Consider the following 55,844-nt stretch of genomic DNA (forward strand, 5'->3'; position numbering starts at 1 on the left):
AAGTGGCAGAATGCGGACACTTCTTCCATGGCAAGCTGACCGATCTGAAGGATCTGCTGCTGCCGCGCCTTTCGAACTGAGCCAAGCCTGAATAAGCGAACACCCATGACCACGCGCATCCTCACCGGTATCACCACCACCGGCACCCCGCACCTGGGCAACTACGCCGGCGCCATCCGCCCGGCCATCCTCGCCAGCCAGCAGCCCGGTGCCGACTCGTTCTACTTCCTGGCCGACTATCACGCCCTGATCAAGTGCGACGACCCGCTGCGCATCCAGCGCTCGCGCCTGGAAATCGCCGCCACCTGGCTGGCCGGCGGTCTGGACCCGGACAAGGTGACCTTCTACCGCCAGTCCGATATCCCCGAGATTCCCGAGCTGACCTGGCTGCTGACCTGCGTCGCCGCCAAGGGCCTGCTCAACCGCGCCCACGCCTACAAGGCCTCGGTGGACAAGAACGTCGAGGCCGGCGAAGACCCGGACGCCGGCGTGAGCATGGGCCTGTTCAGCTACCCAGTGCTGATGGCCGCCGACATCCTGATGTTCAACGCGCACAAGGTGCCGGTCGGTCGCGACCAGATCCAGCACGTGGAAATGGCCCGCGACATCGGCCAGCGCTTCAACCACCTGTTCGGCCAGGGCAGGGACTTCTTCGCCCTGCCCGAGGCGGTGATCGAAGAGACCGTGGCGACCCTGCCGGGCCTGGACGGGCGCAAGATGTCCAAGAGCTACGACAACACCATCCCGTTGTTCACCAGCGCCAAGGACATGAAGGACGCGATCTCGCGCATCGTCACCGACTCGCGCGCCCCGGGCGAGGCGAAGGACCCGGACAACTCGCACCTGTTCACCCTGTTCCAGGCGTTCTCGACGCCGGCGCAATCCGCCGAGTTCCGCGACGAGCTATTGCAGGGCCTGGGCTGGGGCGAGGCCAAGCAGCGCCTGTTCCAGCTGCTTGACGGCCAGCTGGCCGAAAAGCGCGAGCACTATCACCAACTGATCGCGCGTCCGTCGGACCTGGAAGACATCCTGCTGGCCGGCGCCGCCAAGGCCCGCAAGATCGCCACGCCGTTCCTCGAGCAACTGCGCGAGGCCGTGGGCCTGCGCTCGTTCCGCACGGCGGTGCAGGCTACCGGCGAAGTGAAGAAGAAAGCCGCCAAGACCGCCCGTTTCGTCAGCTTCCGTGATGAGGACGGCAGCTTCCGTTTCCGCCTGCTGGCCGCCGATGGCGAGCAGTTGCTGCTGTCGCGCAGCTTCGCCGATGGCAAGAGCGCCGGTGCGGTGAGCAAGCAGTTGCAGCAAGGTGGTGAAGCGGATGTGCGCGTCGAAGGTCTAGGCTTCAGCCTGTGGCTGGCGGGTGAGCAGGTTGCCGAGGGGCCGCAGTTCGAGGCCGCCGAGGCCCGTGACGCGGCCATCGCGAGCCTGCGCGAGGCCCTGGCGCCTCAGCAGGACTGATACGCCTGCAGGGGATGTGGTGCGCATATTCATTGCAGGTAATGAGGCAAGTGGTCGCATGTATCATTGCCATCAGGCGGGCCGGTCGCTACAGTGACGGCCCGTTTTTTGTTGCCTCGCTAACGAAATCATGACTCCTCTAGAACGCTATCAAGCAGATCTGAAACGTCCCGACTTCTTCCATGACGCGGCGCAGGAAACTGCGGTGCGTCACCTGCAGCGCCTGTACGATGACCTGGTGCGCGCGCAGAACAACAAGCCGGGCATGTTCGGCAAGCTGTTCGGCAAGAAGGAGCAGACGCCGGTCAAGGGCCTGTACTTCTGGGGCGGGGTAGGGCGAGGCAAGACCTACCTGGTCGACACTTTCTATGAAGCGCTGCCGTTCAAGCAGAAGATGCGCACGCACTTCCACCGCTTCATGAAGCGTGTGCACGAGGAAATGAAGACCCTCAAGGGCGAAAAGAACCCGCTGACCATCATCGCCAAGCGCTTCAGCGAAGAGGCCAAGGTGATCTGCTTCGACGAATTCTTCGTCTCCGACATCACCGACGCCATGATCCTCGGCACCCTGATGGAAGAGCTGTTCAAGAATGGCGTGTCGCTGGTGGCCACCTCCAACATCGTGCCGGACGGCCTGTACAAGGACGGCCTGCAGCGTGCGCGCTTCCTGCCGGCGATCGCCATGATCAAGCAGTACACCGACGTGGTGAACGTCGACAGCGGCGTGGACTACCGCCTGCGGCACCTGGAACAAGCCGAGCTGTTCCACTTCCCGCTCAACGAGGCGGCGCACGAAAGCATGCGCGCCAGCTTCAAGGCGCTGACCCCCGAGTGCACCCAGGCCGTCGACAACGATGTGCTGATGATCGAGAACCGCCCGATCCATGCGCTGCGCACCTGCGACGATGTTGCCTGGTTCGACTTCCGCGCCCTGTGCGATGGGCCGCGCAGCCAGAACGACTACATCGAGCTGGGCAAGATCTTCCACGCCGTGCTGCTGAGCAACGTCGAGCAGATGGGCGTGACCACTGACGATATCGCCCGGCGCTTCATCAACATGGTCGACGAGTTCTACGACCGTAACGTCAAGCTGATCATCTCGGCCGAGGTGGAGCTCAAGGACCTGTACACCGGTGGTCGCTTGAGCTTCGAGTTCCAGCGTACCTTGAGCCGGCTGCTGGAAATGCAGTCCCACGAGTTCCTGTCGCGGGCACACAAGCCCTGAGGGCAGCGACAAGCCTCAAGCTGCAAGCCACAAGAAAAAGCCAGAGCAGATCGCGTAATGCTCTGGCTTTTTCTTGCAGCTTGCAGCTTGCAGCTGCTTTCAGGCCTCCTGCATGAATTGCTGCCGATACTGGTTCGGCGACAGCTCCGTGTGCTGGCGGAACAACCGGGCGAAGAAGCTCGCGTCGTCGTACCCCACCTCGTAGCTGATGGTCTTGATGCTCTTGCGCGTGCTCGACAGCAGGCCCTTGGCCGTCTCGATGCGCAGGCGTTGCAGGTAATGCAGCGGCTTGTCGCCGGTGGCGCTCTGGAACCTGCGCATGAAGTTGCGGATGCTCATGCCGTGGTTGCGCGCCACATCCTCGAAGCGGAACTTGTCGGCGAAGTGCTCCTCGAGCCAATGCTGGATCTGCAGGATGATCAGGTCCTGGTGCAGCTTCTGGCCGCCGAAGCCCATGCGCCCGGGCGTGTAGCTGCGCTGCACTTCATAGAGGATGTCGCGGGCCACCGCCCGGGCGACGTTCGCCCCGCAGAAGCGCTCGATCAGATAGATGTACAGGTCGCAGGCCGAGGTGGTGCCGCCTGCGCAGTACAGGTTGTCGGCATCGGTCAGGTGCTTGTCCTGATTGAGGCGGATCTTCGGGTAGCGCTCGGCGAAGCTGGCGAAGAAACGCCAGTAGGTGGTCGCCTCCTTGCCGTCGAGCAGGCCCGCCTCGGCCAGCCAGAACACCCCGCTGGCCTCGGCGCACAGCACCGCGCCACGGGCGTGCTGCTCGCGCAGCCAGGGCAGCACCTGCGGGTAGCGTTGCAGGAGATTGTCGAAGTCGTCCCAGAACGCTGGGAGAATGATCACGTCGGCATCGTCCAGGCCGCCGTCGACCGGTAGCTGCACGTTGCTGAAACTGTCCACGGGCAGGCCGTCCGGGCTCACCAGGCCGATCTCGAACATCGGCTGCAGGCCCAGGCCCAGCTGCTTGCTGTAGCGCAGGCTGGCCAGGTGGAAGAAATCCTTGGCCTGCATCAGTGTCGAGGCGAACACTTTATCAATGGCCAGGATGCTGACGCGCCGCAAGGACGCGGAGGGTTGGGTAAACATCATTGTCATTGTTCTTATAAGGGATAGTGGTCAATCACCGGCTGGATCGTCTTATGTTTTGGGGCAAGCTGCAAGCTTGAAGCTGCAAGCCACAAGAAAAAACCACAGCAGATCGCATACTGCTCTGGCTCTTTCTTGCAGCTTGCAGCTTGCAGCTTGCAGCTTAAAGCTTGCCGCTGCTCTTAAGGCGCCGGGTTGGGCTGCTCCTGATGCACCGCCTCGATCGCCGCCAGCAGCTCGTCACTCAGCGTCAGCGCCTGGCTGTCGATATTGCTCCGCAACTGCTCCAGCGTGGTCGCGCCAATGATGTTGCTGGTCACGAACGGCTGGCGGGTGACGAACGCCAGGGCCATCTGCGCCGGATCCAGGCCATGCTCGCGCGCCAGTTGCACGTAGCGGCTGCACGCTGCCACGGTTTGCGGGTTGGAATAGCGGGCGAAGCGGCTGAACAGGGTCAGGCGACCTTTCTCCGGCCGGGCGCCGTGCTCGTACTTGCCCGACAGCATGCCGAACGCCAGCGGCGAGTAGGCCAGCAACCCGCACTGCTCGCGGATCGCCACCTCGGCCAGGCCCACCTCGAAACTGCGGTTGAGCAGGTTGTAGGGATTCTGGATCGACACCGCGCGCGGCCAGCCACGGGTTTCGGCCAGGTGCAGGAACTTCATCGTGCCCCATGGGGTTTCGTTGGACAGGCCGACATGGCGGATCTTGCCGGCGCGCACCTGTTCATCGAGCACTTCCAGGGTTTCTTCCAGTGGCGTGAAGATGTCCTGGGGCAGGTGCTGGTAGCCCAGCTTGCCGAAGAAGTTGGTGCTGCGCTCGGGCCAGTGCAACTGGTATAGATCGATGCGGTCGGTCTGCAAGCGCTTGAGGCTTTCGTCCAGCGCCGCGACGATGTGCTGGCGATTGTGCTTGAGCTGGCCATCGCGGATATGGCTGATGCCGTTGCCGGGGCCGGCGACCTTGCTGGCCAGGATCCAGTGGTCACGGTCGCCGTTGGCGGCGAACCAGTTGCCGATGATGCGCTCGGTGGCGGCGTAGGTCTCCGGGCGCGGCGGCACCGGGTACATCTCGGCGGTGTCGATGAAGTTGATGCCACTGGCCTTGGCCAGGGCGATCTGTTCGAAGGCCTCGTCCTGGGTGTTCTGCTCGCCCCAGGTCATGGTGCCCAGGCACAGGGCGCTGACGTCGAGGTCGGTACGGCCGAGCTTGCGGTAATCCATCAAAAAATCGCTCCAGGCAAAGAAGCCCATAAAAGCAGGTTGAAATTTCTTGCGCAATCTGGATAATTCTGCAGCTCTTCGCGTGGCGGAAGTGATGCACCACCATGACTGAAGAACCTTTGTCGAACATTGGCGTGCCCGACCCGAGCCCCCAAAAGCGTCAGCGTTCGGCTGCGCGCTTGCCCTTGGCAAGTTGTGCACTATCCAGTAAGATTCGCCGTCTATTTTTCGCTGGGCGGCCTCTGAGGCTTTAGAGAATGAAAACTTTTACTGCTAAACCGGAAACAGTAAAGCGCGAGTGGTTCGTAGTCGACGCCGCTGGTCAGACCCTGGGTCGTCTGGCTACCGAAATCGCTAGCCGCCTGCGTGGCAAGCACAAGCCAGAATACACCCCTCACGTTGACACCGGCGACTACATCGTCGTCATCAACGCCGAGCAAATCCGTGTGACTGGTGCCAAGTCTTCCGACAAGATGTACTACTCCCACTCCGGCTTCCCGGGCGGTATCAAGGAAATCAACTTCGAGAAGTTGATCGCCAAGGCCCCTGAGCGTGTCATCGAAACCGCGGTCAAAGGCATGCTGCCGAAGAACCCGCTGGGTCGCGACATGTACCGCAAGCTGAAAGTGTACGCGGGTGCTGCTCACCCACACACTGCTCAGCAGCCTCAAGAACTGAAGATCTAACGGGATAGTTCATTATGTCGGCGACTCAAAACTACGGCACTGGCCGTCGCAAGACCGCAACCGCTCGCGTTTTCCTGCGTCCTGGTACCGGTAACATCTCCATCAACAACCGTTCCCTGGACGTGTTCTTCGGCCGCGAAACCGCTCGCATGGTTGTTCGCCAGCCGCTGGAACTGACCGAGACCGTTGAGAAGTTCGACATCTACGTCACCGTTTCCGGTGGTGGTGTCAGCGGTCAGGCCGGTGCGATCCGCCACGGTATCACCCGCGCCCTGATGGAATACGACGAAACCCTGCGTGGCGCTCTGCGTCGTGCTGGCTACGTCACCCGCGACGCTCGTGAAGTCGAGCGTAAGAAAGTGGGTCTGCGTAAAGCGCGTAAGCGTCCTCAGTACTCCAAGCGTTAATTTCGCTTCGGCAGTCGAAGAAGCCCGGTTCCTTTGGAACCGGGCTTTTTTTATGTCTTGAACTAACCTGTCAGCTAGTCCGTGGCCGTTTGTCGCATAGACGCAGATCAAGCAAAGCGAGGGTAGTGCCCCGACGAGCGGGTAATCACCTTGTCAGTGTGTGGATTTGTTCCTTACCATGGCGACCAATTTTTAGCGCCACAGACGTACCTAAGTAGATGCCTGTTCAAAACAGGCCAAGCAAGCTGATGGGAGAGGACTGAATGAGCAATGACGGCGTCAACGCAGGCCGGCGCCGCTTCCTCGTAGCCGCGACATCCGTGGTCGGGGCAGCGGGAGCAGTGGGGGCTGCGGTACCGTTCGTGGGGTCATGGTTTCCCAGTGCCAAGGCGAAAGCCGCAGGGGCACCGGTGAAGGTCAACATTGCCAAGGTCGAACCCGGGCAACAGATGGTGGCCGAATGGCGCGGCCAACCTGTATTCATCGTGCGGCGAACGGATGAGATTCTCGCCAATCTGAAAAAGATCGAAGGTGATCTGTCCGACCCGCAGTCGAAGGCGTCGGTTCAGCCGACCTATGTCGACCCCGAGGTGCGCTCGATCAAGCCCGAGATTCTCATCCTGGTCGGCTTGTGCACGCACCTTGGCTGCTCGCCAACCTTCCGTCCCGAAGTGGCGCCCGCCGACCTGGGGCCGAAATGGGTGGGCGGTTATTTCTGCCCGTGCCACGGCTCCCACTACGACCTGGCCGGTCGCGTCTACAAGTCCCAGCCGGCGCCTCTCAACCTGCCAGTGCCACCGCACTCGTACGAGTCGGACGACATCATCGTCATCGGCGTCGATCAGGAGAACGCATGATGAGCAAGTTCATGGAGTGGATCGATGCGCGCTTCCCCGCGACGAAGATGTGGGAAGAGCATCTGAGCAAGTATTACGCGCCCAAGAACTTCAACTTCCTGTATTTCTTCGGCTCCCTGGCACTGCTGGTGCTGGTCAACCAGATCGTCACCGGTGTGTGGCTGACCATGAGTTTCACCCCCTCGGCGGAAGAGGCCTTCGCCTCGGTCGAGTACATCATGCGTGACGTCGAATACGGCTGGATCCTGCGCTACCTGCACTCCACCGGCGCCTCGGCGTTCTTCATCGTGGTCTACCTGCACATGTTCCGCGGCCTGCTGTATGGCTCCTACCAGAAGCCCCGCGAGCTGGTCTGGCTGTTCGGCATGCTGATCTACCTGGCGCTGATGGCCGAGGCCTTCATGGGCTACCTGCTGCCATGGGGGCAGATGTCGTACTGGGGCGCCCAGGTGATCATCTCGCTGTTCGGCGCCATCCCGGTCATCGGTGACGACCTGACCCAGTGGATCCGTGGTGACTACCTGATCTCGGGTATCACCCTGAACCGCTTCTTCGCCCTGCATGTGGTGGCCCTGCCGATCGTGATCCTTGGTCTGGTGGTGCTGCATATCCTGGCCCTGCACGAAGTGGGGTCGAACAACCCCGATGGCGTGGACATCAAGAAGAAAAAGGACGAGAACGGCATTCCGCTGGACGGCATTCCGTTCCACCCGTACTACACCGTCAAGGACATCGTCGGCGTGGTGGTGTTCCTCTTCGTGTTCTGCGCGGTGGTGTTCTTCTTCCCGGAAATGGGTGGCTACTTCCTGGAAAAACCGAACTTCGAGCAGGCCAACGCGTTCAAGACCCCTGAGCATATCGCCCCGGTGTGGTACTTCACGCCGTTCTACGCGATCTTGCGCGCGGTGCCCGACAAGCTGTTCGGGGTCATCGCCATGGGTGCCGCGATCGCCGTGCTGTTCGTGTTGCCCTGGCTCGACCGCAGCCCTGTGCGCTCCATGCGCTACAAGGGCCTGCTGAGCAAGCTCTTCCTGCTGGTGTTCTGCGTGGCCTTCATCATCCTCGGCGTGCTCGGCGTATTGGCGCCAACCCCGGGGCGTACCTTGCTGTCGCAGGTGTGCACGGTGTTGTACTTCGCCTACTTCCTGCTGATGCCGTTCTACACAAGGCTCGAGAAGACCAAACCGGTTCCGGAAAGGGTGACTGGCTGATGAAAAAGTTGATTGCAGTATGCTTGCTGGCACTGATGCCTGGCCTGTCGTTCGCCGCCGAACATAGCCTGGAGCTGGACAAGGTCGATGTCGACCTGACCGACAAGGCCGCGATGCAGGATGGCGCGCGCACCTTCGCCAACTATTGCATGGGTTGCCACAGTGCCAAGTTCCAGCGCTACGAGCGCGTGGCCGACGACCTGGGAATTCCCCATGAGGTGATGCTCGACAATCTGGTGTTCACCGGCGCCAAGATTGGCGACCACATGAAGATCGGCATGCAGCCCAACGACGCCAAGACCTGGTTCGGCGCGGCGCCGCCCGACCTGACCCTGGTCGCCCGGGTGCGTGGCAACGACTGGCTGTACACCTACCTGCGCAGCTTCTATGAAGACAAGGCGCGGCCATACGGGGTGAACAACAAGGTCTTCCCCAATGTTGGCATGCCGAACGTGCTGGTCGGGCTGCAGGGCAACCAGGTGATCGGTTGCAAGCAGGTGCAGAGCGTGGTCGATGGCAAGAAGCAGTTCGACCCACTCACGGGCAGTCCGCTGACCCATGAGGCGTGTGACCAGCTGACCGTGGAGGAGAAATCCGGTACCCTGACGCCCGAGCAGTTCGACGAGAAGGTCAAGAACCTGGTGACCTTCCTGGCCTATTCGGCCAACCCGGTCAAACTGGAAAGCCAGCGCATCGGTACCTACGTGTTGCTGTTCCTGGCTTTCTTCTTCGTGTTCGCCTACTTGCTCAAGCGCGAATACTGGAAGGACGTGCACTGATCACGCAGTAGTTTCTGGTAGTTGAACGCGCCCGGGGCGCACTGGCAGGTCTGCCGGTGCGCCCCGGGCGCGTTTTCATTTACAGTTTCATTAAGCATCCCGTGCGAGGAGGCGCTACATGGGCGCGACCAACAGGTTAGCCTGCTATTCCGACCCCGCTGATCATTACTCCCATCGGGTCCGCCTGGTGCTCGCCGAGAAAGGCGTCACCGTGCAGATCATCGATGTTGCCGCTGATCGCCTGCCGCCCAAGCTGGTCGAAGTCAATCCTTACGGCAGTCTGCCGACCCTGGTCGATCGCGACCTGGCGCTGTACGAGTCGACCGTGGTCATGGAATACCTCGAGGAGCGTTACCCGCACCCCGCGCTGATGCCGGTATACCCGGTGGCGCGTGGCAACAGCCGCCTGTTGATGCACCGCATCCAGCGTGACTGGTGCAGCCTGGCCGACACCGTGCTCGATACGCGCAACAGTGAAGCGGCGCGGGCCCAGGCGCGCAAGGAGCTGCGTGAGAGCCTGACCGGCGTGGCGCCGCTGTTTGGTGAGATGCCGTGCTTCATGAGCGAGGAGCAAAGCCTGGTCGATTGTTGTCTACTGCCCATCCTCTGGCGATTGCCGGTGATGGGTATCGAACTGCCGCGGCAAGCCAAGCCGCTGCTGGATTACATGGAGCGACAGTTCGCCCGCGAGCCTTTCCAGGCGAGCCTGTCCGCTGCCGAACGTGAAATGCGCAAGGTTTAAGAGGAGCCGTTGATGAACTCCAGTCGCCCCTATATGGTTCGTTCGCTGTACGAGTGGATCGTCGACAACGATTGCACCCCCCATATGCTGGTCAATGCCGAGTACCCGTCGGTCCAGGTGCCGCAAGGTTTCGCCAGTGATGGCCAGATCGTCTTGAACATCTCTCCCAGCGCCGTGCGCAACCTGCACATGGACAACGAGGCGGTGAGCTTCGAAGGGCGTTTTGGGGGTGTCTCCCACTCGCTCTACGTGCCTTGCGGTGCGATCCTGGGTATCTACGCCCGGGAGAACGGCCAGGGCATGGTCTTCGAGCTGGAGCCGCCGCTGGATGATGAGGATGACCTCGACGACGAGAGTGTCGAGCCGGATGACCAGGGGCCGCCGGAAGGTGGTGGTCAACCGCCGCGACCCAGCGGTCGGCCGAGCCTTAAGGTGGTCAAGTAACAAAAAAGGCGATCCGGATGGATCGCCTTTTTTGTGTTCGCTCGGATCACAGGTCCTTGATGGTCTGTACCTGGTCCTTGTTGATGCGGGTCGGCTTGCCGTCGAGTTGCTTGAACTCGTAGAAGCCGGAGTTGCGATCATAGTGCGGGGTGTCGGTGGTCTGCAGCTCGCGGCCGTCGTTGAGGACGATGACGCTTGGGGTGGAGCAGCCGGCCAGGGTGGCGAAGGCGCCGATCAGCAGGGTGGGCAGCAACAACTTCTTCATGGGTGTTTCCTGGTGGGGTTGGTTCGCCGGCAGGCCGGCGAAAGGGTCAGTCGATGTATTCGAACAGCTTGACGATCTTTTGCACGCCCGACACGCCCTGCACCACATTGGTGGCGGCGTTGGCTTCTTGCTGGCGCACCAGGCCGAGCAGGTAGACGATGCCGTTTTCGGTGATCACCTTGATCCGCGAGCTGGGCACGCTCTCGTCGGTGAGCATCTGGGTCTTGATCTTGGTGGTCAGCCAGGCGTCATTGTTGCGCGCCAGGATCGATGACGGCTGCATCACTTGCAGCTCGTTGTGCACCTTCTTGACCCGCTGCACCTGGCCGGCGGTCTGCTCGGCGAGGGACTTGAGGTCGGCACGTGGGGTCTGGCCGGCCAGCAGGACCACGCCGTTGTAGCTGCTGACGACGATGTGCGAGCCCTTGTCCAGGTCCGGGTTGGCCTTGGCGATGTTGACCGAGACCTTGGTCTCGATCAGCGAATCGTCGATCTTGCTGCCGATGGTGCGGGTACCGCGGTCATCCTCGATCGGCGAGTTGCGCGCCGAGGTCAGGACCGAACTGCAGCCGGACAGGCCCAGGCACAGGGTGAGGGCCATCAGGCCGAGACGCTTGGGGATCATTCTTCACTCCCGAACAGTTGGCTGTCGATCAGGTCGCACAGGCAGTGGATCGCCAGCAGGTGGACTTCCTGGATGCGCGCGGTGACGGTCGAGGGGACGCGGATTTCCACGTCCTCGGGCAGCAGCAGCGAGGCCATGCCACCGCCGTCGCGACCGGTCAGGGCGACGACAATCATTTCGCGGTCATGCGCGGCCTGGATCGCCTGGATCACGTTGGCCGAGTTGCCGCTGGTGGAGATCGCCAGCAGAACGTCACCGGGCTGGCCCAGTGCGCGGATCTGCTTGGAAAACACTTCGTTGTAGCTGTAGTCGTTGGCGATCGAGGTGAGCGTGGAGCTGTCGGTGGTCAGGGCAATGGCCGGCAGGCTCGGGCGCTCGCGCTCGAAGCGGTTGAGCAGCTCCGACGAGAAATGCTGGGCATCGCCGGCCGAACCGCCGTTGCCGCAGGCGAGCATCTTGCCGTCGCTGAGCAGGGCGTTGACCATGACCAGGCTGGCCTGCTCGATGTGGGGTGCCAGGATGTCCATTGCCTGTTGCTTGGTGTCGATGCTGGCCTGGAACAGCCGGCGAATTCGGGATTGCATGTCCATCTGGTGTGACCTTAAGTGGGGCGGTGGCTGGCGCGGCGCGCAACAGTGACCAGCCCGCGAAACATAGAGCAAAAAAATCGAATAGGGTTCAGCATTCGAAGGCGTTTTTCAGCCATTGAAGCGGTTGCCCGGCGTGGCCCTGGCCCTGCAGCGCGACGACGTCGAAGCGGCAGGGGTGGTCGGCCCAACGGGGCTCGTGCTGCAGAAAAAGGTTGGCGGCAAGTACCAGTCGCTGCTGCTTGCGCCCATCGACGCTGCCGAGGGCTCCGCCGAACTGCGCGTGCCACCGGTAGCGGACTTCGACGAATACTACTGTATCGGCATCGAGCATGACCAGATCGAGCTCGCCACCCTTGCATCGCCAGTTGCGCGCCAGCGGCTGCAGGCCTTGCCCTTGCAGAAAGGCAAGGGCCTGGTCTTCAGCGGCTTGGCCTGCGCAGCTGGGCGATGCGCTGGGCATCAGCGCGGGGTGTCCGGCAGGCGCTTGACCTGGCCGCCGGCGAACTCGGCCCACGGCAACTGGCGCTCGACGCGCTGGCTGGCGTTCATGCTCAGGCTGCCGGACAAGCCTTCGATACGGTTGTCCGGCAGTGCCTTGAGTTGGCCCAGGCGTGGCGCCAGGCTGTAGGCGTCGACACCCATGGCGTACAGGCGGCCGAGGCTGCCGGCCGCTTGCGGCCACTGCTGCACGACCTGCTGGCGCAGGCTGTTGCTGGTGTCGAGCAGCCATGGCGTTTCGCAGAAGCGGATGCCGGTCATGTCGTTGTACTGGTTGACGTCGCCACTGGCGCTGTACAGGTTGGAAGTGGCGTACACCGGCACGTCGCCTGCGTACTGGAAGTTCAGGGTCGGCTTGATCTGCTGGGCCTGCTGCGGGGTCGAGGCGAGGAAGATGAAGTCGATGTCCTGGCGGCGCGACGGCTGCGCGGCGATGTTGCCGCCCACGGTGCTCTGCAGGCTCTTGGCGCGGGCTTCGCTTTGGCGCAGCTGGAACAGCTGGGCGATCTGCTGGGCGAGGGCGACGGGCTGGGCGATGCGCTCGGCGGCCAGCAGGGTGCCGCCATTGCTTTCCCAATCCTGGCGGAAGGCAGCCAGCACGCGGTCGCCCCATTCACCGCTCGGCACCAGTGCCACGGCACGGACCATGCCGTCGGCACGGGCGCGGCGGGCGACTTCGCGGGCTTCGTCTTCAGCGGCCAGGCCGAACTGGAACAGCTGTGGCGGGGCTTTCTGGCCGGCGTCGGCGTAGTTCAGCGCCAGGGTGGTGATCGGCAGCTGCGGGTAGGCGGCGAGCTTTTTCACCAGGGGTTTTTCCAGCGGGCCGACCACCAGTTGCACGCCGGCGGCCTGGGCCTGGCGATAGAAGTCGTCGAGCGAGGTGATGCGCGAGCTGTCGAACACCTGCACCGCCGGTGCCGGCTGGCCGCCTTGCTGGGCCTGGAAGTGGGCAGCCATGAAACCGTCGCGCAGGGCGCGGGCGACACCGGCCAGCGGGCCTTCCTGGGGCAGCAGCAGGGCGATCTTGGTCAGCGGTTGGCTGGCCAGCTCCTTGAGTTTGACCAGGGCCATGGGCAGCTGTTTGGCGGCCGGGTGGTCCGGGTGCTGGTTGCGCCAGGTGTCGATGGCGGCCTGTTGTTGCTCGAGGGTACCGGCGCTTTTCACGGCGAAGGCCAGGCTGGTCCAGCCGGCCAGGGTTTCGTTGGCGGCTGGCTGCTGCAGTTGCTCGGCGGGCAGTGAGGCGACCAGGGCCCAGATCGCATCATTGTTGCTGGCGGCGGCCTGGCCACTGAGCAGTGGGGTCAGTGCCACGCGCTGCTGGGCGGCGGCCAGGGCCTGGCCGTCAGCCTCGAGGGCGGCGGCATGTACGCTGTAGGTGCGCACTTGCTGCTCGTCCGGCAGCTCGCCGACCCGCTGCAGGCTGGGGTGGGCGAGGGCGGTCAGGGCGGCCTTGGGCTGGTTGCGGCTCATGGCGAGCTCGGCGGCCAGGGTCGAGGCGAACACTTGCTGGGCGGGCTTGAGCGGCTCCAGCGGCACTTGCTCGAGGATGTGCGCCGCACGGGGGAAATCCTTCTGCTTGTAAGCCAGGTCGGCGGCGCTCAGGCGCAGCAGGGCCGCGTCCTCGGCAGACTTGCTGGAAGCCGCCTTCTCGAGCAGCTGCTCGATGCTGGCGTCCGGGGTGCGTGGCAGTTCGCCCAGGCTGGATGAGGGCGAGCTGGCGCAGGCTGCCAGCAGGGCGGCGAGGCAGAGGGCTGTGAGCAGCCGCAGGCAAGCGATCATGTAAAGGTCCTATTACTCGATCAAGTTGGCCGGCAATTGTACCCAAGCCTCGCGTCCGGTGCGATCTTGCCGACGGTGAACCTTCACTATAGGTGGCTGGTGGGCGGCGCATGGCGAAGTTCTTTGCGCCCTGTTGCCAGCGCTCGGGCTACAATGGCGCACTTTGATCCGTGAATGCAGGTGTGCGCAGTGACTGATGTTGCAGGGGTTTCCAATTCCGCGTTGGGCAAGTTGTATGTCGTGGCCACGCCCATCGGCAACCTCGATGACATGAGTGCGCGGGCGCTGAAAGTCTTGGCGCAGGTCAGCCTGATCGCCGCGGAGGACACGCGCCACTCGGTGCGCTTGCTCCAGCATTTCGGCATCGACACGCCGTTGGCGGCGTGTCACGAACACAACGAGCGTGACGAGGGCGGTCGCTTCATCACCCGCTTGCTGGCGGGGGAAGATGTGGCGTTGGTGTCCGATGCCGGAACGCCGCTGATCTCCGATCCTGGCTATCACCTGGTGCGCCAGGCGCGCGCCGCTGGGGTCCAGGTGGTGCCGGTGCCGGGCGCCTGTGCTTTGATCGCCGGGTTGTCGGCGGCCGGGTTGCCGTCGGATCGCTTTATTTTCGAAGGCTTCCTGCCGGCCAAGGCCGCCGGGCGTCGGGCGCGCCTGGAGCAGGTCAGGGAAGAGCCGCGCACCTTGATCTTCTATGAGGCGCCGCACCGTATCCTGGAGTGCCTGCAGGACATGGAAGCGGTATTCGGCGGCGAGCGCCCAGCGGTGCTGGCCCGCGAGATCACCAAGACCTTCGAGACCCTCAAGGGCTTGCCGCTGGCCGAGTTGCGCGCGTTCGTGGAGGGCGACAGCAACCAGCAGCGTGGCGAGTGCGTGGTGTTGGTGGCGGGCTGGAGCGCCCCGGAAGGCGAGCAGGCGATCAGTGCCGAGGCTCAGCGCGTGCTGGACTTGCTGCTGGCCGAGATGCCGCTGAAAAAAGCCGCGGCGTTGGCGGCGGAAATCACCGGTGTGCGCAAGAACCTGCTCTACCAGCTGGCGCTGGAGAAACAGAAGGTCGACTAATGGCGTAATGACATTGTTTGTCGTCTCGCTTGTTCTCTGCCGCATGTCCCGGTAACCTTGGCGGCGGAGAGTCGATCGGACAGTCGCTGCCGTCTTTTGTTCCGCAAGAGGCGGGGGAGGAAAGTCCGGGCTCCATAGGGCAGAGTGCCAGGTAACGCCTGGGAGGCGCGAGCCTACGGAAAGTGCCACAGAAAACAACCGCCTAAGCACTTCGGTGCCGGTAAGGGTGAAAAGGTGCGGTAAGAGCGCACCGCACGGCTGGCAACAGTCCGTGGCTAGGTAAACCCCACTCGGAGCAAGACCAAATAGGGTTCCATACGGCGTGGCCCGCGTCGGAACCGGGTAGGTTGCTAGAGGCGTCCAGTGATGGCCGTCGTAGAGGAATGACTGTCCTCGACAAAACCCGGCTTACAGATCGACTCTCCACCTCTCCTTCCCTGCTTGAATCGATAGCAGATGTGTCCTGGTAATACCAAAAAGATCTTACTCTTAATAAATCACTTTAAGTTCGCACTCTATCCGCTTGAGTGTGTTTGATTTTTTCCGTCATTTTTCCTCCCTGGTATTCCTTCCGTCTTCCTTTGTTGCGCTAAATCGCCGTCCTGTAAGGGATTTCCTTATGAACGTGCCTTGACGGTGTGGCGGGCGGATTCCTATAGTGTGCGCAAGTGGCAGAAAGTGGGATGAAGTGGGTTTTCTGACACAAAAAAGCTAACATTGTGGGGAATCGCAGCCGTGTTCCGCGGAGCCAACGCCGTCAGCCTCGATGCCAAGGGCCGTCTCGCCATGCCGAGCCGGTACCGTGACGAGCTCGATTCGCGTTGCAATGGTCAACTGATCGTGACCATCGACGCCGTAGACCCCTGCTTGTGTGTTTATCCCCTCGACGAGTGGGAACAGATAGAAGCCAAGTTGCGCGCCTTGCCATCGTTGCGTGAGGAAAACCGTCGCCTGCAGCGTTTGCTGATCGGCAATGCGGTGGACCTGGAGCTCGATGGCAGTGGGCGTTTCCTGGTGCCGCCCCGTTTGCGTGAGTACGCCAAGTTGGTCAAGAAGGCGATGCTGGTGGGGCAGCTGAACAAATTCCAGCTGTGGGATGAGGATGCCTGGAACGCGGTTTCGGCAGCCGATCTTGCAGCTATTCAACAACCGGGCGCCATGCCCGATGAATTGCGTGACCTGATCCTGTGACCATAGATAGCGGCTTCAACCACATCACCGTCCTGCTCGACGAAGCCGTCGAGGCATTGGCCCTGCGCGCCGACGGTTGCTATCTGGACGGCACCTTCGGGCGTGGCGGCCACAGCCGCCTGATCCTCAGCAAGCTCGGGCCGCAAGGGCGGCTGCTGGGGTTCGACAAGGATCCTCAAGCGATTGCCACCGGGCAAGCGCTGGCGGCCGAAGACGGCCGCTTTGTCATTGTGCAGCGCAGCTTTGCCGAGCTCGGCGACGAAGTGCGCGCACGCGGCCTGGACGGCAAGGTCAGCGGCATCCTGCTCGACCTGGGCGTGTCCTCGCCACAGCTGGACGACCCCGAGCGTGGCTTCAGCTTCCTCAACGACGGGCCGCTGGACATGCGCATGAACCCCGCTCAGGGCATCAGTGCCGCCGAGTTCATTGCCACCGCCCCGGCCGAAGAAATTGCCCGCGTGTTCAAGGAGTACGGCGAGGAACGTTTCGCCGGGCGCATGGCGCGTGCCGTGGTCGAGCGCCGCGAGAAACAGCCGTTCACCCGTACCGCCGACCTGGCCGAAGTGCTCAAGGTCGCCAACCCGGCCTGGGAAAAGGGCAAGAACCCGGCAACCCGCGCCTTCCAGGGGCTGCGCATTCACGTCAACAACGAGCTGGGCGACCTCGAGACTGGCCTTGAAGCCGCGCTCGATGCCCTTGAAGTGGGCGGTCGCCTGGCGGTGATCAGCTTCCACTCGCTGGAAGACCGTATCGTCAAGCTGTTCATGCGCAAGCTGGTCAAGGGCGAAGCCGACAACCTGCCGCGCAACCTGCCGGTGCAGCACAAGGTCTTCGAGCCGAAGATCAAGCTCATCGGCAAGGCGCAGTTCGCCTCCGATGCTGAACTCAAGGCCAACCCGCGGGCGCGTAGCGCCGTGATGCGGGTAGCGGAGAAGTTGCGGTGAGCCGGCTGTTCGCCAAGCCTTTGCCTGGCGGGAGCTTCCTGATGCTTCTGCTGTTCGTCGGTGTGCTGGTTTCGGCCATCGCCGTGTCCTATAGCGCCCACTGGAACCGCCAGTTGCTCAATACCCTTTACGGTGAGCTGAGCGAGCGCGACAAAGCCCAGGCCGAGTGGGGCCGCTTGATCCTCGAGCAGAGCACCTGGACCGCCTCCAGCCGTATCGAGAGCCTGGCCTCCGAGCAGTTGAAGATGCGCGTGCCGGCGGCTGACGAAGTGCGGATGGTGGCGCCATGATGAAGCTCGAAGGCGCACTCTACCCCTGGCGCTTCCGGGTAGTGATCGGCCTGCTGGCGCTGATGGTCGGGGCGATCTGCTGGCGCATCATCGACCTGCAGGTGGTCGACCGCGACTTCCTCAAGGGCCAGGGCGATGCCCGCAGCCTGCGGCATATTCCGATTCCCGCGCACCGTGGCCTGATCACCGACCGCAACGGCGAGCCGCTGGCTGTCAGTACTCCGGTCACCACCTTGTGGGCCAACCCCAAGGAGATGCAGGCGGCCAAGGATCGCTGGCCGCAACTGGCCGCCGCGCTCGGGCAGAACCCGCAGCAGCTGACCGAACGCCTCACCCAGCAGGCCAACAAGGAATTCATCTACCTGGTCCGTGGCCTGACCCCGGAGCAGGGGCAGCATGTGCTCGACCTCAAAGTCCCGGGTGTCTACGGCCTGGAGGAGTTCCGCCGCTTCTACCCGGCCGGTGACGTCACCGCGCACATGGTCGGTTTCACCGACCTCGACGACCATGGTCGCGAGGGGGTCGAGCTGGCCTATGACGAATGGCTGGCCGGGGTGCCTGGCAAGCGACAGGTGATCAAGGACCGGCGCGGCCGGCTGATCAAGGACATCCAGGTAACCAAGAACGCCAAGGCCGGGAAGACCTTGGCGTTGTCGATAGACCTGCGCCTGCAGTACCTGGCCACCCGCGAGCTGCGCAACGCCATCGCCGAGCAGGACGCCAAGGCCGGCAGCCTGGTGATCATGGACGTCAAGACCGGCGAGGTCCTGGCCATGGTCAACCAGCCAACCTACAACCCGAACAACCGCCGCAGCATGTTCCCGGCCGCGATGCGCAACCGGGCGATCATCGACGTGTTCGAACCGGGCTCGACGGTCAAGCCGATTTCCATGAGCGCCGCGTTGCAGAGCGGCCGCTGGAAGGTCACCGACAAGGTCGAGGTGTATCCGGGCAGCCTGCAGATCGGCCGCTACACCATCAAGGACGTGTCGCGCAGCGAGGGCCCGATCCTCGACCTGACCGGCATCCTGATCAACTCGTCCAACGTCGGCATGAGCAAGATCGCCTTCGATATCGGTGGCGAGGCCATCTACCGGGTCATGTCCCAGGTTGGCCTGGGCCAGTACACCGGCCTCGGCTTCCCCGGCGAGCGCGTCGGCAACCTGCCCAACCACCGCGAGTGGCGCAAGGCCGAGACCGCGACCTTGTCATATGGCTACGGCGTATCGGTAACCGCCCTGCAACTGGTGCATGCCTACGCCGCCCTGGCCAACGACGGCAAGATGGTGCCGCTGTCGATCCTCAAGGTCGACAAGGCCCCGGAAGCGGTCCAGGCGATCCCCAAGGAAACCGCCGAAACCGTGCAGGGCATGCTGCAGCAGGTGATCGAGGCGCCGCGCGGGGTATTCCGTGCCCAGGTGCCGTTCTACCACGTGGGTGGCAAGTCCGGTACGGCGCGTAAAGCCACCGTTGGCTCCAAGGGCTACACCGAGAACGCCTACCGTTCGCTGTTCGCCGGCTTCGGCCCGATGAGCGACCCGCGCTACGCCATCGTCGTGGTCATCGACGAGCCGAGCAAGGGCGGTTACTTCGGTGGCCTGGTCTCGGCCCCGGTATTCAGCAAAGTGATGTCGGGCACCTTGCGCCTGATGAATGTACCGCCGGACAACCTGCCGCCGTCCTCGACGCAGCAAGCCAGCGCAGTACCCGCCAAGGGAGGGCGAGGTTGATGACGATGCCATTGAGCAAACTGTTCGCCCATGCCAGCCGCGATCCGTTGATCCGCGAGCTGACCCTGGACAGCCGCGCCGTGCGCCCGGGCGATCTGTTCCTGGCCGTGCCAGGGGCCAAGGTCGATGGCCGTGACCATATTGTCGACGCCCTGGCCCGTGGCGCCGCCGCGGTGGCCTATGAAGAACAGGGCGCCAGCGTGCTGCCGATCACCGATGTGCCGCTGATTCCGGTCAGGGGCCTGATCGGTCAGTTGTCGCAGATCGCCGGGCGCTTCTATGGCGAACCCAGCCGCCAGCTCGACCTGGTCGGCGTGACCGGTACCAACGGCAAGACCAGCGTGACCCAGCTGCTGGCCCAGGCACTCGATGCCCTTGGTCAGCGTTGCGGCCTGATCGGCACCCTGGGTACTGGTTTCTATGGCGAGCTGCAGAGTGGTCGCCTGACCACGCCTGATCCGATTGCCGTGCAGTCGACCTTGAACGACCTGAAAAAGGGCGGCGCCAAGGCGGTGGCCATGGAGGTTTCCTCCCATGCCCTCGAGCAGGGCCGGGTGGCCGCGCTGGACTTCGATATCGCGGTGATGACCAACCTGTCCCGTGACCACCTGGACTACCACGGCAGCATGCAGGCCTACGAGGCCGCCAAGGCCAAGCTGTTCGCCTGGCCAAGCCTGCGCGCCCGGGTGGTTAATCTGGACGATGAGTTCGGGCGTCGCCTGGCCGACAGCGACGCCACATCGCGACTGATCAGCTACAGCCTGCTGGACCCGTCTGCGACGCTGTTCTGCAAGCAAGCCAGCTTCAATGACGATGGCGTGCGCGCCGTGATCGTCACCGCCCAGGGCGAGCATGCCTTGCGCAGCCGCCTGCTGGGCCGCTTCAACCTGAGCAACATGCTTGCCGCGGTGGCCACGCTGATGGCGTTGGACTACCCGCTGGATGAAATCCTCAAGGTCACCCCGCAGGTGCACGGGCCAATCGGTCGCATGCAGCGCTTGGGTGGCGGTGACAAACCGTTGGTGGTGGTCGATTACGCCCACACCCCGGATGCCCTGGAAAAAGTACTCGAAGCCTTGCGCCCGCACGCTCACGGCAAGTTGCTGTGCCTGTTCGGCTGCGGCGGCGATCGTGACGCCGGCAAACGCCCGCTGATGGCCGAGGTGGCCGAGCGCCTGGCCGACCGCGTACTGGTCACCGACGACAACCCGCGTAGCGAAGACCCACTGCGGATCTTCGACGATATTCGCCCCGGTTTCGCCAAGCCTGCTGCCGTCGAGTTCGTCGCCGGCCGTGGCGCGGCCATTGCTCAACTGATCGCCAGTGCCAATGCCGACGACGTGATCGTCCTGGCTGGCAAGGGGCACGAGGATTACCAGGAGATCAATGGCGAGCGCCATGACTTCTCCGACCTGGTCGAAGCCGACAAGGCACTTGCAGCCTGGGAGGCGCCACATGCTTAAGCCGATGATCCTCAGCCAGTTGACTGGCGCCCTGAATGCGCGCCTGGCGGGCGCCGACGCCACCTTTACCGGCGTCAGTATCGACAGCCGCAGCGTTGCCGCCGGTCAACTGTTCGTCGCCCTGACCGGGCCGCGCTTCGATGGCCACGACTACCTGGCCGACGTGAAGGCCAAGGGCGCAGTCGCGGCCCTGGTCGAGCGTGAAGTCACCGATGTCGACCTGCCACAGCTGGTAGTCGCCGATTGCCGCGTCGCCCTTGGCCAGCTCGGTGCGCTGAACCGTGCCGCCTTCGACAAGCCAGTGGTGGCCATCACCGGTTCCAGTGGCAAGACCACGGTCAAGGAAATGCTCGCCGCGATCCTGCGCACTCGCGGCCCGGTGCATGCCACCCGTGGCAACCTTAACAACGACCTCGGCGCGCCGCTGACCCTGCTGGAAATCGCCCCGGAGCACAGCGCCGCGGTGATCGAGCTGGGCGCTTCGCGCATCGGCGAAATCCGCTACACCGTCGGCCTCACCCGGCCGCAGGTGGTCATCATCAACAACGCCGGTACCGCCCACGTGGGCGAGTTCGGTGGTCCGGAAAAAATCGTCGAGGCCAAGGGTGAAATCCTCGAAGGCCTGGGCGAGGGCGGCACGGCCATCCTCAACCTGGCCGACAAGGCATTCGACATCTGGCGCAAGCGCGCGGGCGATCACACTGTTGTCAGCTTCGCCCTGGACAACCCGCAGGCCGATTTCCATGCCAGCGCCATCGGCCGTGATGCCCGTGGCTGTCCGTCCTTTACCCTGCACGGGCCTGATGGCAGCGTGCCGGTGCAACTGAATCTGCTTGGCACCCACAACGTCAGCAATGCCCTGGCCGCCGCCGCCGCCGCGCATGCCGTCGGTCTGAGCCTGAGCGGCATCGCCGCGGGCCTGGGCGCGGTGCAGCCGGTCAAGGGCCGCACCGTGGCGCAGATCGCCCCCAACGGCGTGCGGGTGATCGACGACAGCTACAACGCAAATCCCACCTCGATGTGCGCCGCCATTGATATACTCGCCGGCTTTTCCGGCCGCACCGTCCTGGTGCTCGGGGATATCGGCGAACTGGGGCAATGGGCCGAGGAAGGTCACCGGCAGGTGGGCGACTACGCCCGCGGCAAGGTCGACGCGCTGTACGCGGTGGGCAACAACATGGCCCATGCCGTTCAGGCGTTCGGTGCCAATGCCCGCCATTTCGCTACTCAAGCTGAGCTGATCGATGCCGTTCGCACCGAGACTGCCAGCGACACCACTATCTTGATCAAGGGCTCGCGCAGCGCTGCGATGGAAAACGTCGTGGCGGCTTTGTGCGGTGCCAGCGGGGAGAAACATTAATGCTGCTGCTGTTGGCCGAGTATCTGCAACAGTTCCACAAGGGCTTCGCGGTCTTCCAGTACCTGACCCTGCGCGGGATCCTGGGTGTACTGACCGCGCTGTCCCTGGCCCTGTGGCTGGGCCCCTGGATGATTCGTACCCTGCAGATTCGTCAGATCGGCCAGGCCGTGCGTAACGACGGCCCGCAATCGCACCTGTCCAAGTCCGGCACCCCGACCATGGGTGGCGCGCTGATCCTCTCGGCCATCGCCATCAGCACCTTGCTGTGGGCCGACCTGAGCAACCGCTACGTGTGGGTGGTGCTGATCGTCACCCTGGCGTTCGGCGCCATCGGCTGGGTCGACGACTACCGCAAGGTGATCGAGAAGAACTCCCGCGGCCTGCCAAGCCGCTGGAAGTATTTCTGGCAGTCGGTATTCGGCCTGGCGGCAGCGATCTTCCTCTACCAGACCGCACCGACCAGCGTTGAAACCACGCTGATCATCCCGATGGTCAAGGACCTGGCCATTCCGTTGGGCGCCGGGTTCGTCGTGCTCACCTATTTCGTCATCGTCGGCTCGAGCAACGCGGTCAACCTGACCGACGGCCTCGATGGCCTGGCGATCATGCCGACGGTGATGGTCGGCGGCGCCCTGGGCATCTTCTGCTACCTGTCGGGTAACGTGAAGTTCGCCGAATACCTGCTGATCCCTTACGTGCCGGGCGCGGGCGAGCTGATCGTGTTCTGCGGCGCGCTGATCGGTGCCGGCCTGGGCTTCCTGTGGTTCAACACCTACCCGGCCCAGGTGTTCATGGGCGACGTCGGCGCCTTGGCGCTGGGCGCCGCCCTAGGCACCATCGCGGTGATCGTGCGCCAGGAAATCGTGCTGTTCATCATGGGCGGCGTGTTCGTCATGGAAACCCTGTCGGTGGTCATCCAGGTGGCCTCCTTCAAATTGACCGGCAAGCGTGTGTTCCGCATGGCGCCGATCCATCACCACTTTGAACTCAAGGGCTGGCCCGAGCCTCGGGTGATCGTCCGCTTCTGGATCATCACCGTGATCCTGGTGCTGATCGGCCTTGCCACCCTGAAACTGAGGTAAACGAGCGTGTCACTGATCGCTTCCGACCAATTCCGCATCGTTGTCGGCCTCGGCAAGAGCGGCATGTCCCTGGTTCGCTTCCTGGCGAACCGGGGCATTGCCTTTGCGGTCGCCGACACCCGCGAGCAACCGCCGGAACTGGACACCCTGCGCCGTGAATACCCGCAGGTGGAAGTGCGCTGTGGCGAACTGGACGTCGAGTTCCTCTGCCGCGCCAGCGAGCTTTACGTGAGCCCCGGCCTGGCCCTGGCCACTCCGGCCCTGCAGCAGGCGGCGGCGCGCGGCGTGAAGCTGTCCGGCGACATCGAGCTGTTCGCCCGCCACGCCAAGGCACCGATCGTCGCCATCAGCGGTTCCAATGCCAAGAGCACCGTGACCACCCTGGTCGGCGAGATGGCCGCCCAGGCAGGCAAACGTGTGGCAGTCGGCGGCAACCTCGGTACCCCGGCGCTGGACCTGCTCGACGACAGCATCGAACTCTACGTGCTGGAGCTGTCGAGCTTCCAGCTGGAGACCACCGACCAGCTCAACGCCGAAGTGGCCACCGTGCTGAACATCAGCGAAGACCACATGGACCGCTACAGCGGCCTGCCGGCCTATCACCTGGCCAAGCACCGGATCTTCCGCGGCGCCCGCCAGGTGGTGGTGAACCGCCAGGATGCCCTGAGCCGTCCGTTGCCGGTCGAAGGCCGGCCGAGCTGGAGCTTCGGTCTCAACGCGCCGGACTTCAAGGCCTTTGGCCTGCGCGAAGTCGACGGCGAGAAGTACCTGGCGTTCGAATTCCAGACGCTCATGCCAGTGCGTGAGCTGAAGATCCGTGGCGCCCACAACCACAGCAACGCCTTGGCCGCCCTGGCCCTCGGCCATGCCGCTGGCCTGCCATTCGAGCCCATGCTCGAGGCCCTGCGCGAATTCAAGGGCCTGGCCCATCGCTGCCAGTGGGTACGCGAGCGCAGCGGGGTGAACTGGTACGACGATTCCAAGGCCACCAACGTCGGTGCCGCCCTGGCCGCCATCGAAGGCCTGGGCGCCGATATCGAAGGCAAGCTGGTGCTGATCGCCGGTGGCGATGGTAAAGGCGCCGACTTCACCGCCCTGCGCGAGCCAGTGGCGCAACACTGCCGTGCCGTGGTGCTGCTGGGGCGCGATGCCGAGCGCCTGGCCGAGACCTTGGGCGAGGCCGTGGCGCAAGTTCGGGTCAAGACCTTGGACGAAGCCGTGCAACGCTGCGCCGAACTGGCCCAGCCCGGGGACGCGGTGCTGCTGTCGCCGGCCTGCGCCAGCCTCGACATGTTCAAGAACTTCGAAGAACGCGGGCGCCTGTTCGCCCAGGCAGTGGAGGAGCTGGCATGATCTTCGGCATCCTCAAGCCGTACCCGTCGCCGCTGATCAGTGGCCGTGGCATCGACCTCGACTTCCCACTGCTGGCCGGTTGCCTGGCGCTGCTCGGCCTGGGCCTGGTGATGATCACTTCGGCCTCCTCGGAAGTGGCCGCGGTGCAGTCGGGTAATCCGCTGTACCACATGTTCCGTCACCTGGTGTATGTCGCCCTGGGCCTCGGTGCCGGGGTGATGACCATGATGGTGCCGATCGCCACCTGGCAGCGCATGGGCTTCATGATGCTGATCGGCGCCTTCGGCCTGCTGGTCATGGTGCTGGTGCCCGGCATCGGCCGCGAAGTGAACGGCTCGATGCGCTGGATCGGCTTCAGCTTCTTCAACGTCCAGCCGTCGGAGATCGCCAAGGTCTTCGTGGTCATCTACCTTGCCGGCTACCTGGTGCGTCGGCAGACCGAGGTGCGTGAAAGCTGGATGGGCTTCTTCAAGCCGTTCATCGTGCTGTTGCCGATGGCCGGCCTGCTGCTGATGGAACCGGACTTCGGCGCCACGGTGGTGATGATGGGCGCCGCGGCGGCCATGTTGTTCCTTGGTGGGGTGGGCTTGTTCCGCTTCTCGCTGATGGTGGTGCTGGCGGTGATCTCGGTGGTGGTGCTGGTCCAGGCCCAGCCCTACCGGATGGCGCGCCTGATCACCTTCACCGACCCCTGGTCCGACCAGTTCGGCTCCGGCTACCAGCTGACCCAGGCGTTAATCGCCTTTGGCCGTGGCGAGTGGCTGGGCGTGGGCCTGGGCAACAGCGTGCAGAAGCAGTTCTACCTGCCCGAGGCGCACACCGACTTCGTGTTCTCGGTGCTGGCCGAAGAGCTGGGGGTGATCGGCTCACTGCTGACCATCGCGCTGTTCGTGTTCATCACCGTGCGCGCGCTGTACATCGGCCTGTGGGCCGAGAAGGCCAAGCAATTCTTCGCCGCCTACATGGCGTTCGGTTTGTCGTTCCTGTGGATCGGCCAGTTCCTGATCAACATCGGCGTGAACGTCGGCCTGCTGCCGACCAAGGGCCTGACCCTGCCGTTCCTCAGCTACGGCGGCAGCTCGCTGGTGATCTGTTGCGCCTGCGTCGGGCTGTTGCTGCGGATCGAGTGGGAGAGCCGCACGCACCTGGGCAGCGAGGAGCATGAATTCAACGAGAGCGATTTTGCCGAGGAGCCCAACCATGGCCGCTGACGGCAAGAACGTCCTGATCATGGCCGGCGGCACCGGCGGCCACGTATTCCCGGCCCTGGCCTGCGCCCGCGAGTTCCAGGCGCGCGGCTACAGCGTGCATTGGCTGGGCACCCCGCGTGGCATCGAGAACGAGCTGGTGCCCCAGGCCGGCTTGCCGCTGCACCTGATCCAGGTCAGCGGCCTGCGTGGCAAGGGCAAGCTGTCGCTGCTCAAGGCACCGTTCACCCTGGTCAAGGCCGTGCTCCAGGCACGGCGCATCGTGCGTGAGCTCAAGCCGGTCTGCGTGGTCGGCTTCGGTGGCTATGTGACCGGCCCTGGCGGCTTGGCCGCGCGGCTGTGCGGCGTGCCGTTGGTGATCCACGAGCAGAACGCCCGCGCCGGCACCACCAACCGCCTGCTGCTGCCGATGGCCGCGCGGGTTTGCCAGGCCTTCCCGGACACCTTTGCCGCCAGCGACAAGCTGCGCACCAGCGGTAATCCGGTGCGCCCCGAGCTGTTCATGGACGCTGCGCGCGCGCCCCTGGCCGGGCGCCGTGCGCGCCTGTTGGTGATGGGGGGCAGCCTGGGTGCGGAACCATTGAACAAATTGTTGCCTAAGGCCCTGTCCGAAGTGCCGGCTAACCTGCGCCCCGAGGTGTTCCACCAGGCCGGGAAAAACCACGCGCCCGTCACCGCCGAGCGTTACCACGAGGCGGGGGTCGAGGCCCAGGTCGAACCGTTCATCAAGGACATGGCCCACGCCTATGGCTGGGCCGATATGGTGGTGTGCCGGGCCGGCGCCCTGACCGTCAGCGAACTCGCGGCGGCGGGCCTGCCCTCGATGCTGGTGCCTTTGCCCCATGCCATCGACGACCACCAGACCCACAACGCCCAATACCTGGCTCGTGAAGGCGCCGCCTTCCTGATGCCACAAGCGACAACTGGCGCAGCGCAGCTCGCTGAACGCCTGAACGAGGTGCTGATGCAACCCGAGAAACTCAACACCATGGCCGGCACCGCGCGGCGCCTGGCCAAGCCTGATGCAACCAGCACCGTGGTCGATATCTGCCTGGAGGTGGCCCATGGTTGAAAGCCAGAAAGCCATGCCGCAACCGAAGATGGGCCGTATCCGTCGCATCCACTTCGTCGGTATCGGCGGCGTGGGCATGTGCGGTATCGCCGAAGTGCTGCTGAACCTGGGCTATGAAGTGTCCGGCTCCGACCTTAAAGAGTCGCCGGTGACCGAGCGCTTGCAGTCGTTCGGCGCGCAGATCTTCGTCGGCCACCGCGCCGAAAACGCCGCCACCGCCGACGTGCTGGTGGTGTCGAGCGCGATCAACCCGGCCAACCCGGAAGTCGCCACCGCGCTGGAGCGGCGCATTCCCGTGGTGCCGCGTGCCGAGATGCTCGCCGAGCTGATGCGCTATCGCCATGGCGTGGCGGTGGCCGGTACCCACGGCAAGACCACCACCACCAGCCTGCTGGCCTCGGTATTCGCCGCCGGAGGCCTGGACCCGACCTTCGTCATCGGTGGTCGCCTGACCGCGGCCGGCACCAACGCGCAGTTGGGCACCAGCCGCTACCTGATTGCCGAGGCCGACGAGAGCGACGCCAGCTTCCTGCACCTGCAGCCGATGGTGGCCGTGGTCACCAATATCGATGCCGACCACATGGCCACCTACGAAGGCGACTTCAACAAGCTGAAGAAGACCTTCGTCGAGTTCCTGCACAACCTGCCGTTCTACGGGCTGGCGGTGATGTGCCTGGACGACCCGGTGGTGCGTGAGATCCTGCCGCAGGTCAAGCGTCCGACCGTGACCTACGGTTTCAGCGAAGAGGCCGACATCCGCGCCATCAATGTGCGTCAGCAGGGCATGCAGACTCACTTCACCGTGCTGCGCCGCGACTGCGAGCCGCTGGAGGTGTCGGTCAACATGCCCGGCAACCACAACGTGCTCAACGCCCTGGCCACCATCGCCATCGCCACCGACGAAGGCATCAGCGACGAAGCCATCGTCCAGGGTCTGTCTGGCTTCCAGGGCGTTGGCCGACGCTTCCAGGTGTACGGCGAACTGCCGGTCGACGGCGGCAGCGTGATGCTGGTCGATGACTACGGCCACCACCCGACCGAAGTCGCCGCGGTGATCAAGGCCGTGCGTGGCGGCTGGCCGAGCCGCCGCCTGGTGATCGTCTACCAGCCGCACCGCTACAGCCGCACGCGCGATCTGTACGACGACTTCGTGCAGGTGCTGGGCGATGCCAACGTGCTGCTGCTGATGGAGGTCTACCCGGCCGGCGAAGAGCCGATCCCCGGCGCCGACAGCCGCCAGCTGTGCCACAGCATCCGCCAGCGCGGCAAGCTCGACCCGATCTACATCGAACGTGGCGCCGAGCTCGCGCCGTTGGTCAAGCCGCTGCTGCGCGCTGGCGACATCCTGATCTGCCAGGGTGCCGGTGACGTCGGTGGCCTGGCCCCGCAACTGATGAAAAGCCCGCTGTTCGCTGGCGCCAAGCAGGAGAAGTCGAAATGACCAGCGCCTACGACAAGCTGCATTCCACCCTCGACGTCAAGGCCTTCGGTCGTGTCGCCGTGTTGTACGGGGGCAAGAGCGCCGAGCGCGAGGTGTCGCTGAAATCCGGCGCGGCGGTCATCGAGGCGCTGACCAGCGCCGGTGTCGACGTGGTCGCCATTGATGTCGGTGACGATTTGCTCAGCCGCCTGCAGAGCGAGAAGATCGACCGCGCCTTCATCATCCTCCACGGCCGTGGCGGTGAGGACGGCAGCATGCAGGGCCTGCTCGAATGCCTGGGCATCCCCTACACCGGCAGCGGCATTCTCGCCTCGGCGCTGGCCATGGACAAACTACGCACCAAGCAGGTGTGGCAGAGCCTGGGCATCCCGACCCCGCGCCACGCGGTGCTGGGCAGCGAGCAGGATTGCGTGGCCGCCAGTGCGGAACTGGGCTTCCCGTTGATCGTCAAACCTGCCCATGAAGGTTCGAGCATCGGCATGGCCAAGGTGAACAGCGAGCAAGAGCTGGTTGCCGCCTGGAAAGACGCCGCCAAGTACGATTCGCAAGTGCTGGTCGAACAGTGGATCCACGGGCCGGAGTTCACCATCGCCGTGCTGCGTGGCCAGGTGCTGCCGCCGATCGCGCTGGGCACCCCGCACGTGTTCTACGACTACGACGCCAAGTACATCGCCAATGACACCCAGTACCGCATCCCGTGCGGCCTGGACAGTGCCAAGGAACAGGAACTGATCGACCTGACCGCGCGCGCCTGCGATGCCATCGGCATCGAAGGCTGGGGCCGGCTGGACGTGATGCAGGACGAGCAGGGTCGTTTCTGGCTGCTCGAAGTCAACACCGCACCGGGCATGACCGACCATAGCCTGGTGCCCATGGCGGCCCGTGCCGCCGGCCTGGATTTCCAGCAACTGGTGCTGGCGATCCTGGCCGACAGCGTAGACAAGCGAGGTTAACCAGCCATGCAAGGCGCAATGATACGTCAGCAGCCCCCCGTGACCGGCCGTAGTAAGCCGGTGCCGCGCGGTGCCAGCCGACTGGTGGCCGACGAGCCCGTATCGGCGCGCCTGCCACGGCCAAGCTTCGGTGGTCTCAAGCGCCTGCTGTGGCCGGTGCTGCTGGTCGCCGCGGGCTTTGGCGCCTATGAAGGCGCCATCCGCCTGATGCCCTACGCCGACCGGCCGATCACCAAGATCGACGTGCAGGGCGACCTCAGCTACATCAGCCAGCAGTCGGTGCAGCAACGGATCGCGCCCTACGTGGCGGCGAGCTTCTTCACCGTGGACCTTGCGGCCATGCGTGTCGAGCTCGAGCAGATGCCCTGGATCGCCCACGCCGAAGTGCGCCGGGTGTGGCCGGACGAGGTGGTGATCCGCCTGGAAGAACAGTTGCCGGTGGCACGCTGGGGCGACGAGGCCTTGCTCAACAACCAGGGCCAGGCCTTCACCCCGCGTGAACTGGCCAACTACGAGCACCTGCCGCAGCTGTTCGGGCCGCAGCGCGCTCAGCAACAAGTCATGCAGCAGTATCAGGTATTGAGCCAGATGCTGCGCCCCATGGGCTTTTCCATCGCTCGCCTGGAGCTGCGCGAGCGAGGCAGCTGGTTCCTGACCACCGGCGCGGGTAGCGCCGGCCCAGGCATCGAGCTGCTGCTGGGGCGCGACCACCTGGTGGAGAAGATGCGCCGTTTCATTGCCATTTACGACAAGACGCTTAAAGACCAGATCACCAATATCGCCCGCATCGATCTGCGTTATTCCAACGGACTTGCCGTTGGTTGGCGGGAACCGAATGCACCGACGACGGCCCAACCCGCCGTTGCGAAGAATTAGAGAGAGGCAGGACCATGGCAAACGCGCATAGCGGCAAAATGATCGTCGGGCTGGACATCGGCACCTCCAAGGTGGTGGCGCTGGTGGGTGAGGTCGGCGAGGACGGCACCCTGGAGATCGTGGGCATCGGCACCCACCCATCGCGCGGCCTGAAGAAGGGGGTGGTGGTGAATATCGAATCGACCGTGCAGTCGATCCAGCGCGCCGTGGAAGAGGCCCAGCTGATGGCCGGCTGCCGCATTCACTCGGCGTTCGTCGGCGTGGCTGGCAATCACATCCGCAGCCTCAACTCCCACGGTATCGTCGCCATTCGCGACCGCGAAGTCAGCACCGCCGACCTCGAGCGCGTGCTCGACGCCGCCCAGGCGGTGGCCATCCCGGCTGACCAGCGGGTGCTGCACACCCTGCCGCAGGATTACGTGATCGACAACCAGGAAGGCGTGCGCGAACCGCTGGGCATGTCGGGCGTGCGTCTGGAGGCCAAGGTCCACGTGGTCACCTGCGCGGTCAACGCCGCGCAGAACATCGAGAAGTGCGTGCGCCGCTGCGGCCTGGAAATCGACGACATCATCCTCGAGCAACTGGCCTCGGCGTATTCGGTACTGACCGACGACGAAAAAGAACTGGGCGTGTGCCTGGTGGACATCGGTGGCGGTACCACCGACATCGCCATCTTCACCGAAGGCGCGATCCGTCACACCGCGGTGATCCCGATCGCTGGCGACCAGGTCACCAACGACATCGCCATGGCCCTGCGCACCCCTACGCAGTACGCCGAGGAAATCAAGATCCGCTACGCCTGCGCCCTGGCCAAGCTGGCTGGCGCCGGCGAGACCATCAAGGTGCCGAGCGTCGGCGACCGCCCACCGCGCGAACTGTCGCGCCAGGCCCTGGCCGAGGTGGTCGAGCCGCGTTACGACGAACTGTTCACCCTGATCCAGGCCGAGCTGCGTCGCAGCGGCTTCGAGGACCTGGTGCCGGCCGGCATCGTCCTCACCGGCGGCACCGCGAAGATGGAAGGCGCCGTGGAACTGGCCGAGGAAATCTTCCACATGCCGGTACGCCTGGGCGTGCCGCACAGCGTTCGGGGCCTGAGCGACGTGGTGCGCAACCCGATCTATTCCACCGGCGTGGGCCTGCTCACCTACGGCCTGCAGAAGCAGTCCGAGGATCCGTCCCTGACCGGTATCAGCAACAGCAGCAACAGCAACAACAGCTATGGCGATGAACCCAAGGGTCCAGTGCTTGAGCGACTCAAGCGTTGGGTCCAGAGCAACTTCTGAGTTTCAAAGCAGTAGTGGTAGGCGCGACAACTAGAGAACTGTAAGGAGAGGGAAAATGTTCGAGCTCGTAGACAACGTCCCGCAAAGTCCGGTCATCAAGGTGATCGGTGTCGGCGGTGGTGGCGGCAACGCCGTCAACCACATGGTCAAAAGCAACATCGAAGGCGTCGAGTTCATCTGCGCCAACACCGATGCCCAGGCGCTGAAGAACATCGGCGCGCGCACCATCCTGCAACTGGGCACTGGCGTGACCAAGGGCCTGGGTGCCGGCGCCAATCCGGAAGTCGGCCGTCAGGCCGCGCTGGAAGACCGTGAGCGCATCGCCGAGGTGCTGCAGGGCACCAACATGGTGTTCATCACCACCGGCATGGGCGGCGGTACCGGTACCGGCGCGGCGCCGATCATCGCCGAAGTGGCCAAGGAAATGGGCATCCTCACCGTCGCGGTGGTGACCCGTCCGTTCCCGTTCGAAGGCCGCAAGCGCATGCAGATCGCCGATGAAGGCATCCGCATGCTGGCTGAAAGCGTCGACTCGCTGATCACCATCCCCAACGAGAAGCTGCTGACCATCCTGGGCAAGGATGCCAGCCTGCTGTCCGCCTTCGCCAAGGCCGACGACGTGCTGGCCGGCGCCGTGCGCGGGATCTCCGACATCATCAAGCGTCCGGGCATGATCAACGTCGACTTCGCCGACGTGCGCACCGTGATGGGCGAGATGGGCATGGCAATGATGGGCACCGGTTGCGCCAGCGGCCCGAACCGCGCTCGCGAAGCCACCGAGGCGGCGATCCGCAACCCGCTGCTCGAGGACGTCAACCTGCAGGGCGCCCGTGGCATCCTGGTGAACATCACCGCAGGTCCCGACCTGTCGCTGGGCGAGTACTCCGACGTGGGTAGCATCATCGAGGCCTTCGCCTCGGACCACGCGATGGTCAAGGTCGGCACCGTGATCGACCCGGACATGCGCGACGAGCTGCACGTGACCGTCGTGGCCACTGGCCTGGGCGCGCGCATCGAGAAGCCGGTCAAGGTCGTCGACAACACCCTGCAGACCGCCCAGCAGGTGTACGAGTCGTCCAACCCGGCCCCGGTTCGCCAGGAGCAGTCGGCCGTCAACTACCGTGACCTGGAGCGTCCGACCGTGATGCGCAACCAGGCCCACGCAGGTGCCGCGGCGGCAGCTAAACTCAACCCTCAGGACGATCTGGACTACCTGGATATCCCGGCGTTCCTGCGTCGTCAGGCCGATTAATGGAATTTATCAGGGGTATAAGGGTGATTGGTGTTCAGCAAAGGCCGGGTCTGTTATCATCCCCAGCCTTTGTTGATACCTGTTCGCAATTTGCGCTGAAGCGGCCAATGCCATGATTAGACAACGCACCCTGAAGAATACCATCCGTGCCACAGGTGTCGGCCTGCACTCCGGGGAGAAGGTCTACCTGACCCTCAAGCCTGCGCCTGTCGACACCGGCATCGTCTTCCGTCGCGCCGACCTCGACCCTGTGGTCGAAATCCCGGCGCGCGCGGCCAACGTCGGCGAGACCACCATGTCGACGACGCTGGTCAACGGTGACGTCAAAGTCGATACGGTCGAGCACCTGCTCTCCGCCATGGCGGGCCTGGGCATCGATAACGCCTACGTCGAGCTCTCCGCCTCGGAAGTGCCGATCATGGATGGCAGCGCCGGACCCTTCGTATTCCTGATCCAATCGGCCGGCCTGGAAGAACAGGACGCACCGAAGAAGTTCATCCGCATCCTGCGCGAAGTGACAGTGGAAGAGGGCGACAAGCGCGCCACTTTCCTGCCATTCGACGGGTTCAAGGTGAGCTTCGAGATCGACTTCGATCACCCGGTCCTCAAGGGCCAGACCCAGAGCGCGGTCGTCGACTTCTCCAGCACGTCGTTCGTGAAGGAAGTCAGTCGCGCCCGCACCTTCGGTTTCATGCGTGACATCGAGTACCTGCGCAAGCACAACCTTGCACTGGGCGGCAGCGTGGAAAATGCCATCGTGGTCGACGAGACTGGCGTGCTCAACGAAGACGGTCTTCGTTCCGATGACGAGTTCGTCAAGCACAAGATTCTCGACGCCATTGGTGATCTGTACCTGCTGGGCAACAGCCTGATTGGCGAGTTCAAGGGCTACAAGTCCGGCCACGCGCTGAACAACCAGCTGCTGCGCAAGCTCATCAAGGAAACCGATGCCTGGGAAGTGGTCACGTTCGAAGATGCCAGCACGGCACCGATCTCGTACATGCGCCCTGTTGCGGCCGTGTAAGTTCGAACACTCTCTCTAGTGTGATTAAGGCCACCTTCGGGTGGCCTTTTTTATGGTCACCGATCCTCCATCACCCTTTAGCTTTGCGCTCCTACAGTAGGCCTTCAGTTCTTGCCCTGCGCATGCGCCGCCAGGCGCTCCAGTGCAGCCTTGAGCTTCGGATCGCTGATCCCCTCGGCCGAGCCGCGCAGGCTTTCAGCGGCCGTTTGCGAAAGCTCCGGCCCATGCCCTTCGCGCTTGGCCGGGACCAAAGGCGGCTGCACCTTGAAAAGGATGCGCGTCAGGTTGGCGAAGGCTTCCAGGGACAGGAGCTGGCGTTGCAGGCGCTTCTGCTGGTAACGCAGGCGCGTTGCCCAATGGCCGTCGGTAACCACCAGCAACAAAGTCCCTTCCTTCCACGACGCCACATGGCAATGCTCGCGCGCGGCCGGTTGCAGCTGGCTTTCCAGCAGGCGCTGCAGATGCTCCAGGCGTTCGGCCTGGTTGAGCAGCAGGCGCAGTGGCCGGGCTTTGCGCAACAGGTCGGCAGGTGGGCGGGCAGGGGTGGGTTTGTAGGCCATTGGGGGTACGCAGGGGGTGGCAAGACCGGCAGTTTAACAGATGAATGTGTGCTGCCTTCTTCGCGGGTAAACCCGCTCCCACAGCGAGGGTCGTGCTGCCTCTGTGGGAGCGGGTTTACCCGCGAATGAGGCGGGCACCTGGATGTTGATGCAAGTCATTCGCGATACGTTTCATCTTCACGCACCTTGAACTTGCGCAAAAAGCCCCTATGTTAGTCGGGCCCCCTAAAAGCGCTGTGCCAGCATCGTGGAAATCCACCACTTTCCTCACCATCGTTTCCGGGTAGAATGCTCGTTCGCATGCGGCCTATGGGCTGCACGGGCGACTTCACGGGGCCGCCCTCCATCCCTACGTGTGGAAGATCCTGCCGATATGTTTGCGCCTTTGTTAAAGAAACTTTTTGGAAGCAAGAACGAGCGCGAAATCAAGCGCATGCTCAAGACGGTGAGCGCCGTCAACGCCTTCGAAGAGAAAATGGTGGCTCTCTCTGACGAGCAACTGCGGGGCAAGACCGCAGAGTTCAAAGAGCGCCTGGCCAAAGGCGAGACCCTCGACCAGCTGTTGCCTGAAGCCTTTGCCGTGGCCCGTGAGGCCGGCAAGCGCGTGATGGGCATGCGTCACTTCGATGTCCAGCTGATCGGCGGCATGACCTTGCACGAAGGCATGATCGCAGAAATGCGTACCGGTGAAGGCAAGACCTTGGTCGGTACCCTGGCCGTCTACCTCAACGCGCTGTCCGGCAAGGGCGTGCATGTGGTCACGGTCAATGACTACCTGGCCCGCCGCGACGCCAACTGGATGCGCCCGCTGTACGAGTTCCTCGGCCTGACCGTGGGGATCGTCTCGGCCTTCCAGCCGCCTGAAGAAAAGCGCGCCGCCTATGCCGCCGACATCACCTACGGCACCAACAACGAATTCGGTTTCGACTACCTGCGCGACAACATGGCGTTCAGCCAGGACGAGAAGTTCCAGCGCGAGCTGAACTTCGCCGTGATCGACGAAGTCGACTCGATCCTCATCGACGAAGCGCGTACCCCGCTGATCATTTCCGGCCAGGCCGAGGACAGCTCCAAGCTGTACATCGAGATCAACCGCCTGATCCCGCGCCTGACCCAGCACATCGAGGAAGTCGAAGGCCAGGTGACCCAAGAGGGCCACTACACCATCGACGAGAAGAGCCGCCAGGTCGAACTCAACGAGGCCGGCCACCAGTTCATCGAGGACATGCTCACCCAGTCCGGCCTGCTGGCCGAGGGCGAGAGCCTGTACTCGGCGCACAACCTGGGCCTGCTGACCCACGTCTACGCCGGCCTGCGCGCGCACAAGCTGTTCCACCGCAACGTCGAGTACATCGTCCAGGAAGGCCAGATCCTCCTGATCGACGAACACACCGGCCGCACCATGCCGGGCCGCCGCCTGTCCGAGGGCCTGCACCAGGCCATCGAGGCCAAGGAAAACCTGAACATTCAGGCCGAGAGCCAGACCCTGGCCTCGACCACCTTCCAGAACTACTTCCGCCTCTACACCAAGCTGTCCGGCATGACCGGTACCGCCGACACCGAGGCGTTCGAGTTCGCCCAGATCTACGCCCTCAACGTGATGGTCATCCCACCGAACAAACCGTTGGCCCGCAAGGACTTCAACGACCTGGTGTACCTGACCGCCGATGAGAAATACGCCGCGATCATCGCCGACATCAAGGAAAGCATGGCCCAGGGCCGTCCGGTCCTGGTCGGCACCGCGACCATCGAAACCTCCGAGCACATGTCCAACCTGCTCAAGAAGGAAGGCATCGATCACAAGGTCCTCAACGCCAAGTACCACGAGAAAGAAGCCGAGATCATCGCGCAAGCCGGTGCGCCGGGCGCCCTGACCATCGCCACCAACATGGCCGGTCGTGGTACCGACATCCTGCTGGGCGGTAACTGGGAGGCCGAGGTTGCCGCCCTGGACAACCCGAGCGCCGAACAGATCGCCCAGATCAAGGCCGACTGGCAGAAGCGCCACCAGCAGGTGCTGGAGGCCGGTGGCCTGCACGTGATCGCCTCCGAGCGCCACGAGTCGCGGCGTATCGACAACCAGTTGCGTGGCCGTGCCGGTCGTCAGGGCGACGCCGGCTCCAGCCGCTTCTACCTGTCGCTGGAAGACAGCCTGATGCGTATCTTCGCCTCCGACCGGGTGAAGAACTTCATGAAGGCCCTGGGCATGCAGTCCGGCGAAGCCATCGAGCACCGCATGGTCACCAACGCCATCGAGAAGGCGCAGCGCAAGGTCGAAGGCCGCAACTTCGACATCCGCAAGCAGCTCCTCGAATACGACGACGTGGCCAACGAGCAGCGCAAGGTGATCTACCACATGCGCAACAGCCTGCTGGCCGCCGAGAACATCGGCGACACCATCGCCGAGTTCCGTCAGGAAGTGCTCGATGCCACCATCAGCCAGCACATTCCGCCGCAGTCGCTGCCCGAGCAGTGGGACGTGGCCGGCCTGGAAGCCTCGCTGTCCAGCGACTTCGGCATGAAGCTGCCGATCCAGCAGTGGCTCGACGAGGACGATCACCTCTACGAAGAGACCCTGCGCGAGAAGCTGCTCAAGGAAATCACCGACGCCTACCACGAGAAGGAAGACCAGGCCGGCATCGACGCCCTGCGTACCTTCGAGAAGCAGATCCTGCTGCGCGTGCTGGACGACCTGTGGAAAGACCACCTGTCGACCATGGACCACCTGCGTCACGGTATTCACCTGCGCGGTTACGCGCAGAAGAACCCGAAGCAGGAGTACAAGCGCGAGTCGTTCACCCTGTTCCAGGAGCTGCTGGAGTCGATCAAGCGCGACACCATTCGCGTGCTGTCCCACGTGCAGGTGCGCCGCGAAGACCCGGCCGAGGAAGAAGCCCGTCTGCGTCGCGAGGCCGAGGAGCTGGCCAGCCGCATGCAGTTCCAGCACGCCGCCGCGCCGGGCCTGGAAGGCGAGCAACTGGCCGAGGAGGGCGCTGAAGTCGCCGTCGCTTCGGCACCTGTGCGCAACGACATGAAGCTGGGCCGCAACGAGCCGTGCTGGTGTGGTTCGGGCAAGAAGTTCAAGCATTGCCATGGTCAGATTGAATGATCTGAATTCGCCATTGGCTTGAGATCCCGGGGCTGCTTTGCAGCCCATCGCGGCACGAGGCCGCTCCTACAGGAATTGCAACAACCCTGTAGGAGCGGCCTTGTGCCGCGAAAGGGGCGCAAAGCGCCCCCTAATTCCCGACAATTTTCTAGGAGCGCTCTAATGGCTGTTGGTCTTGGTCCCCTGCCCACCCTGCACCCGGTTCCCGGTTTCGAACTCGGTATCGCCTCGGCGGGCATCAAGCGCCCAGGGCGCAAGGATGTGGTGGTGATGCGTTGTGCCGAAGGTTCCAGCGTGGCTGGTGTGTTCACCCTCAACGCCTTCTGCGCCGCCCCGGTGATCCTCTCCAAGCAGCGTGTGCAGGGCACCGTGCGTTACCTGCTGACCAACACCGGCAACGCCAACGCCGGGACCGGCGCACCAGGCCTGGCCGCCGCCGAACGCACCTGCGCCAAGCTCGCCGAGCTGGCGGGGGTGCCGGCTGAGTCCGTGTTGCCATTCTCCACCGGCGTGATCGGCGAGCCGCTGCCGGTCGAGAAGATCGAAGGCGCGCTGCAGGCCGCGCTGGACAATCTGTCGGAAAACAACTGGGCTGAAGCCGCCACCGGCATCATGACCACCGACACCCTGCCCAAGGGCGCCAGCCGCCAGTTCCAGTTCGATGGCAAGACCATCACCGTTACCGGCATCAGCAAAGGCGCGGGCATGATCCGCCCGAACATGGCGACCATGCTCGGCTACATCGCCACCGACGCCAAGGTTGCCCCGGCCGTGCTCAAGGACCTGATGCTCGATGGCGCCAACAAGTCGTTCAACCGCATCACCATCGACGGCGATACCTCGACCAACGACTGCTGCATGCTGATCGCCACCGGCAAGGCCGATGTGCCGGAGGTGACCGAGGCCCGCGGCGAGCTGTTCGAGGCCCTGAAGAAGGCGGTGTTCGAGGTGTGCATGGAAGTGGCCCAGGCCATCGTCCGTGACGGCGAAGGCGCCACCAAGTTTGTCACCGTGCAGGTCAACGGTGGTGGCAATCACCAGGAATGCCTGGACGTCGGCTATGCCGTCGCCCACTCGCCACTGATCAAGACCGCGCTGTTCGCCTCCGACCCCAACTGGGGCCGTATCCTCGCCGCGGTCGGCCGTGCCGGCGTGCCAGCGCTGGATGTCAGCCTGATTGATGTGTACCTGGACAGCGTCTGCATCGCCAGCAAGGGCGGACGCAGCCCGAGCTACACCGAGGAGCAGGGTTCCAAGGTGATGGCCCAGGAGGAGATCACCATCCGTATCGAGCTGGGTCGTGGCCAGTGCAGCGAAACCATCTGGACCACCGATCTGTCCCACGAGTACGTGAAGATCAACGCCGAATACCGTACTTGATATAACTGCGGCCGCCTTACGGCCCTTTCGCGGCACAAGGCCGCTCCTACAAGAGCACGCGATCTCCTGTAGGAGCGGCCTTGTGCCGCGAAAGGGCTGCACGCAGCCCCATTATCCCGAATCCGCTGGAGCCCAATCATGAGCTATCACCTGATCATCGGCGACAAGCTGTATTCCTCCTGGTCGCTACGCGGCGCCCTGGCCCTCGAGCTGGCCGGCGTGCGCTACGAAGAAACCCTGGTCAAGCTCAACCAGCCTGACACCCGCCAACGCCTGCTGGCGTTCTCGGCCACCGCCAAGGTGCCGCTGCTCAAGAGCGAACACGGCGTGATCGCCGACTCTCTGGCCATCGCCGAATACCTCGCCGAACAACACCCCGAAGCCCGCTTGTGGCCCGAGGACGTCGCCGCCCGCGCCCAGGCCCGTTCGGCCTGCGCGCAAATGCACAGCGGCTTCTTCGCCCTGCGCGGTGCCATGCCATTCGACCTGTCTCGCGACCAGGCACTGGATGAAGTGCCGTTGGACGTGCAAGTCGATATCGACCGCATCGTTGCCCTGTGGAACGAATGCCGACTGGTGGCCAAGGACAGCGGCCCGTTCCTGTTCGGCCGCCCGACCCTGGCCGATGCGTTCTTCGCCCCAGTGGCCGTGCGCCTGCGCACCTACCGCGTCGCGGTGCCGGCCGAGGCCGCCGCGTACATCGAAACCATCTACCAGTGGCCAGCCTTCCAGGCCTGGCAGCAGGCTGGCCTGGCGGAGCGTGAAGGGTGAAGCGGATTCATGTTGTTGCAGCCGTCATTCGTGGCCTTGACGGTCGCATCCTGATCGCACGCCGCGCCGATACCCAGCACCAGGGTGGCCTGTGGGAATTCCCTGGCGGCAAGGTGGAGGAGGGCGAGGGCGTTGAAGCTGCGCTGGCGCGCGAGCTGCGCGAGGAGCTTGGCATCGAGGTCAGTCGCTCGCGGCCACTGATCAAGGTCAGCCACGACTACCCGGACAAGCAGGTGCTGCTGGATGTGCACGAGGTGCACGCCTTCAGCGGCGAGCCGCACGGCGCCGAGGGTCAGCCGCTGGCCTGGGTGGCCCCGCGCGACCTGGACCAGTATGCATTCCCCGAGGCCAATACGCCGATCGTTGCTGCCGCGCGGCTGCCCGATCAGTACCTGATCACCCCGGACGGGCTGGATGTGCCGCAGATGCTCAAGGGCATCCAGAAGGCCGTGGCCAGCGGTATCCGCCTGATCCAGCTGCGCGCGCCGGACATGTACGACCCCAAGTACCGCGATGTGGCGGTGGACGCGGTGGGCCTGTGCGCGGGCAAGGCGCAGTTGATGCTCAAGGGGCCGCTGGAGTGGCTGGGCGACTTCCCGTCGGCTGGCTGGCACCTGACCGCCGCGCAACTGCGCAAATACGCTGCCAAAGGCCGGCCGTTCCCCAAGGAGCGCTGGTTGGCGGCGTCCTGTCACAGTGCCGAGGAATTGGCACTGGCCGAGCAGATGGGCGTGGATTTCGTCACCCTGTCACCGGTGCAGGCGACCCAGACTCATCCCGAGGCGGTGCCTTTGGGGTGGGATGAGGCGCGGCGGTTGATCGGCGGGATCAGCCATCCGGTGTTTCTGCTGGGCGGTGTCGGGCCTGGTGAGCGGGAGCGGGCCTGGGAGGTTGGGGCGCAGGGTGTGGCCGGGATCCGGGCGTTCTGGCCTGAGAACTGAGTAATTGGGGCCGCTTTGCGGCCCATCGCGACACAAGGTGCGCTCCTACAGGTATCGCGCAGACATTGAATACTGCTCGCTACCTGTAGGAGCGGCCTTGCGTCGCGAATGGGCTGCGCAGCAGCCCCAGCAATCTCAGGCTTCAGGTTTAGGCGCAGGCTGCCACAATACCTCGTCCACCCCTTGCCGCCGCCCGATGATTCGGGCCGCGACGAACAGCAGGTCCGAAACCCGGTTGATATAGGCCAGCCCCACCCCCTCCAGCGGTTCCAGCGCATTCAGCTGCTGGCAACGCCGTTCCGCCGCCCGCGCCGCGCTACGGCAGACATGGGCCTGGGCCACCAGCATCGAGCCCCCGGGCAGGATGAAGTTCTTCAGCGACCCCAGCTCTTCGTTCCAGCGGTCGATGGCCGCCTCCAGCCGCTCCACCTCGGCAGTGTCCAACGCCTGGTAGCTGGGCATCGCCAGCTCCCCGCCAAGGTCGAACAATCGATGCTGACAAGGCGCCAGTACCTCGATCAACTCGCCAAGTCCGGCCTCGGCCAACCCCGCCAGCAACACCCCCAGCTGACTGTTGAGGCTGTCCACCTCGCCGATCGCCTCGATCCGCGGATGGTCCTTGGGCACCCGGCGGCCGTCGCCCAGGCCGGTTTCGCCCTTGTCACCGGTGCGGGTGTAGATCTTCGACAGGCGATAGCCCATGTCATGCCTCCGTGTTGGTCGCGGCCTGCGGGGCCTGGTTCAGGGGCAGGCGCAGGGTGAAGCAGGTGCCCTGGCCGGGCGTGGACTGCACTTCCATCTGCCCCTTGTGATTGTTGGTGATGATGAAATACGACACCGACAGGCCAAGGCCGGTACCCTGGCCGATCTCCTTGGTGGTGAAGAATGGCTCGAAGGTGCGCTTGCGCACGGCCTCGGGCATGCCGACGCCGTTGTCCTCGACCTGGATCTCCGCCCATGGTGGGTTCAGCCGCGTGCGCAGGGTGATGCGCCCCGGCTCGCTGGGCTGTGGACGCAGGTGGATGGCCTGGGCGGCGTTCTTCAACAGGTTGAGCAATACCTGCTCCAATTCGTTGGCGGTGCAGGGCACCGGGCCCAGCTCGGGGTCGAACTGGCGGACGATGGCCTGGCCCTTGAAGTCGAAGCCGATGGCCAGGTCGAAGTCGTTGCCGGCAATCTCCACGGCCTGGTCGATCAGCGCCGGTAGCTCGCATGGGGCCAGCTGGCGATTGCTGCGGCGGCTGAAGCTGAGCATGTGGGTGACGATCTTCGCCGCCCGTGCCCCGGCCTGCTGGATGCCGTCGAGCAGTTGCGGCACTTCGCGGCTGTCCAGATAGCGGTTGACCCGCGCCAGGTCGATGTCCAGCTCGTCGGCCTGCTCCTGGTTGCGCGGCAGGTCCGGTGACAGGCGCCGACGGATGTTCTGCACGTTGTGCAGAATCGCCCCCAACGGGTTGTTGATCTCATGGGCCATGCCGGCGGCCAGGCCGCCGACCGAGAGCATCTTCTCCGATTGCACCATCATTTCTTCCAGCGACAGGCGCTGGGTGATGTCGTCGATACGGATCACCACGCCGCGCCCGCCGCCGCCCATCAGGGGGTAGAAGGTCAGGGCGTAGTGGCGCAGGTCGTCGCCCTTGGGCCAGGTGACCCGTTCGATCTTGGCCACCCGGTGTTTCTCCACGCTTTCCTTGAGCTGCGGCAGGAATGGCTTGAGCGGCGCGAAGGCGAGGAAGATCGGCTGGTTCAGCGCCTCGTCCAGCGGCGTGCCGGAAAGCACCGTGGCCTCGTGGTTCCACTGGGTGACGTAGAGCTGTTCGTCGAGGGCGATCAGCGCCGAGGGCATCGAGTCGATGATGCTGTTGAGGTAGTTCTGGAACCCTGTGAGCTTCTTCTCGATCTTGCTGCGTACCTGGACTTCCAGCTCCAGCTTGCGGTTGGTGTGGCGGGTTTCCTCGGCCAGGCCCTGGGCCTGGTCGTAGGCGTCCTGGAACTCGTCGCGGGCACGCTTGAGCTGCTGCTCGCGGGCTTCGATGCGCGACAGCATGGTGTTGAAGGCTTCCGCCAGGCTGCCGATTTCGTCGTCGTTGCCGCGCTGGGCGCGCAGGGCGTAGCTCTCCTCGCGGGTGACCTGGCGTGACAGTTCTTCGAGGCGGTTGATCGGCAGGGTGATCAGGCGCTTGATCTGCCGGGCGATGACCAGCCACAGCAGCACGCTGAACACCAGGATCGCCAGGCTGGCCGAGAGGGTGCCGGTATAGAACGCGGTGGGCAGTTCGCTGCTGGCCACCAGCAGCAGGTGCGCGGGCGGGTTGGCGTTGCGCGGCAGGCGGATCAGCTGGGTGCTGCGAAACTCCATGAGGCGCCAGCCGTCGATGTTGCGAAAGCGCTTGGGCAGGGTCAGCGCTTCGCCATGTTGCAACTGCGCCAGCATGCGCCCGTCGCCGCCGTAGATCGCCGCGGCGCGCAGGGGCGTATAGCTGTCGAGCTCCTTGAGCAGCGCCGTGGCGTTTTCCGGCGAGTCGCCGGCGCGGGCCGACAGCTGCGGATTGGCCACCAGTTTGCCGATGGTCTGCAGGGCCTGGGGCGCCATGCTTTCCTGGGTGATCCAGTAGGCGGCACTGATGAATGCCAGGTTGGCCACCAGCAGGATGGTCACCAGCAGCACCAGCAGGGCCGCCAGCAGTTTCTGCCCGACTGGGAGGTTTTCCAGGCGTTGACGCAGGGTCATGGGTCTGAGGGTGTCCGTGTCCGTGTCCGGTGGGTGGGCGGGTCAGTCGCTGCGCAAGCCACGCGAGCGCAGGTTATCGACCAGGCGCTGCTGCAGGCGTTCCAGGTGCGGCACCGCCAGGCCATGACGACTGGCGGCGCGGCAGGCATGGCCGAGCAGGTAGTGGACCTCGGTGCGTCGACCATGGCGGACGTCCTGGTACATGGAAGAGTAGTTGGCCGCCGTGGCGACGATCACCCGCTGTACGTCCTCGTGCAGGTCGGTGGCGGCATCGGGCTGGCCGCAGCGGCGCAGCAGGCCGACCAGTTCGTCGCACAGCTGCTCGACTTCGGCCAGGTGGCCGAGTAGGCCGCCGTTCTGGCAGTCATGCAGCACGGTCAGCGGGTTGATCGCGCAGTTCAGTGCCAGCTTGCGCCACAGGCGAGTGGGGATGTCGAGTGCCCACTGGGCCGGGATACCGGCGTCGTGCAGGTCCGCGAACCAGGACGGGACGCTGGGATTGGCCGGGTCGCCCAGCCAGTTGAAACCGTGGCCGGCGAAGCGTACCTGCCAGGCGTCCTCGCGGAAGGCGCCTTCGGTGCTGGAGGCGAACACGCAACGGGCATGGGGCACCTGTTCGGCGACTTCGTCCTGGCTGCCCAGGCCGTTCTGCAACAGTACCAGTTCGGCCCCCAGGGCCAAGCGCGGTGCCAACTGCGCCACGGCGGGGGCGGCATCGTAGGCCTTGCAGGCCACCAGCAGGCGATGGATCGGGCCGTTGGCATTGGCCGTCTCGGCCGGGATCGCATACTGGCGCAGGTTGTCGTGCTCGACCAGGGCCAGCCCGCCACCGCGCTGGTAGTCGACCAGACGCTGTTGATCGCGCAGGATCAGGCGTACCGGTTTGCCGGCGCGGGCCAACCGACAGGCCCAGAGGCTGCCGAGGCTGCCGGCGCCGAGAATATGCCAGGTGCTGCTCATCTGCGTTTCGCAACCCGTTATAATGAGTCCGCATTTTAACCATCAAACCCGACGCGCTCCATCTTCAGGCCGAGCGCGCTTTTTTTTCTGGAGATCAACCATGCCTTCGTTCGACGTGGTATCGGAACTGGACAAGCACGAAGTGCAGAACGCTGTCGACAACGCCATCAAGGACCTCGACCGCCGTTATGACCTTAAGGGCAAGGGCACCTTCGAGTTCAAGGACAAGGAACAGACCGTGCTGCTGACCGCCGAGGAGGAGTTCCAGCTCGAGGCGATGCTGGAAATCCTGCGCCTGGCGCTGGTCAAGCGCAAGATCGATGTCAAATGCCTGGAAACCAAGGATCCCTACCCCTCCGGCAAGGAAAAGAAGCAGGAAGCCAAGTTCCGCGAAGGCATCGACAAGGACCTCGCCAAGAAGATTGTCGCCACTATCAAGGACGGCAAGCTCAAGGTCCAGGCGGCCATCCAGGGCGAGCAGGTACGCGTCACCGGCAAGAAGCGCGACGATCTGCAGGAAGCCATTGCCCTGCTGCGCACCAAGGAATTCGACATGCCGCTGCAGTTCAACAACTTCCGCGACTGATCGCGGCAGTGGAACCTTGATGGCCTAGTGATGTCCATGAGGTCCCGTGGCCGCTGATCGTTCAGCGGCCTGCTTTACTGTGTACTTGCCGTTCGGCATCAGGAGATGAACATGGATTTGAACGCTGAAGTCGATCAGCTGGTCCGCCAATCGCAAACCTGGATTCCATTGATCATGGAATACGGCAGCCGCCTGTTGCTGGCGCTGCTGACACTGGCCATCGGCTGGTGGATCATCAACAAGCTCAGCGCCCGCCTGGGTAAGCTGGTGGGGCTGCGCGCCGACGTGGCGCTGCAGGGGTTCATCAGCTCCCTGGCCAACATCGTGCTGAAAGTGCTGCTGATGGTCAGCGTGGCGTCGATGATCGGTATCGAGACCACCTCGTTCGTCGCCGCCATCGGTGCCGCCGGCCTGGCCATCGGCCTGGCCCTGCAGGGCAGCCTGGCGAACTTCGCCGGTGGCGTGCTGATCCTGATGTTCCGCCCGTTTCGTATTGGTGACTGGATCGAAGCCCAGGGTGTCGCAGGCACCGTGGACAGCATCCAGATCTTCCACACCGTGGTGCGCACCGGCGACAACAAGACGGTGATCATGCCCAACGGCGCGCTGTCCAACGGCATCATCACCAACACCAATCGCCAGCCGACCCGCAAGGTCGTGTTCGATGTGGGCGTGGACTACGATGCCGACCTGCAGAAGGCGCGCAACGTGCTGCTGGAGCTGGCGCAAGACCCGCGCGTGCTGCAAGACCCGGCGCCGCAAGCAGTGATCTCGACCCTGGGCGACAGCTCGATCACCGTGTCGCTGCGCATCTGGACCAAGACCGCCGATTACTGGGACGTGCTGTTCATGCTCAACGAGCATGCCCGTGACCGTCTCAAGGCCGAAGGGATCGACATTCCGTTCCCGCAGCGGGTCATCCGTGTGGTGCAGGAGGCGGCGGTGCAGTAAGCCGCGCCATCCGCCTCGCTGTCTAGCCTGGGGTAAGACTGTCCCTACAATCTTGTGGGGATGGGCTTACCCCATGTTGTTTTTCCCGCCCTTACACTTGTTCACAGCATGGGCAGTGCCAAATCTGGCATATAGCCTGACCCCGCCTCCAATACCCGATATCCGCCATGAAACCTCTGTTACACATCACTCCCCTGCGCGCCTTGCTGTTCGGCCTGACCCTGGCGTTGTTCGAACTGCTCACCTACCTTGCCAGCGACGCGGTCATGCCCGCCATGCCGGTGGTGGTCGGCGACCTGCAGGCCAGCCCCGAATACATCCCACACGCGCTGAACCTGTACCTGCTCGGTGGCGTGGTGTTGCAATGGCTGATCGGCCCCCTGGCCGATCGTTTCGGCCGGCGCCCGATGTTGCTGGTGGGCTGCCTGTTCTTCGGCCTTGCCTGCCTGGCGACGTTCTGGGCGCAGGACATTGGCCTGTTCAACCTGCTGCGCCTGTTGCAGGGCATCGGCCTGGGCTTTGTGGTCACGGTCAGCTACCCGGCGCTCAACGAAGCCTTCAGCGAAGCCGACGCCGTGCGCATGATGGCCCTGCTGGCCAATATCGCCCTGTTGTCGCCGTTGCTCGGCCCGCTGGTGGGGACCTTGATGTTGCAATGGCTGGATTGGCGCTGGCTGTTCGTTGCCTTCGCCGTGGGCGCGGTGGTGTGCTGGGTGCTGCTGTACCGCCTGATGCCGGAGACCCTCGGTGTGGAGCGCCGAGACGGTTCACGCCTGCCGTTCACGCCGATTCACCTGTTGCCGCTGCTGGCCGGTTACGCACAGTTGCTGGGTAACCGCCGGTTCGTCGCCGGCAGCGCGGCGCTGGGGCTGGTAGGGCTACCGCTGATCGGCTGGATCGGCCTGTCGCCGGTGCTGCTGATCCACGACGAAGGCCTGAGCACGATGGCCTACGCCCTGTGGCAACTGCCGGTGTTCGGCGGGCTGATTCTGGGCAACCTGATCATCAACCGCATCGCCGACCGTTATCCGTTGCCGACGCTGGTGCGTGGCGCGCTGTGGCCGTACCTGGCCGGGCTGGTGCTGCTGGTGCTGGCCACCTGGTGCTGGCCGTCGGTGACCAGCGTGGTCGCGGGTATGGCGCTGTATGCCCTGGGCCTGGGCGTGGCCAACGCGGTGCTGTACCGCATGACGCTGTTCTCTAGCGAGCAGAGCAAGGGCCTGGTGTCGGCCATGCTGGGGATGATCACCATTGCCCTGCTGGGGCTGGGCGGCGTGGTGCTGGCGATGCTTGGCGCCGGGGCGAGCCTGCTGCACTTCGCCGTCGCCGCTGGCGTGGCGGGGGCACTGGCGCTGTTGCCGCTGTGGTTCGTGGTGGGTGGCCGCTCCGGGGAAGGGGCTGTCACTCAGTAAGCCCGAGTCCTGTAGGAGCGGCCTTTTGCCGCGAAAGGGGCGCAGCGCGCCCCCCGGCAATAGTCATGTAGGGGTTCTGATTGCCGGGGCCGCTATGCGGCCCTTTCCGGCCGGTCCTGCTTCAGGGTTGCTCGGCGGCAGAGTTATTCACCGGCACCGGCTTTCCCCGGCCGACTTCCTGGCGCCAATGCAGGGCGATCAGGATCAGCGTCGGCACACCGAGCAGGGCGGTGATCAGGAAGAAATCGTGGTAACCGAATTTCTCTACCATCACCCCTGAATACCCACCGATCAGGCGCGGCAACAGCAGCATGATCGAGCTGAGCAGGGCGTACTGGGTGGCCGAGAACTTCAGGTTGGTCAGGCTCGACAGGTAGGCGACGAAGGCCGAGGTGGCGAGCCCCGAACTGAAGTTGTCCAGCGAGATGGTCACCACCAGCATTTCCACGTTCGGGCCCATGTCGGCCAGCATCAGGAACAGGATGTTGGTGGCCGCCGAGGCCGCGCCGCCGATGAACAGGATCGGCAGGATGCCGAAACGCACGATCAGCAGGCCGCCGGCGCCGGCGCCGACCAGGGTCATGATCAGGCCGAAGATCTTGCTGACGCTGGCGATCTGGTCCTTGGTGAAGCCCATGTCGATGTAGAACACGTTGGCCATCACGCCCATCACCGTGTCGGACATGCGGTAGGTGGCGATCAGCCCGAGCAACAACAATGCCTGCCAGCGGTAGCGCGCGATGAAGTCGTTGACCGGCGTGAGCACCGGCGCCAGGCCGCGACGGCCCAGGGACGACAGGCAAGCCCAGGTCAGCAGCACATAGAGGATCAGGCGCAGGAAGGCACGGTCCTCGAGCAGCAGGTCGAGCATCGTCGAATCGCCGAAGACCACGCTGGCCCAGTCGGTGTTGAACATCTGGGTGAAGCTGGCCGGTACCGAGACCAGCAGGATGATCAGCACGAATACCGAGGCCAACTGATGCATCAGGCCGTAGCGGGCGGCGGACAACTGGGTGCGCAGTGGCACGGGCGGCTCGCGCATCACCAGGGTGGTGAACACCGCGGGCAGCATCAGCACGCCGAACAGCACGTAGGTGCCGGTCCACGCCTCATGCAGATAACTGAAGCCGGTGGAGCCGAACCACTCGGCGAAGAACAGCGCGCCTGCGGTGGCGAGCAGGGCGGCGACCCGGTAACCGGCCATGTAGCTGGCGGCCAGGGCAGCCTGGCGCTGGTCGTCGGCGATCTCCAGGCGGTAGGCGTCGACGGCGATGTCCTGGGTAGCCGAGGCGAAGGCCACCAGCACCGCCAGGGCTATCAGCCACGACAGGTGTTTCTGCGGGTCGCAGAAGCCCATGCCGATCAAGCCGAGCACCACCAGTACCTGCGACAGCAGCAACCACGAGCGGCGCCGGCCCATGCCGCCCAGCAACGGCAGGCGCCATTGGTCGAGCAGCGGCGACCACACCCACTTGAAGGCGTAGGCCAGGCCGATCAGGCTGGCATAACCGATGGTTTCACGCGCGACACCCGCCTCGCGCAGCCATACGGAGAGGGTCGAGAACACCAGCATGTACGGCATGCCGGCGGCGAATCCGAGCAGCAAAAGCACCAGGGTTGACGGGCTGGCATAGGCAGCGAGCGCAGCGCGCCAGGTTTTACGGGGCATGGGCCAACATCTGCCTCAAGGTTTGCGAAAACAAAGCGCGCACTCTAACCGCTGTGCTCCATCGGGCGCCAGCCATGGCGCGCCATATCCACACGATTATTGGCCACATTCACGCCTTCTGCGCGCAAGCGGGCACGTTGTTCGTCGCCCGAGGGCGTGCCCAGCGCCAGGCTCAGGCGCCCGCCCGCAGCCAGTACCCGGTGCCAGGGCAGGCGCGTGTCGCTGGGCAATTGCCCGAGGGTGCGTCCGACCCAGCGCGCGGCACGGCCGAGGCCCGCCAGTTCGGCCAGTTGGCCGTAGCTGACCACCTTGCCGGCGGGGACTTGGCCCAGTACCGAATACAACGCCATTCGTCGGGCCTCGGCATCTTCCGGTGGCGGTGCGAGTGCTGTGGACATCAGGGCGCTACTGGCCTGTGGATGAAACCAGACAGGCGGTCGGGGCAAATGCGAGTGGAACTCATCGGCATGGTCTGGGTCTGTCCTTGCTCAGGTCGTCGGTATCTGGATAATGCCCGGCTTTTTTCGTCGAATCGAACCTCAATTGCGCTTATGTATTCTAGAACCCTGCTGTGCCTCGTAGCTGTTTCCCTCTGCGCCCCGGCGCTCGCCGACACTGTCTGGATGAAGAACGGTGACCGCCTGAGCGGCAAGATCAAGGTCTTCGATGGCGGCAAACTGCTGCTGGAAACGCCCTACGGCGGCTCCATCGCCCTGGACTGGAAGCAGGTGCAGACCCTGGAAAGCGACCAGGAGTTGCTGGTCAAGCAGGACGCCTACAGCGGTGAGAAGGCCAAGTCGCTCAAGGCCGCCGAGCCAGGCAAGGTGACCCTGGCCAATGGCGAGGCACCGAAGACCGTCGATCTGGCCAGCATCGAGCAGATCATGAAGCCGCGTCCGCTGGTCGAGGACCTCCTGTGGAAGGGCAACGTCGATGTGGCGATGGACTACAAGCGCGCCGAGAACGACACCGACGACTATGACATCAGCTTCAAGACCACCGCCCGCCACGGGCGTTGGCGGCACAACGCCGAAGGCGAGTACAACCGCGAGACCAAGGACGACGTCACCACCACCAATAACTGGAGCGCCGAGTACGCCCTGGACCGCTTCATCACCGAGAAGTGGTTCTGGCAGGGGCGCTTGGAATACAAGCGCGATCACATCGAGGACCTGGCGCGCCAGCGTACCGTCGGTACCGGCCCGGGCTACCAGTTCTGGGATGACGAACTGGGCGCGTTCTCGCTGGGTTCGCTGATCAACCGCACCGATTTCGAATACCGCGACGGCGGCAAGGACAACTTCTATGCCGGCGCGGTGAAGTGGGACTACAACCGCTACCTGATCGGCAAGCGGGTCGAGTTCTTCACCAACGGCGAGTTCGGCAAGCCGTTTGGTGGTGTCGCCGACTACTCGCTGGATGCCGAGATGGGGCTGCGCTACAAGGTCACCGAGTGGGCTTCGCTGAACCTCAAGGCCGAGAAGGACGTGATCAAGGGCACGCGCGACAGTGACCTGGACAAGACTCGCTATACCGCCGGGTTTGGTGTTACCTGGTAAGTCGAGCCGGTAAAACACTGTGCATGCTCTTTGTTGTAGCGGCCTTGTGTCGCGATAGGGCCGCAAAACGGCCCCAGGATCTCAACGACAAGGCAGACATTGCCGGGGCCGCGTTGCGGCCCTATCGCGACACAAGGCCGCTCCTACAGGGGTATGTGTAGTCAAGCAAGCCTACACGTGAGCCGGCTTGCGCAGCATGCCCAGTGGCAGCAGCGGGTGATAATGCTTATCTTGTCACCCATCCAGTCCGCCGCCAGGAGCCTCTCCAGTGAGTACCAACGCCCTTCGTCCCGCCCGGGAACTGCTGCTCAAGGAATACCGCGGCGTACTCTCCACCCACTCCAAGTCCATGCCCGGCTTCCCGTTCGGCTCGGTGGTGCCTTATTGCCTGGACGCCGAAGGCCATCCGCTGATCCTCATCAGCCGCATCGCCCAGCACACCCACAACCTGCTGAAGGACCCCAAGTGCTCGCTGCTGGTTGGCGAGCGGGAAGCGGAGGATGTGCAGGCGGTAGGGCGCCTGACCCTGATGGCCGAGGCGCGCAAGCTCACCGACGAGGCCGCCATCGACGCAGCCGCGGCGCGCTATTACCGCTACTTCCCCGAGTCGGCGAACTACCACAAAGCCCATGACTTCGACTTCTGGGTGTTGCAGCCGGTACGTCATCGCTATATCGGCGGTTTCGGTGCCATTCACTGGCTCGACCAGGTGACTCTGGCCAATCCGTTCGCCGGCAAGGCCGAGGCGAGCATGATCGAGCACATGAACAGCGATCACGCCAATGCCATCGCTCATTACGTCGAGCTGAGCGGCCTGCCGCGCAGCGCGCCCGCCGAGATGGTCGGCATCGACAGCGAAGGCATGCACCTGCGGATCGGCCAAGGGGTGTACTGGCTGGCGTTTCCGGAACCCTGCAACACACCGACACAAGTCCGCGAAGCCTTGGTATTGCTGGCCCGCGCCGACCAGTGGCCGGTTGCGGTGAATGTCGAGGGTTGAAAACCGGCAGCCAGGCATCCATCTGATGGTTTTACAGGAAGGTTCTCTTCCGCCGAGGAATCCTTGATGCGTGCTTTTCTACTGCTGTTACTGCTTTTCCCTGTGCTGGAGCTGTTCGTCTTCGTCAAGGTCAGCGCCGCCATTGGTTTCTTCCCCGCGTTGCTGCTGATCATCGCCGGCTCCGCCCTGGGTGTGCTGGTCATGCGCATGGCGGGCCTGGCCACCGCGCTGCGTGCCCGTGAGAGCCTGCAGCGCGGCGAACTGCCCGCCGAGGACATGTTCCAGGGCCTGATGCTGGCGGTCGGTGGTGGCTTGCTGTTGGTGCCGGGCTTTATCAGCGATGTGCTGGGCCTGCTTTGCCTGCTACCGTTCAGCCGCCGCCTGGTGGCCGCGAAGATGCGTCGTCGCGCCGAGGAGCAGGCCCTGCGCCAGCGGGCGTTCCAGGACGATCCGTCGCAGGCCCGGCCACGTGAGGGCGGCCACCGTCCGAACGTGATCGAGGGCGAGTACGAACGTCGCGATAAATGACACCTCTGGGGCCGCCAAGCGGCCCCGCTTTTTGTCGGCAGTGCGGCCGAACGAAAAAAATTCCCTATCAAGCCTTGTAATCGATTTTGCCGGCCTCATGTATGTGGTCACCGCAAGGTTTCTGGTGGCGACACCAGACATGACTCAGGTGGTTCGCCCATGGCGGGCCACCCCCGGCAACGCCGGACCGTATCAACCTGCCGGTGTCGACACCGGCCGATGAAAACCACTATTTGGGAGAGATCGACAATGAAGCTTCGTCCTCTGCATGACCGCGTCGTTATCCGCCGCAGCGAAGAAGAATCGAAAACCGCTGGCGGTATCGTCCTGCCGGGTTCGGCCGCTGAAAAACCAAACCGCGGCGAAGTCGTCGCCGTCGGCACCGGTCGCATCCTGGACAACGGCGAAGTGCGCGCGCTGGCCGTGAAAGTGGGTGACAAAGTGGTTTTCGGCCCTTACTCGGGCAGCAACACCGTGAAAGTCGATGGCGAAGACCTGCTGGTCATGGCCGAGAACGAAATCCTCGCCGTCATCGAAGGCTGATTTCCCCGACTTCCCGTTACTCCAAAGAATTCCAAGGATTAAACGATCATGGCTGCTAAAGACGTAAAATTCGGCGATTCCGCTCGTAAGAAAATGCTGGTTGGTGTCAACGTTCTGGCTGACGCGGTAAAAGCGACCCTCGGCCCGAAAGGCCGTAACGTGGTCCTGGCCAAGAGCTTCGGCGCGCCGACCATCACCAAGGACGGCGTTTCCGTCGCCAAAGAAATCGAACTGAAAGACGCTTTCGAGAACATGGGCGCCCAGCTGGTCAAGGAAGTCGCTTCCAAGGCCAACGACGCTGCCGGTGACGGCACCACCACCGCTACCGTTCTGGCCCAGGCCATCGTCAACGAAGGCCTGAAAGCCGTCGCTGCCGGCATGAACCCGATGGACCTCAAGCGCGGCATCGACAAGGCCACCGCCGCCGTTGTCGCCGAGCTGAAGAACCTGTCCAAGCCATGCGCCGACTCCAAGGCCATCGCCCAGGTCGGCACCATCTCCGCCAACTCCGACAACTCCATCGGTGAAATCATCGCCGAAGCCATGGAAAAAGTCGGTAAAGAAGGCGTGATCACCGTTGAAGAAGGCTCGGGCCTGGAAAACGAACTGTCCGTCGTAGAAGGCATGCAGTTCGACCGTGGCTACCTGTCGCCGTACTTCGTCAACAAGCCGGACACCATGGTTGCCGAGCTCGAAGGCGCGCTGCTGCTGCTGGTGGACAAGAAAATCTCCAACATCCGTGAGCTGCTGCCAGTACTGGAAGCCGTCGCCAAGGCCGGCCGTCCGCTGCTGATCGTTGCCGAGGACGTCGAAGGCGAAGCCCTGGCCACCCTGGTGGTCAACAACATGCGCGGCATCGTCAAGGTCGCTGCGGTCAAGGCCCCTGGCTTCGGCGACCGCCGCAAGGCCATGCTGCAGGACATCGCCGTCCTCACCGGCGCCACCGTGATCTCCGAAGAGATCGGCCTGTCCCTGGAAACCGCCACCCTGGAGCACCTGGGTAACGCCAAGCGCGTGATCCTGTCCAAGGAAAACACCACCATCATCGATGGTGCTGGCCAGGAATCCGACATCCAGGCTCGCGTCACCCAGATCCGCGCCCAGGTTGCCGACACCACTTCGGACTACGACCGTGAGAAGCTGCAAGAGCGTCTGGCCAAGCTGGCTGGCGGTGTTGCCGTGATCAAGGTCGGTGCCGGCACCGAAGTCGAAATGAAAGAGAAGAAAGCCCGCGTTGAAGACGCCCTGCACGCTACCCGTGCTGCCGTCGAAGAAGGCGTGGTGCCTGGCGGTGGTGTGGCCCTGGTTCGCGCCCTGGCCGCCATCGCTGAGCTCAAAGGCGACAACGAAGACCAGAACGTCGGTATCGCCCTGCTGCGTCGCGCCGTCGAAGCCCCGCTGCGCCAGATCACTGCCAACGCCGGCGACGAGCCAAGCGTTGTCGCTGACAAGGTCAAGCAAGGTTCGGGCAACTTCGGTTACAACGCCGCTACCGGCGAATACGGCGACATGATCGAGATGGGTATCCTGGACCCAGCCAAGGTCACTCGTTCGGCCCTGCAAGCCGCAGCTTCGATCGGCGGTCTGATGATCACCACCGAAGCCATGGTTGCCGACCTGCCGGAAGACAAGCCAGCTGCTGGCGGCATGCCAGACATGGGCGGCATGGGTGGCATGGGCGGCATGATGTAAGCCAGCCTCACCCGTAGCACCCAGTAAAAGCCCCGGCTCGCGAGAGCCGGGGCTTTTCTTTTTTCGGTAGTGGCCTCTTCGCGGGTAAACCCGCTCCCACAGGGATTGCAACACGCCTGTGGGAGCAACTGTCTTGCTCAACTGCTAAAGCTAGCGCGGTCGCTGTGGGAGCGGCTTCAGCCGCGAACACCGGCGCAGCCGGTGCCAGGCACCGCGTCGCCTTCTTCGCGGCGGTTCGGCGCCCCGATAAACCCGCTCCCATAGGTGTGGTGCATGCCCTGAGGCCGGAGCGGTCGCTGTGGGAGCGGGTTTACCCGCGAATCAGGCGACGTTGCGCTGGATGGCGGGTGCTTCCACCGGCCTGCGCCGGTACAGGACCAGGTAATACGAGCCCAGCCCGATCAACCAGCAGAACACCGCCGTCCACACGTTGTGCGACAAGAAGTGCGCGCCCTGCATCATCCGGCCCACCGACAGCACCGAGCCCGCCGCGAATGCCAGCAGTAACGCAGCCCGGGCCAGCCGCGGCTTGCGATCGCGCAGCACAAAGAACAGCGCGAACAGGCAGAACCCGGTGGCGGCATGCCCACCTGGCCAGCACAGGCCCGGCTTGTCGGTGGCTGGACGGGGTTCGAGCAGCTTGCTGTAGGTTTCCTTGCCGCCGAACTGGCTCAGGCTCCAGGGGCACTGCACCTGGGTCAGTTGCTTGAGCGGGGTGACGAAGGCGGTGGACAGCGCCAGGGCCAGCACCAGGCAGCCCAGCTCGCGGCGCCAACTGAACAGCCGCTGCCACAGGAAACTCAGGGCGAAGGCGATGATGCTCAGGACCCCGAGCACGATCACCCCTTGCTTGACCCGATCATGCAGGATGGTTTCCAGCAGGTAGCTGTGGCGGCCGATGAACTGGCCGGCCAGCGGATCGTAGAACAGCTCGGCCAGGTCCATGTCCAGCGAGGTCCATTCCAGCAGGACCAGCGCCACGACGGTGACGAAAGGGATACCCAGGTACAGCCAAGGGTTGATCGGACGAGGGCGGACGGATGCCTGCATGGTGACTCCGGCAAGTGAAGGGCGGGTGTGGAAAAGACCGGGCATTGTCGTGCGCCCGCTATCCTGTGTCCGTGAAGGATCAGTGAAAATTCCGTCAAGTTCGGTGATTTCAGCGCAGGGCTGGCACCGCGCGGGCGATGGCCTTAAGCTGCGCCTGCCGCGCCCTGCGAAGCGCCGCACAGGAGACCCCGATGCGTATTCTTTTGGTTGAAGACAACCGCGATATCCTCGCCAACCTGGCCGACTACCTCGGTATGAAGGGCTATACCGTCGATTGCGCCCAGGATGGCCTGTCCGGCCTGCACCTGGCCGCCACCGAGCACTACGACTTGATCGTGCTCGACATCATGCTCCCCGGCATCGACGGCTACACGCTGTGCAAGCGCCTGCGCGAGGATGCCCGCCGCGACACGCCGGTGATCATGCTCACCGCCCGCGACCAGCTGGACGATCGTCTGCAGGGCTTCCGTTCCGGGGCCGACGATTACCTGCTCAAGCCGTTCGCGCTGTCGGAGCTGGCCGCCCGCATCGAAGCCGTGCTGCGTCGAGCCCAGGGCGGCGGGCGCCGCACGCTGCAGGTCGCCGACCTGAGCTACGACCTCGATACCCTGGAGGTCACCCGCCAGGGCCGCCTGCTCAAGCTCAACCCGGTCGGCCTGAAGCTGCTGGCCGTGCTGATGCAGAAAAGCCCGCACGTCCTGCGGCGCGAAGTGCTGGAGGAAGCCCTGTGGGGGGATGACTGCCCGGACAGCGACAGCCTGCGCAGCCATGTCCACCAGTTGCGCCAGGTGATCGACAAGCCGTTCGACAAACCCTTGCTGCATACCGTCCATGGCGTCGGCTATCGCCTCGCCGAGGGTCGCGATGGAGTTTAAGCAAAGTCTTGCCCAGCGCATCATCATCGCCTTTGCGCTGATGAGCGCGCTGGTTGCCG

Annotated in this window: 55 protein-coding genes and 1 other RNA gene (2 of these 56 running past the window's edge); 42 read left to right on the forward strand and 14 right to left on the reverse strand. The window is 64.0% G+C overall.

All coding sequences use genetic code 11. From position 1 onward, the window contains the following. The 3 genes from HU772_RS04535 to zapE all read left to right on the forward strand — a co-directional run. A protein-coding gene (locus HU772_RS04535; protein WP_186661592.1) for an alpha/beta hydrolase crosses the window boundary here: on the forward strand, positions 1-80 show its 3' portion. 556 nt of this gene lie to the left of the window's left edge; the window shows 80 of its 636 coding nt (coding positions 557-636); the start codon falls outside the window, past its left edge; it ends in the stop codon at positions 78-80. Between the two features lie 25 nt (positions 81-105). Further along, complete coding sequence (locus HU772_RS04540; RefSeq protein ID WP_186661591.1) at positions 106-1,455, forward strand: tryptophan--tRNA ligase; 1,350 nt, start codon at positions 106-108, stop codon at positions 1,453-1,455. Positions 1,456-1,585: 130 nt separating this feature from the next. After that, positions 1,586-2,680: a cell division protein ZapE gene (gene zapE / locus HU772_RS04545; protein ID WP_186661589.1), complete on the forward strand. Its 1,095-nt coding sequence runs from the start codon at positions 1,586-1,588 to the stop codon at positions 2,678-2,680. Between the two features lie 99 nt (positions 2,681-2,779). Here the strand turns inward: zapE and HU772_RS04550 are convergent, their stop codons facing one another. Continuing rightward, positions 2,780-3,676 carry a GlxA family transcriptional regulator gene (locus tag HU772_RS04550; protein ID WP_186661606.1) on the reverse strand — a complete coding sequence of 299 codons (897 nt, stop codon included), beginning with the start codon at positions 3,674-3,676 and terminating at the stop codon, positions 2,780-2,782. Between the two features lie 281 nt (positions 3,677-3,957). Beyond that, on the reverse strand, positions 3,958-4,998 hold the full coding sequence (locus HU772_RS04555) for an NADP(H)-dependent aldo-keto reductase (RefSeq protein WP_186661588.1): 1,041 nt from the start codon (positions 4,996-4,998) through the stop codon (positions 3,958-3,960). A 257-nt stretch (positions 4,999-5,255) separates the two neighbouring features. Between HU772_RS04555 and rplM the strand changes: the two genes are divergently transcribed. From rplM to HU772_RS04590, 7 genes are all read left to right on the forward strand, one after another. Further along, on the forward strand, positions 5,256-5,684 hold the full coding sequence (gene rplM, locus HU772_RS04560; protein WP_008097538.1) for a 50S ribosomal protein L13: 429 nt from the start codon (positions 5,256-5,258) through the stop codon (positions 5,682-5,684). A gap of 14 nt (positions 5,685-5,698) precedes the next feature. Then, on the forward strand, positions 5,699-6,091 hold the full coding sequence (gene rpsI / locus HU772_RS04565) for a 30S ribosomal protein S9 (RefSeq protein WP_003260797.1): 393 nt from the start codon (positions 5,699-5,701) through the stop codon (positions 6,089-6,091). Positions 6,092-6,354: 263 nt separating this feature from the next. Beyond that, the gene (gene petA / locus HU772_RS04570; RefSeq protein WP_186661586.1) at positions 6,355-6,948 is read left to right on the forward strand and encodes a ubiquinol-cytochrome c reductase iron-sulfur subunit; all 594 of its coding nucleotides are present in this window, start codon (positions 6,355-6,357) and stop codon (positions 6,946-6,948) included. Further along, on the forward strand, positions 6,948-8,159 hold the full coding sequence (locus HU772_RS04575) for a cytochrome b (protein ID WP_186661605.1): 1,212 nt from the start codon (positions 6,948-6,950) through the stop codon (positions 8,157-8,159). Before petA ends, HU772_RS04575 begins: the two co-directional genes overlap by 1 nt. After that, positions 8,159-8,938: a cytochrome c1 gene (locus HU772_RS04580; protein ID WP_186661585.1), complete on the forward strand. Its 780-nt coding sequence runs from the start codon at positions 8,159-8,161 to the stop codon at positions 8,936-8,938. Before HU772_RS04575 ends, HU772_RS04580 begins: the two co-directional genes overlap by 1 nt. A gap of 118 nt (positions 8,939-9,056) precedes the next feature. After that, entirely contained in the window at positions 9,057-9,680 is a 624-nt protein-coding gene (locus HU772_RS04585; RefSeq protein WP_186661583.1) for a glutathione S-transferase N-terminal domain-containing protein, read from the forward strand. A gap of 12 nt (positions 9,681-9,692) precedes the next feature. Beyond that, positions 9,693-10,124 (forward strand): ClpXP protease specificity-enhancing factor, encoded by a 432-nt coding sequence (locus HU772_RS04590; protein WP_186661582.1) that lies wholly within the window; start codon positions 9,693-9,695, stop codon positions 10,122-10,124. A 46-nt stretch (positions 10,125-10,170) separates the two neighbouring features. Here the strand turns inward: HU772_RS04590 and HU772_RS04595 are convergent, their stop codons facing one another. The 5 genes from HU772_RS04595 to HU772_RS04615 all read right to left on the reverse strand — a co-directional run bounded on the left by HU772_RS04595 (position 10,171) and on the right by HU772_RS04615 (position 13,881). Then, on the reverse strand, positions 10,171-10,389 hold the full coding sequence (locus HU772_RS04595; protein ID WP_186661581.1) for a YgdI/YgdR family lipoprotein: 219 nt from the start codon (positions 10,387-10,389) through the stop codon (positions 10,171-10,173). Positions 10,390-10,435: 46 nt separating this feature from the next. After that, positions 10,436-11,014: a BON domain-containing protein gene (locus tag HU772_RS04600; protein WP_186661579.1), complete on the reverse strand. Its 579-nt coding sequence runs from the start codon at positions 11,012-11,014 to the stop codon at positions 10,436-10,438. Beyond that, on the reverse strand, positions 11,011-11,604 hold the full coding sequence (locus tag HU772_RS04605) for a phosphoheptose isomerase (RefSeq protein WP_011535550.1): 594 nt from the start codon (positions 11,602-11,604) through the stop codon (positions 11,011-11,013). The genes HU772_RS04600 and HU772_RS04605 overlap by 4 nt, the downstream gene beginning before the upstream one ends. Before the next feature lie 88 nt (positions 11,605-11,692). Next, complete coding sequence (locus HU772_RS04610) at positions 11,693-12,064, reverse strand: YraN family protein (RefSeq protein ID WP_186661577.1); 372 nt, start codon at positions 12,062-12,064, stop codon at positions 11,693-11,695. Beyond that, on the reverse strand, positions 12,064-13,881 hold the full coding sequence (locus HU772_RS04615; protein WP_186661575.1) for a penicillin-binding protein activator: 1,818 nt from the start codon (positions 13,879-13,881) through the stop codon (positions 12,064-12,066). Before HU772_RS04615 ends, HU772_RS04610 begins: the two co-directional genes overlap by 1 nt. 174 nt (positions 13,882-14,055) lie before the next feature. Between HU772_RS04615 and rsmI the strand changes: the two genes are divergently transcribed. The 18 genes from rsmI (at position 14,056) to lpxC (ending at position 33,468) form a co-directional block, all read left to right on the forward strand. Beyond that, positions 14,056-14,946 (forward strand): 16S rRNA (cytidine(1402)-2'-O)-methyltransferase, encoded by an 891-nt coding sequence (gene rsmI / locus HU772_RS04620; protein WP_186661573.1) that lies wholly within the window; start codon positions 14,056-14,058, stop codon positions 14,944-14,946. Positions 14,947-15,013: 67 nt separating this feature from the next. Beyond that, an RNA gene (gene rnpB, locus HU772_RS04625) (RNase P RNA component class A) lies at positions 15,014-15,373 on the forward strand. Positions 15,374-15,681: 308 nt separating this feature from the next. Further along, positions 15,682-16,137 (forward strand): division/cell wall cluster transcriptional repressor MraZ, encoded by a 456-nt coding sequence (gene mraZ / locus HU772_RS04630; protein WP_186661571.1) that lies wholly within the window; start codon positions 15,682-15,684, stop codon positions 16,135-16,137. After that, a complete protein-coding gene (gene rsmH, locus HU772_RS04635; protein ID WP_437182416.1) occupies positions 16,134-17,081 on the forward strand; it encodes a 16S rRNA (cytosine(1402)-N(4))-methyltransferase RsmH in 948 nt (315 codons plus the stop codon). Before mraZ ends, rsmH begins: the two co-directional genes overlap by 4 nt. Next, the gene (gene ftsL / locus HU772_RS04640; RefSeq protein ID WP_033702839.1) at positions 17,078-17,371 is read left to right on the forward strand and encodes a cell division protein FtsL; all 294 of its coding nucleotides are present in this window, start codon (positions 17,078-17,080) and stop codon (positions 17,369-17,371) included. Before rsmH ends, ftsL begins: the two co-directional genes overlap by 4 nt. Further along, complete coding sequence (locus HU772_RS04645) at positions 17,371-19,101, forward strand: peptidoglycan D,D-transpeptidase FtsI family protein (protein WP_186661603.1); 1,731 nt, start codon at positions 17,371-17,373, stop codon at positions 19,099-19,101. The genes ftsL and HU772_RS04645 overlap by 1 nt, the downstream gene beginning before the upstream one ends. Then, positions 19,101-20,564, forward strand: a complete 1,464-nt coding sequence (locus tag HU772_RS04650; protein WP_186661569.1) for a UDP-N-acetylmuramoyl-L-alanyl-D-glutamate--2,6-diaminopimelate ligase — start codon at positions 19,101-19,103, stop codon at positions 20,562-20,564. Before HU772_RS04645 ends, HU772_RS04650 begins: the two co-directional genes overlap by 1 nt. Next, positions 20,557-21,924: a UDP-N-acetylmuramoyl-tripeptide--D-alanyl-D-alanine ligase gene (locus tag HU772_RS04655; protein WP_186661567.1), complete on the forward strand. Its 1,368-nt coding sequence runs from the start codon at positions 20,557-20,559 to the stop codon at positions 21,922-21,924. The genes HU772_RS04650 and HU772_RS04655 overlap by 8 nt, the downstream gene beginning before the upstream one ends. Beyond that, positions 21,924-23,006 (forward strand): phospho-N-acetylmuramoyl-pentapeptide-transferase, encoded by a 1,083-nt coding sequence (gene mraY / locus HU772_RS04660; protein WP_186661565.1) that lies wholly within the window; start codon positions 21,924-21,926, stop codon positions 23,004-23,006. Before HU772_RS04655 ends, mraY begins: the two co-directional genes overlap by 1 nt. A 6-nt stretch (positions 23,007-23,012) precedes the next feature. Continuing rightward, positions 23,013-24,359: a UDP-N-acetylmuramoyl-L-alanine--D-glutamate ligase gene (murD, locus tag HU772_RS04665; protein ID WP_186661563.1), complete on the forward strand. Its 1,347-nt coding sequence runs from the start codon at positions 23,013-23,015 to the stop codon at positions 24,357-24,359. After that, positions 24,356-25,570, forward strand: coding sequence for a putative lipid II flippase FtsW (ftsW, locus tag HU772_RS04670; protein WP_189665077.1), 1,215 nt, complete (start codon positions 24,356-24,358; stop codon positions 25,568-25,570). Before murD ends, ftsW begins: the two co-directional genes overlap by 4 nt. Further along, on the forward strand, positions 25,560-26,639 hold the full coding sequence (gene murG / locus HU772_RS04675) for an undecaprenyldiphospho-muramoylpentapeptide beta-N-acetylglucosaminyltransferase (protein ID WP_186661562.1): 1,080 nt from the start codon (positions 25,560-25,562) through the stop codon (positions 26,637-26,639). The genes ftsW and murG overlap by 11 nt, the downstream gene beginning before the upstream one ends. Next, positions 26,632-28,080 carry a UDP-N-acetylmuramate--L-alanine ligase gene (gene murC / locus HU772_RS04680; RefSeq protein WP_134691057.1) on the forward strand — a complete coding sequence of 483 codons (1,449 nt, stop codon included), beginning with the start codon at positions 26,632-26,634 and terminating at the stop codon, positions 28,078-28,080. Before murG ends, murC begins: the two co-directional genes overlap by 8 nt. After that, entirely contained in the window at positions 28,077-29,033 is a 957-nt protein-coding gene (locus tag HU772_RS04685; RefSeq protein ID WP_186661561.1) for a D-alanine--D-alanine ligase, read from the forward strand. The genes murC and HU772_RS04685 overlap by 4 nt, the downstream gene beginning before the upstream one ends. Before the next feature lie 6 nt (positions 29,034-29,039). Further along, positions 29,040-29,909: a cell division protein FtsQ/DivIB gene (locus HU772_RS04690; RefSeq protein ID WP_186661559.1), complete on the forward strand. Its 870-nt coding sequence runs from the start codon at positions 29,040-29,042 to the stop codon at positions 29,907-29,909. A gap of 14 nt (positions 29,910-29,923) precedes the next feature. Continuing rightward, the gene (ftsA, locus tag HU772_RS04695) at positions 29,924-31,192 is read left to right on the forward strand and encodes a cell division protein FtsA (protein ID WP_134691051.1); all 1,269 of its coding nucleotides are present in this window, start codon (positions 29,924-29,926) and stop codon (positions 31,190-31,192) included. A gap of 55 nt (positions 31,193-31,247) precedes the next feature. After that, complete coding sequence (ftsZ, locus tag HU772_RS04700) at positions 31,248-32,444, forward strand: cell division protein FtsZ (protein WP_186661558.1); 1,197 nt, start codon at positions 31,248-31,250, stop codon at positions 32,442-32,444. 112 nt (positions 32,445-32,556) lie between these two features. Then, positions 32,557-33,468, forward strand: a complete 912-nt coding sequence (gene lpxC / locus HU772_RS04705) for a UDP-3-O-acyl-N-acetylglucosamine deacetylase (RefSeq protein WP_186661556.1) — start codon at positions 32,557-32,559, stop codon at positions 33,466-33,468. 104 nt (positions 33,469-33,572) lie between these two features. On the opposite strand, the gene HU772_RS04710 is transcribed toward lpxC, so the two are convergent. Continuing rightward, entirely contained in the window at positions 33,573-34,028 is a 456-nt protein-coding gene (locus HU772_RS04710) for a DUF721 domain-containing protein (protein WP_186661555.1), read from the reverse strand. Positions 34,029-34,401: 373 nt separating this feature from the next. Here HU772_RS04710 and secA point away from each other — a divergent pair, with 373 nt between their 5' ends. The 4 genes from secA to HU772_RS04730 all read left to right on the forward strand — a co-directional run bounded on the left by secA (position 34,402) and on the right by HU772_RS04730 (position 40,229). Further along, on the forward strand, positions 34,402-37,137 hold the full coding sequence (gene secA / locus HU772_RS04715; protein WP_186661554.1) for a preprotein translocase subunit SecA: 2,736 nt from the start codon (positions 34,402-34,404) through the stop codon (positions 37,135-37,137). A 162-nt stretch (positions 37,138-37,299) separates the two neighbouring features. Then, the gene (argJ, locus tag HU772_RS04720; protein WP_186661553.1) at positions 37,300-38,517 is read left to right on the forward strand and encodes a bifunctional glutamate N-acetyltransferase/amino-acid acetyltransferase ArgJ; all 1,218 of its coding nucleotides are present in this window, start codon (positions 37,300-37,302) and stop codon (positions 38,515-38,517) included. A 138-nt stretch (positions 38,518-38,655) separates the two neighbouring features. Beyond that, on the forward strand, positions 38,656-39,288 hold the full coding sequence (locus HU772_RS04725) for a glutathione S-transferase family protein (RefSeq protein WP_186661552.1): 633 nt from the start codon (positions 38,656-38,658) through the stop codon (positions 39,286-39,288). Then, positions 39,285-40,229, forward strand: a complete 945-nt coding sequence (locus tag HU772_RS04730; protein ID WP_186661551.1) for a Nudix family hydrolase — start codon at positions 39,285-39,287, stop codon at positions 40,227-40,229. The genes HU772_RS04725 and HU772_RS04730 overlap by 4 nt, the downstream gene beginning before the upstream one ends. Positions 40,230-40,364: 135 nt before the next feature. Here HU772_RS04730 and HU772_RS04735 read toward each other — a convergent pair whose 3' ends face one another. From HU772_RS04735 to HU772_RS04745, 3 genes are read right to left on the reverse strand one after another with little or no spacing between them, the layout of a single operon-like run. After that, entirely contained in the window at positions 40,365-40,931 is a 567-nt protein-coding gene (locus HU772_RS04735) for a cob(I)yrinic acid a,c-diamide adenosyltransferase (RefSeq protein ID WP_186661550.1), read from the reverse strand. Between the two features lies 1 nt (position 40,932). Next, positions 40,933-42,960, reverse strand: coding sequence for a sensor histidine kinase (locus HU772_RS04740; protein WP_186661549.1), 2,028 nt, complete (start codon positions 42,958-42,960; stop codon positions 40,933-40,935). Between the two features lie 42 nt (positions 42,961-43,002). Beyond that, positions 43,003-43,920, reverse strand: coding sequence for a putative 2-dehydropantoate 2-reductase (locus tag HU772_RS04745; protein WP_186661548.1), 918 nt, complete (start codon positions 43,918-43,920; stop codon positions 43,003-43,005). Positions 43,921-44,020: 100 nt separating this feature from the next. Between HU772_RS04745 and HU772_RS04750 the strand changes: the two genes are divergently transcribed. The 3 genes from HU772_RS04750 (at position 44,021) to HU772_RS04760 (ending at position 46,869) form a co-directional block, all read left to right on the forward strand. Continuing rightward, a complete protein-coding gene (locus HU772_RS04750; protein ID WP_186661546.1) occupies positions 44,021-44,506 on the forward strand; it encodes a YajQ family cyclic di-GMP-binding protein in 486 nt (161 codons plus the stop codon). Between the two features lie 111 nt (positions 44,507-44,617). Then, positions 44,618-45,457: a mechanosensitive ion channel family protein gene (locus tag HU772_RS04755; RefSeq protein WP_186661544.1), complete on the forward strand. Its 840-nt coding sequence runs from the start codon at positions 44,618-44,620 to the stop codon at positions 45,455-45,457. A 167-nt stretch (positions 45,458-45,624) separates the two neighbouring features. Then, entirely contained in the window at positions 45,625-46,869 is a 1,245-nt protein-coding gene (locus HU772_RS04760; RefSeq protein ID WP_186661542.1) for an MFS transporter, read from the forward strand. Between the two features lie 121 nt (positions 46,870-46,990). Here the strand turns inward: HU772_RS04760 and HU772_RS04765 are convergent, their stop codons facing one another. Beyond that, entirely contained in the window at positions 46,991-48,538 is a 1,548-nt protein-coding gene (locus HU772_RS04765) for an AmpG family muropeptide MFS transporter (RefSeq protein WP_186661541.1), read from the reverse strand. A gap of 44 nt (positions 48,539-48,582) precedes the next feature. Beyond that, positions 48,583-48,936 carry an MGMT family protein gene (locus HU772_RS04770; protein ID WP_186661540.1) on the reverse strand — a complete coding sequence of 118 codons (354 nt, stop codon included), beginning with the start codon at positions 48,934-48,936 and terminating at the stop codon, positions 48,583-48,585. A 153-nt stretch (positions 48,937-49,089) separates the two neighbouring features. On the opposite strand from HU772_RS04770, the gene HU772_RS04775 reads away from it, so the two are divergent. The 5 genes from HU772_RS04775 (at position 49,090) to groL (ending at position 53,860) form a co-directional block, all read left to right on the forward strand. Then, positions 49,090-50,097 (forward strand): DUF481 domain-containing protein, encoded by a 1,008-nt coding sequence (locus HU772_RS04775; RefSeq protein ID WP_186661538.1) that lies wholly within the window; start codon positions 49,090-49,092, stop codon positions 50,095-50,097. Between the two features lie 268 nt (positions 50,098-50,365). Beyond that, entirely contained in the window at positions 50,366-51,097 is a 732-nt protein-coding gene (locus tag HU772_RS04780) for a HugZ family pyridoxamine 5'-phosphate oxidase (protein ID WP_186661536.1), read from the forward strand. A gap of 66 nt (positions 51,098-51,163) precedes the next feature. Further along, positions 51,164-51,625: an FxsA family protein gene (locus HU772_RS04785; protein WP_186661534.1), complete on the forward strand. Its 462-nt coding sequence runs from the start codon at positions 51,164-51,166 to the stop codon at positions 51,623-51,625. 249 nt (positions 51,626-51,874) lie between these two features. Further along, positions 51,875-52,168, forward strand: coding sequence for a co-chaperone GroES (locus tag HU772_RS04790; protein WP_003260750.1), 294 nt, complete (start codon positions 51,875-51,877; stop codon positions 52,166-52,168). Between the two features lie 48 nt (positions 52,169-52,216). Then, positions 52,217-53,860, forward strand: a complete 1,644-nt coding sequence (groL, locus tag HU772_RS04795; RefSeq protein WP_186661532.1) for a chaperonin GroEL — start codon at positions 52,217-52,219, stop codon at positions 53,858-53,860. Between the two features lie 321 nt (positions 53,861-54,181). Here the strand turns inward: groL and HU772_RS04800 are convergent, their stop codons facing one another. Continuing rightward, the gene (locus HU772_RS04800; RefSeq protein ID WP_186661530.1) at positions 54,182-54,910 is read right to left on the reverse strand and encodes a phosphatase PAP2 family protein; all 729 of its coding nucleotides are present in this window, start codon (positions 54,908-54,910) and stop codon (positions 54,182-54,184) included. Positions 54,911-55,101: 191 nt separating this feature from the next. Here HU772_RS04800 and colR point away from each other — a divergent pair, with 191 nt between their 5' ends. After that, entirely contained in the window at positions 55,102-55,785 is a 684-nt protein-coding gene (gene colR, locus HU772_RS04805; protein WP_028689695.1) for a two-component system response regulator ColR, read from the forward strand. Continuing rightward, a protein-coding gene (locus HU772_RS04810) for a sensor histidine kinase (RefSeq protein WP_186661529.1) crosses the window boundary here: on the forward strand, positions 55,775-55,844 show its 5' end (the start). It continues 1,259 nt past the right edge of the window; the window shows 70 of its 1,329 coding nt (coding positions 1-70); it begins with the start codon at positions 55,775-55,777; its stop codon lies off the right edge, out of view. Before colR ends, HU772_RS04810 begins: the two co-directional genes overlap by 11 nt.

The sequence above is a fragment of the Pseudomonas xantholysinigenes genome, assembly GCF_014268885.2.
Classification (GTDB): Bacteria; Pseudomonadota; Gammaproteobacteria; order Pseudomonadales; family Pseudomonadaceae; genus Aquipseudomonas; species Aquipseudomonas xantholysinigenes.

What these genes read in the sequence shown, in the direction of transcription:
- HU772_RS04540 (WP_186661591.1), top strand. Translation starts at nt 106, where the DNA reads ATGACCACGCGCATCCTCACCGGTATCACCACCACCGGCACCCCGCAC.
- zapE (WP_186661589.1), top strand. Translation starts at nt 1,586, where the DNA reads ATGACTCCTCTAGAACGCTATCAAGCAGATCTGAAACGTCCCGACTTC.
- HU772_RS04555 (WP_186661588.1), bottom strand. Translation starts at nt 4,998, where the DNA reads ATGGATTACCGCAAGCTCGGCCGTACCGACCTCGACGTCAGCGCCCTG.
- rplM (WP_008097538.1), top strand. Translation starts at nt 5,256, where the DNA reads ATGAAAACTTTTACTGCTAAACCGGAAACAGTAAAGCGCGAGTGGTTC.
- rpsI (WP_003260797.1), top strand. Translation starts at nt 5,699, where the DNA reads ATGTCGGCGACTCAAAACTACGGCACTGGCCGTCGCAAGACCGCAACC.
- petA (WP_186661586.1), top strand. Translation starts at nt 6,355, where the DNA reads ATGAGCAATGACGGCGTCAACGCAGGCCGGCGCCGCTTCCTCGTAGCC.
- HU772_RS04575 (WP_186661605.1), top strand. Translation starts at nt 6,948, where the DNA reads ATGAGCAAGTTCATGGAGTGGATCGATGCGCGCTTCCCCGCGACGAAG.
- HU772_RS04580 (WP_186661585.1), top strand. Translation starts at nt 8,159, where the DNA reads ATGAAAAAGTTGATTGCAGTATGCTTGCTGGCACTGATGCCTGGCCTG.
- HU772_RS04585 (WP_186661583.1), top strand. Translation starts at nt 9,057, where the DNA reads ATGGGCGCGACCAACAGGTTAGCCTGCTATTCCGACCCCGCTGATCAT.
- HU772_RS04590 (WP_186661582.1), top strand. Translation starts at nt 9,693, where the DNA reads ATGAACTCCAGTCGCCCCTATATGGTTCGTTCGCTGTACGAGTGGATC.
- HU772_RS04595 (WP_186661581.1), bottom strand. Translation starts at nt 10,389, where the DNA reads ATGAAGAAGTTGTTGCTGCCCACCCTGCTGATCGGCGCCTTCGCCACC.
- HU772_RS04600 (WP_186661579.1), bottom strand. Translation starts at nt 11,014, where the DNA reads ATGATCCCCAAGCGTCTCGGCCTGATGGCCCTCACCCTGTGCCTGGGC.
- HU772_RS04605 (WP_011535550.1), bottom strand. Translation starts at nt 11,604, where the DNA reads ATGGACATGCAATCCCGAATTCGCCGGCTGTTCCAGGCCAGCATCGAC.
- HU772_RS04610 (WP_186661577.1), bottom strand. Translation starts at nt 12,064, where the DNA reads ATGCCCAGCGCATCGCCCAGCTGCGCAGGCCAAGCCGCTGAAGACCAG.
- HU772_RS04615 (WP_186661575.1), bottom strand. Translation starts at nt 13,881, where the DNA reads ATGATCGCTTGCCTGCGGCTGCTCACAGCCCTCTGCCTCGCCGCCCTG.
- rsmI (WP_186661573.1), top strand. Translation starts at nt 14,056, where the DNA reads ATGCAGGTGTGCGCAGTGACTGATGTTGCAGGGGTTTCCAATTCCGCG.
- HU772_RS04645 (WP_186661603.1), top strand. Translation starts at nt 17,371, where the DNA reads ATGAAGCTCGAAGGCGCACTCTACCCCTGGCGCTTCCGGGTAGTGATC.
- HU772_RS04650 (WP_186661569.1), top strand. Translation starts at nt 19,101, where the DNA reads ATGACGATGCCATTGAGCAAACTGTTCGCCCATGCCAGCCGCGATCCG.
- HU772_RS04655 (WP_186661567.1), top strand. Translation starts at nt 20,557, where the DNA reads ATGCTTAAGCCGATGATCCTCAGCCAGTTGACTGGCGCCCTGAATGCG.
- mraY (WP_186661565.1), top strand. Translation starts at nt 21,924, where the DNA reads ATGCTGCTGCTGTTGGCCGAGTATCTGCAACAGTTCCACAAGGGCTTC.
- ftsW (WP_189665077.1), top strand. Translation starts at nt 24,356, where the DNA reads ATGATCTTCGGCATCCTCAAGCCGTACCCGTCGCCGCTGATCAGTGGC.
- murG (WP_186661562.1), top strand. Translation starts at nt 25,560, where the DNA reads ATGGCCGCTGACGGCAAGAACGTCCTGATCATGGCCGGCGGCACCGGC.
- murC (WP_134691057.1), top strand. Translation starts at nt 26,632, where the DNA reads ATGGTTGAAAGCCAGAAAGCCATGCCGCAACCGAAGATGGGCCGTATC.
- HU772_RS04685 (WP_186661561.1), top strand. Translation starts at nt 28,077, where the DNA reads ATGACCAGCGCCTACGACAAGCTGCATTCCACCCTCGACGTCAAGGCC.
- HU772_RS04690 (WP_186661559.1), top strand. Translation starts at nt 29,040, where the DNA reads ATGCAAGGCGCAATGATACGTCAGCAGCCCCCCGTGACCGGCCGTAGT.
- ftsA (WP_134691051.1), top strand. Translation starts at nt 29,924, where the DNA reads ATGGCAAACGCGCATAGCGGCAAAATGATCGTCGGGCTGGACATCGGC.
- ftsZ (WP_186661558.1), top strand. Translation starts at nt 31,248, where the DNA reads ATGTTCGAGCTCGTAGACAACGTCCCGCAAAGTCCGGTCATCAAGGTG.
- lpxC (WP_186661556.1), top strand. Translation starts at nt 32,557, where the DNA reads ATGATTAGACAACGCACCCTGAAGAATACCATCCGTGCCACAGGTGTC.
- HU772_RS04710 (WP_186661555.1), bottom strand. Translation starts at nt 34,028, where the DNA reads ATGGCCTACAAACCCACCCCTGCCCGCCCACCTGCCGACCTGTTGCGC.
- secA (WP_186661554.1), top strand. Translation starts at nt 34,402, where the DNA reads ATGTTTGCGCCTTTGTTAAAGAAACTTTTTGGAAGCAAGAACGAGCGC.
- argJ (WP_186661553.1), top strand. Translation starts at nt 37,300, where the DNA reads ATGGCTGTTGGTCTTGGTCCCCTGCCCACCCTGCACCCGGTTCCCGGT.
- HU772_RS04725 (WP_186661552.1), top strand. Translation starts at nt 38,656, where the DNA reads ATGAGCTATCACCTGATCATCGGCGACAAGCTGTATTCCTCCTGGTCG.
- HU772_RS04735 (WP_186661550.1), bottom strand. Translation starts at nt 40,931, where the DNA reads ATGGGCTATCGCCTGTCGAAGATCTACACCCGCACCGGTGACAAGGGC.
- HU772_RS04740 (WP_186661549.1), bottom strand. Translation starts at nt 42,960, where the DNA reads ATGACCCTGCGTCAACGCCTGGAAAACCTCCCAGTCGGGCAGAAACTG.
- HU772_RS04745 (WP_186661548.1), bottom strand. Translation starts at nt 43,920, where the DNA reads ATGAGCAGCACCTGGCATATTCTCGGCGCCGGCAGCCTCGGCAGCCTC.
- HU772_RS04750 (WP_186661546.1), top strand. Translation starts at nt 44,021, where the DNA reads ATGCCTTCGTTCGACGTGGTATCGGAACTGGACAAGCACGAAGTGCAG.
- HU772_RS04755 (WP_186661544.1), top strand. Translation starts at nt 44,618, where the DNA reads ATGGATTTGAACGCTGAAGTCGATCAGCTGGTCCGCCAATCGCAAACC.
- HU772_RS04760 (WP_186661542.1), top strand. Translation starts at nt 45,625, where the DNA reads ATGAAACCTCTGTTACACATCACTCCCCTGCGCGCCTTGCTGTTCGGC.
- HU772_RS04765 (WP_186661541.1), bottom strand. Translation starts at nt 48,538, where the DNA reads ATGCCCCGTAAAACCTGGCGCGCTGCGCTCGCTGCCTATGCCAGCCCG.
- HU772_RS04770 (WP_186661540.1), bottom strand. Translation starts at nt 48,936, where the DNA reads ATGTCCACAGCACTCGCACCGCCACCGGAAGATGCCGAGGCCCGACGA.
- HU772_RS04775 (WP_186661538.1), top strand. Translation starts at nt 49,090, where the DNA reads ATGTATTCTAGAACCCTGCTGTGCCTCGTAGCTGTTTCCCTCTGCGCC.
- HU772_RS04785 (WP_186661534.1), top strand. Translation starts at nt 51,164, where the DNA reads ATGCGTGCTTTTCTACTGCTGTTACTGCTTTTCCCTGTGCTGGAGCTG.
- HU772_RS04790 (WP_003260750.1), top strand. Translation starts at nt 51,875, where the DNA reads ATGAAGCTTCGTCCTCTGCATGACCGCGTCGTTATCCGCCGCAGCGAA.
- groL (WP_186661532.1), top strand. Translation starts at nt 52,217, where the DNA reads ATGGCTGCTAAAGACGTAAAATTCGGCGATTCCGCTCGTAAGAAAATG.
- HU772_RS04800 (WP_186661530.1), bottom strand. Translation starts at nt 54,910, where the DNA reads ATGCAGGCATCCGTCCGCCCTCGTCCGATCAACCCTTGGCTGTACCTG.
- colR (WP_028689695.1), top strand. Translation starts at nt 55,102, where the DNA reads ATGCGTATTCTTTTGGTTGAAGACAACCGCGATATCCTCGCCAACCTG.